Source organism: Martinezella sp. CNPSo 3890 (assembly GCF_057784455.1).
In genome coordinates, this window is the sequence record NZ_JBXSOR010000003.1 from 115344 (window position 1) to 173014 (window position 57671).

A 57671-nucleotide genomic window follows, 5' to 3' on the forward strand; every position below is an offset into this window, starting at 1 on the left:
CTCGGCAGCAGCCTTGAATCTGTGAACGAATAGATGACGGTCCAGAGCGTGCAACCGACGAAGACGACGATCACCGTCAGCACCATTGGAATGGCGGCGATCTTCGCATTGAGGTTACGGAACAGACCCAGTGGCCGGACAGCGTTAGCCATCGATACCTCCGTTGGTGACCTGCCTCAGGACAGGCGAGATCCCTCGCCTGCCCCGATGCCGGCCATCGCGATTGATAGATGGTCGTCTTGCTTATTGCGCCTGCTTGAAGATGGCGGCCTGCTTTTCGATCGCCTCATCCACGGTCATCTTCGACGAGAAGAATTGCAGTCCGAGATCGGTCATCTGACCGCGCGTATCCGGGTCGATCAGCTGAGTGACACCCGGCACCACGTTGTCCGGATTCTTCAGGATTTCCAGACCCTTCTTCATGCAGCTGCTGGCCGCGCTCAGATCGATATCGCCGCGCACCGGCAGGGAGCCCTTGGCGAGGTTGAACTTGACCTGGGTTTCCTTGGAAACCAGCATGCTGGCAAGCTCGAGCTGCGCCTTGGTGATGTCGGGATTGCTGTTCTTCGGGAAGTAGAAGCTATCGCCGCCGGTATCGAGCAAACCGTTGAAACCGAGGCCCGGAAGGCAATCATAGTCCTTGCCGGCAACCTGCTTGGCAACGCCAAACTCGCCCTGCGCCCAGTCGCCCATGATCTGCGCGGCAGCCTTGCCTGTGATGACCATATTGGTGGCGACATTCCAGTCGCGGCCGGAATAGCTCTCATCAACAAGATCGCGCGCCTGCGCGAAAGCGTCCCAGACCTTGCGGTTTTCGGGGCTCTTCACAGCGTCTGCGTCTTTCTTCTGGTAGATCGCCAGATAGGTCTCCTTGCCGCCGATGCCGATCTGCATGACGTTGCGGATACCGTCGACCTGCCAGGGAGCGCCGGTCGCAAGTGGGGTGATGCCCTTCTCGCGCAGCTTCGGCGCATCGGCGACGAATTCATCCCAGTTGGCCGGGACCTTCATGCCGTTGTCTTCGAAGACGTGACGATTGACCCACATCCACTGCCAGGAGTGGATGTTGAGCGGCACGCAATAGACACGACCCTCATAGGTGCAGGAGTTGAGCAGGCTGGCCGGACGAATGATGTCCTTCCAATGTTCCTTCTCGGCAAGGTCGGTCAGATCGGTCATCAGGCCGGCCTTGACCAACTCTTCGGCATCGCGGCCCGTGTTGAGCTGCGTTGCACCCATGGGATTGCCGCCCAGGATACGGCTGACGATAAGGGGCGTTGCGGTCGAACCGGATCCGGCGATCGCGCCGTCGACCCAGTGATTGTCGCCCAAGGCGTTGTATTGCTCAGCCAGAACCTTCACGGCAGCTGCTTCGCCGCCCGATGTCCACCAATGCGTTACCTCAAGATCGGTCGCATTTGCTGAGAAAGCGGGAATCGCGACAGATGCAAGCAAAGCGGCAGCCATCAAACGAATATTCATGAGTTCTCCTCCCTCACTGAAACGTTGCCGGAAAAACGTATTCGAATCATTTTCAACGCGCAACCGCCTGACCACAAATTTTTCATGACTGCGCGAATATACAATCATTGATTACATTTTACCTGTGGAAGATAACTTCATTCCATCGTGATAGCGGTCGTCAAAAAATCTGCAAACTCTCTACAAATAGCTGATATTGAATGTTTTATTTCAGGGGCGCACTCATGCGGCCCTCTTGCATAATCTTGGCCCGCTCAATTTTCGAGACAGGAGTCACGAATACAACCATGAGAATAGGCATGAAAATCGGCATAAAAATAAGGCTCGACTTTTCAACTGTATCGTTACAGTTTTTCTCATTGCATTGGCGAAGCCGCATGGCGTCTATGCTTGCGGTGGCCATGTAGGCAATATAAGCGGATTGGCTGCGGGAGGCGGCCGGGAGGCAAGCGTGAGCGAAATGGACAATAAAAAAATGTCAGGGAGCGGCGCGCCAGCCACTCCCGAACGGCCGACATTGAAAACAATCGCCTTCATGACGGGGTTAGGGATCACCACCGTTTCTCGCGCATTGAAGGATGCCCCTGATATCGGAGCCGAGACCAAGGAGCGGGTGCGCATGGTCGCCCGACAATTGGGTTATCAACCGAACCGCGCGGGCGTGCGCCTGAGAACCGGCAAGACCAATGTGATTGCCCTGGTGCTGAGCATCGATGAAGAAATCATGGGCTTCACCAGCCACATCGTCTTCGGCATTTCCGAAGTTCTCGCCGGCACGCAATATCACCTGGTCATCACGCCGCATTCGCACAGCAAGGATCCACTGGTGCCGGTGCGCTACATTCTAGACACCGGCTCGGCCGATGGCGTCATCATATCGCGTACGGAGCCGGATGATCCGCGCGTCGAGCTCATGCATGAGCGCGGCATGCCTTTCTCAACGCATGGACGGACGGATATGGGCATCATCCACCCCTTCCATGACTTCGACAACGAGGCCTTCGCGCGTGAGGCCGTGCGGGCACTGGTCGCAAGAGGGCGCCGCCGCCTGGCGCTGCTGCAGCCCTCCAGCAAGCTGACCTATTATTCGCACACCCGCATCGGTTTCCAAACCGGCTTGCACCAATATGGCGCCGAAGAAATCCCCTTGAGGATTACGACCGATAACGCGCTGGCCGATATCAAGGACGCTGTCGAGGCGCTGATGCGCTCACCGCATGCGCCTGACGGGATCGTCTGCTCCAGCAGCGGCGGCGCGATTGCCGTCAATGCCGGCATCGAGGCGGCCGGCTTCCGCCTGGGCCGCGATATCGACATGGTCGCCAAGCAATCGACAGACGTGCTGAGCTGGATCAGGCCCGAGATCATTACGGTATCGGAGGATTTCCGCCATGCCGGCCGCGAACTCGCCAAGGCGGTCATCGCCCGTATCGACGGTGTAGAACCGGAACTGCTGCAAAGCATCAGCTCGCCCGTCTGGCCGGAAGAACTGGCAACGGAAAAAGCTCGCCGAACGGGTCCGGCGAGCCTTCCTTATTGAAGCGCAAACGAGCTTCTCAGCCCTGAGCCCCGCTGCCCCATGGGCCGTGGTGAATGTCCTTGCCGTCGACGCGGTCGAAACCGTGTGCGCCGAAAAAGTCACGCTGGGCCTGGATCAGGTTGGCGGTGCCGCGCGCCTGGCGATAGGCATCGAAATAGGTCAGCGCCGAAGCAAGGGCTGGAACCGGCAGGCCGGATGCGGTCGCAGCCGAAACGATGCGACGCAGCGACGGGATCGATTCCTTGACCATCTCGGCAAAGGCGGGGGTGACGATCAAGTTCGCCGCATCCGGGGTCTTGGTGAAAGCGCTGGTGATCTCGTCGAGGAACTGCGAACGGATGATGCAGCCGGCACGCCAGATCTTGGCGATGACAGGCATCGGCAGCGACCAGTTGAACTCCTTCGAGGCCTCGGCCATGACGGCAAAGCCCTGGGCATAGGCGCCGATCTTGGCGGCGAAGAGCGCCAGCTCCAGATCCTTCAGCAAATCGGGACCGAAGGCGATCGGGAACTTGTAGTCGGGCGTGCCAAAAATCTTCTCGGCTGCTTCGCGCTGGCTCTTGATCGCCGAGAGGCTGCGGGCGGCAACGGCAGCCTCGATCGCCGTCGCGGGAATGCCCATGTTCTGGGCTTCGATGGCAGACCACTTGCCGGTACCTTTTTGGCCGGCCTTGTCGAGGATGATATCGGGCATGGCGCTGCCGGTTGCCGGGTCCTTCGCAGCCAGAACCTTCTCGGTGATCTCGATAAGGTAGGAGTTGAGGCGACCCTTGTTCCAGTCGCCGAAGATCGAGCTGATCTCGGCCGCGGTCTTGCCGAGACCGTCACGCAGGATGCCGTAGATTTCGGCGATCATCTGCATATCGGCATATTCGATGCCGTTGTGGATGGTCTTGACGAAGTGACCGGCGCCATCATTGCCGAGCCAGGCAACGCATGGATCGTTGTTGTATTTCGCAGCGATCGAGGTCAGCACCTTCTCGACGCGCTTGTAGGACTCTTCCGTGCCGCCGACCATGATCGACGGACCATGACGCGCCCCTTCCTCGCCACCGGATACGCCCATGCCGATGAAGGTCAGGCCGGTATCCTTCAGACGATCGAAGCGAGCGATCGTATCGCGGAAATTGGCATTGCCGGCATCGATCATGATGTCGCCCTTGTCGAGATAGGGCTGCAGCGCCGCCATCTGCTGGTCGACCGGCTCACCGGCCTTGATCATGATGATGATCGGCCGCGGCGGACGGATCGCCTCGACGAATTCCTCGATCGTCTTGCAGGGAATGATCTTGTCCTTGAGTGCGCCCGCATTCGCATAGAATTCATCCGTTACCTGAGGTGTACGGTTGAACACTGCGATCTTGTTGCCTTTCTCGGCGATGTTGAGCGCCAGATTCGATCCCATCACAGCAAGACCGATCAGCCCGATTTCTGCCTTTTCCACGACAATCCTCCAATGAGCCGTTGACTGCGCCCGGCCCCACCCTGAAGACCCGGAAGACACAGCAACATCCGATATGACGCAATGCCACCGACGCTCGACGCGACCGGCGACAGCCCTGCGTTGGGGGCTGTTGTTGCACTCCGGACGGAAAACGGCAAGTCTTCGAAAGCCGTGAATCGTTCTCTTTGCAGGACTGTGCAACAATGTTGCGGAATTCGCGATTCATCCCTTTCCGAACTAACGTTTTTTCTGCCGATCGCAGTCCTATGAGGGTGATATAGAGGAGGAAACCATCATGTCGACCATGAGCGCGAAGATCGTACATATCTCCATCGCTCGCGACTGGAGGGAGGTCTACGACTACGCCAGCCGCCCGGAAAACATGCCTTTCTGGGCCTCTGGCCTGGCATCGGGGCTGACGCAGGATGGGGACGACTGGATCGCTGAAGGCACGCTCGGGACTGCACGCGTGCGCTTCGCGCCTCGCAATGACTTCGGCGTCATCGATCATTGGGTAACACTGGAATCGGATTTGCAGGTCTACAATGCCTTGCGCGTCGTACCGAACGGCGACGGTTGCGAGGTCATGTTCAATGTGCTCCAGCTACCAGGCATGGAGGAAGCAAAATTCGCAGCCGATGCCGCGCATGTCATGCGCGATCTGAAGACACTCAAAGAGTTGATGGAGCGCTGATCGCCCTTACAGCGAGCGCAATGTCCAGTCGACGAGTTCGCCGGTCACGCCGGCAAATGCAGCGTCGAGTGCACGGACGAAATCGGGATTGCTGCCACCACTGACCGGCACGACCTTCCGGAACACGTTCTGGGCCTTCACCGTGCCGGTGCGATCGTTCAGGATCTTTTCGGAGATCTCGACGATTGCCGTCTTCTGGCCGCCGGACGCATTGATTTCGAAGGAGCGGATATCGGTGACGATCTGATAGTCGATCGCAAGCCCCTGCCCTGGCACGCCGACGCCGCCGAGCTTGCCGGTGTTTTCGAAGGCCTCGACCAGTTTCGATTGCACCATCTTGCTCAGCTTGTCGCTCCATTGCGATTTGCCGAGGTATTGAATTTCCGAGGGCGAGACACGAATGACGATCTGATTGCTGTCCAGCGCCTGGAGCGCGGTTGGCGGCGGGATGAGGATCTGGCGGCTTTTGACCGAAGGTCCATTCGCCTTCGCCGACGCGGAAAGATCGTAGGTATCGTTGTTGGAGGAGGTTCCACAGCCCCCCAGCAAAGCTGCAAGCAACGGCAACGCGATCACAGCTTTCCACACCTGATGACGCTCACTCGACACGCAACCGACCATATTTCGCTTATCCCCTGGAGACCAGATATCGCTCTTCATCAATGCCGCGCGCGGCCGTCATAAGTCTTGACCGTATCCCCACCGAAAATCAGTCGCTGCGGATTGCGGTCGAAATTAGTGATTGTACTATTCAGGTTGTCAACCGTGCCCCGCATGTCGTTGATGAGGGTCTGGGCATCGCGCAAGCCGCCGCTCGAAAATTTCTGCAGATTGTCGGCGATCGGGCCGATGCGGGAATTGAGATTGTCCGCCATCTTCTTGAAGGATTCGAGCGTGTCCTTGGCTTCTGCGAACAGCGATTTCGTACTGTCGTCGCCGAGCAGGGAATTGACCTTGGTCAGGATGCCGTCGACCTTGCCGGAAGCCGCGTTGAGTTTGGTGGAGATGTCGCGGGCATTGGCGATCGTCTGGTCGATATCCTGCTGATGCGCGGCAACGGAATTGGCGACGTCGCGGATCGATGCGACCGCCGTGCGCGCCTGTTTCGTCACGTCGGCAATATCGTCAACCGATCCCTTGATCTTGGCCGGATCGATCTGTGCGACGATCGCATCGACCCGGTCCAGCGTCTTTTGTGCATTCTGACCGAACGTCGTATAGGTGTCGGCCGTCTGCTTGAAGCTCGCAATCGTCGCCTTCAAGTCGGTCGTCGCGTCGGCAACATTGGCCGTGATCTTGTCGGCATTGGCGATGACGTCGTTGACCTTCTGGGCATCGACTGCACGCACTAGCTTCTCGATCGCATCCAATGTCGAATCCACGCGGACCGAAACCGTCTTGAAGGTATCGGAAAGCTGCCCGACGCTCGCCAGGAACTTGTCAATATTGTCGGAATTGTCGGCGATGGCCTTCGAGAATTTCTGCGCATTGCGCACGGTATCCGTCAACGGCCCACGCGAATCCGAGACGAAGCCCTGAATGTCGCCAATCGTATCATTGGCGCGGTTCAGGATCTTATCGGCCGTCGTCAAGAGATTGGTGACGCTCGATTGATCCGCAAGCAACACCGCCCGCTTACCCGTATCGATCGAACGCTTCAAAATATTCTCGTCGCCATTGCGTCCGCCGGAAAGCTCGATGTAGGCCGCTCCCGTCAGACCCTGGATCTCAAGAATAGCCTTGGTCGAGGTATAGACGGGCGCATCGGCACGCACCTGCGTGAAGGCAAGCGAATAGTTCGGATCGTCGGCATCGATCGACAGTCCCTGCACCGAGCCCACCTGAATACCGTTGAAGCGAACCGGCGAGCCGACGCTCAAGCCGTTTGCCGAGCCGGGAATGCGCACGACGAGCTCGACCATCGGGCCGCCGCGGCCATACTCGGCCATCCAGTAGACGAAACCGAAGGCAGCCGCGATGACGAGCAGCGTGAAGAACCCAACGATCGTATAATTGGCTTTGGTTTCCATAGTCTCCAGTCACTTCTCGCGGCTGTGGGCGCTTGCGCCTTTGTCGTCGTTGTGCCCCTTGATGTCCTCGCGCGGCACGATCGAACGTGCGCGTTTGCCCCTGAAGTAGGATTGCACCCAGGGATCATCACAGGCGAGCATGTCCTCAACCGTACCTTCCACCAATACCCGCTTCTGTCCGAGGACAGCAATACGGTCACAGACGGAAAATAGGCTGTCGAGGTCGTGAGTCACCATATAAACAGTCAGGCCGAGCGTGTCGCGCAGCTTGGCGATCAGTTCATCGAATTCCGACGCACCAATCGGATCGAGACCCGATGTCGGCTCATCGAGGAAAACGAGATCGGGGTCGAGCGCCAGGGCTCTGGCAAGCGCCGCGCGCTTGATCATGCCGCCGGAAAGTTCGGAAGGATATTTGTCGGCGGCATCAGCGGCGAGACCCACCATGCGGATCTTCATCAGCGCCAACTCGTCCATCATCTCCTTGGGCAGGTCCAGATATTCCCGCATCGGCACCTGGATGTTTTCCTTGACCGTCAGTGAGGAAAACAGCGCGCCTTGCTGGAAGAGAACGCCGAGCCGCATGTCGAGGCGGTTGCGGTCCTGCTCGTCGAGCTTGTCGTAATCTTCGCCGAGAATCTCAATCTTGCCCGAGCGGCGCGGCAATAGCCGCAGCACCGTGCGCAACAGCACGGACTTACCCGCCCCGGAAGCGCCGACGAAACCGAGAATCTCGCCGCGATAGATGTTGAGGTTCAGTTTGTCGAGGACGATTTTCGATCCGAAGCCAACGGTGACATCCCGTGCCGACAGCACGATGTCCCTGCCCTGCTCATCCTTTTCCAACGGGATTTCCGAGTGAAGCGCGCTCATCGTTATCGTCCCTCAGAAATCGATTGCTGCGTAGAACATGGCGAAGAGCCCGTCCATGAGGATAACGACGAAGATCGACTTCACCACCGATGACGTCACGTGCTGACCAAGAGACTCGGCACTGCCTCCCACCTTCAATCCCTCGACCGCCGCGACGATGCCGATAACCAGCGCCATGAACGGTGCCTTGATCATGCCTGAAATGACCGTCGAAAGGCTGACGGCCTCATGCAGTCGCGAGATGAAGGTTGCAAAGGTGATGCCGGAATAGGCCCAAGACACCAGGGCGGCACCAAAAAGCGCAGCAAAATTGGCGATGACCGTTAGCAGCGGCAAGGCAACCGTCAGCGCCACCAGCCGGGGAAAGATGAGTACGCCGACGGGATTGAGGCCCATGACCTTCAGCGCGTCCACTTCCTCGCGCATCTTCATGGAACCAATTTCAGCGGTAATCGCGCTGCCGGACCGACCCGCAATCATGATCGCGGTCAAAAGCACGCCGATTTCACGCAATTGCAGGATGCCCACCAGATCGACCACGAAGATTTCCGCACCGAAATAACGCAGCTGGAAAGCGCCCTGTTGGGCGATGATCGCGCCGATCAGCGACGACATCAGCAGGATGATGGGAACCGCGCGTACCGCCATGTGATCGATCTGGTTGATGATCGAGGCAGGCGAAACCCCGCTACCGCGGCCGAACTTGAGCTGACCGCCGCGTACGGCTGAGCCCAGGATATACATGGCGGCGATGAGGTTGCCCCAGATATCGTAGACACTTTCGCCAATAGGCGCGAAGACACGCTCCGCCCATGATTTCCTCGGCTTTGCCGCTGCCGCCTCATCCTCGGGATGCGTATCGAATGTCGTTAGCAACTCGTCAATATGAGGATTCGAGCCTTCGATCGTAACGTGGGCCTTGTGTGCTTCCTGGCTTTCCTTCAGCCGGCGGATCAGCAGCGCACCCGCCGTATCCACATCCGAAAGACCGGAAAGATCGATCACAACCTCACCGCCGGAGCTGCGCTTCGACAGCTGCTCGATCTGGCGCAGCACGCCGTGCACATTGGCGCTGCGCCAATTGCCTTGCAGCCGATAGCGATGGCCTGCGCCCTCGGGCGCATCATCGATCTTCGGTGCATCGGACCTTTGCTCGGCTGCTTTCAAACTCATGCGTCTTTCAAATCTGGCACAACATACGCCGACTCGGTGAGTCCGCATGGTCAGTGCTTAATACACCGACTATGCATGGAATTTCCATCTCGCGCCGGCGCCAACATATGTCACGGCTTTTTGATATCCAAATGAATTTGTTGCACCGCGTCAGGATACGCCGTGAGCGCCTCCGCCGATTGCCGGCTTTCTCGCCTGCAGCCCATAGGCAAAAACGACCATGGCGAGCCCAAAGGCGGCGATGCCGGCCATGACATAGTAACTCGTCAGGTCGAGCCAGGCGTAGAGATAGCCGGATGCAAGCGTCATCAATCCCAGGAACATGCCATTGTAGAAATAATAGGCGCCTTGAGCCGATGATTCCTGCGTCTCATGGACGGACGCCACGATACGACGCTGAACGCCGGTATGGACGCAGGCATAGGTGCATGAATGAAAACATTGCAGCACAAAATAGCCGATGAAGCCGAAATTGCTCGGAAACAGGACCCAGCGCAGAATGCACATGGTCGAACCGAAGAAGATGAGCGTCCAGGCGCTGAACCTCCTGCTCAGTTTTCTCGACAGGAAAAACACCATCACCTCGGCCGTGACGCCAATGCTCCACAGCACGGCTATCTCGGCGCCGGAAAAGCCGAGCTTATGCCAGTAGATCGACGCAAATGTATAGAGCATCGCATGGCTCGATTGCTGTATCGATACGCCGATCATGGTTATAAGCAATTGCGGCGAGCGCAGATTTCCGGTCGGCGATTGCAGATTGATCGGTTGGTTGCGCCGGCGCGTCGGCCCGATACGTGGCGCGAAAAAGCCCATCATCGTCGTCAGAATGAACCCCGCCACCATCACGGGCAATACTGTCGTGCCGCCCCACATGCCGATCAGCTGGCCGCCGAGAAGGGTCGACAGGATAAAGGTGATCGATCCCCAGACCCGCATGGAACCGTAGTCGAAACCCCAGCGGCGCACACCCGACATGGCAATCGATTCGACCACCGGTACGTAAGGCGCGTAAGTAGCGCCCTGAATGCCGTAGACCAGAAGCACAGGCCAGAAGTCGCTGGTCCAGTAAAGCGCAATTGCCGTCAGCAGCGACAAGGCACCCGACCATAACAATACATCGGCCCGCTCTCTCATGTGATCGGCGAGTACCGCGATGATGGGTGTCACGAGGACGCGCACGACCATGGGAATGGCGATCACCAGGCCAATCTCGTGATCATTGAAATTCAGCCCCGCCAACCAGACGGGAAAGAAGGGTACGGCAATGCCGTTGACGAACAACGGAGCGCAATAGGACAAGGCGGCGCGCAAGCGGAAATATGGAGGCGCACCCTCGCCCTGGAAGGACTTGATCGCGGGAATCATGACAGACCTGAAGGGGAACGTACTTGTCCCTATCATGCTATCGAGAATACGACTATGGCGAGAAATGGCCAAAACCGTAACGTTTCGGAAAAATCCGAAGCCAGGGCTGTCTTGCAGCGATCAATAATTATGACAAGCCATTATCAAGCCTGTGAAGATCCAGAAATCAGGCCGCCTGTGCGCCGAGGGCCTGCGGTATTTCTCCGACCTGCGAGCCGACTGGCTGCGTTTCAAGAATATTCTGCCACGTGATCAGCTCGAACGTGCCGTCTTCGTGTTCGGCAATCGCCGTGCAGCTTTCCACCCAGTCGCCCGTGTTGATGTAACGGATCCCATCGAGATCCTCGATCACGGCATGGTGGATATGACCGCAGATGACGCCATCGGCATCATTGCGCTTGGCCTCTTCGGCCACGACACGCTGAAACTCGCCGATGAAATTGACGGCGTGCTTCACCTGCAGCTTTGCCCAAGCCGAAAAGGACCAATAGGGCATGTTCAGGCGTCGGCGCACCGCCGCAAGCCCGATATTGATCAAGATGGCCATGTCATAGGCCCAATCGCCGAGATAGGCGAGCAGGCGGGCATTGCGGACGACAACATCGAATTCGTCGCCGTGCAGGATGAGATATTTCTTCCCGTCGGCCGTTTCATGCATGGCGCGCTGCGCCACCTCGATACCGCCGAAGTGCATTCCGGGGAAGTCACGCAGGAATTCGTCGTGATTGCCGGGGATATAAACGATGCGCGTGCCCTTGCGCGCCTTGCGCAGGAGCTTCTGTACGACGTCGTTGCAATCCTGGGGCCAGTACCAGTTTCGCTTCAGTCTCCAGCCATCAACGATGTCGCCAACCAGGAAGATGGTATCGGCCTCGTGATAACGGAGAAAATCGAGCAGGTAATCCGCCTTGGCGGCCTTCGAGCCGAGATGCACGTCAGAAATGAATAGCGTTCGGAAATGCCGGGGGTCCATGTTTTCATTCACGAACTTTATGTCCGTGCCCTATCCTACGTTGGCTATTCCAAAACCAGACTCGTGTTTCAGGAAGATGACAAACCCTGTGCTTGGCGGCCCAGCGGCGACGTTCAACCAAGTTTCGCGGCAACTGCGAGGTCAGGACGATCGCTTGTAAAGCTGGCGATACCAAGGCGAAACATGGCCCGCGCCGCCTCGCTTGGATGAGCCGCCCATCTGTGCACTTTCACGCCATTCTTTCCAAGATGACGCGTTCGCAGCCTTCGACTTGCGGAAAGGACATCGCGCGATCTGCGATCATTGCGGAAAAGGCAATTCAGTTTTGCCACGACAAAAACGCCTTGTGACCTCAATTCCATACTGTGAAGGCGAAGCGATTGATGTATGCAGAAGACTCAAAGCGCAGGCAGGAATGGAGACGCAAGTTGGATACGAACGACACTTCGAAAGCAGCCAAGAACATGGCGAGCGGAAATTTCGACGAGCAGGCGCTTTATTTCCATCGTTATCCCCGTCCCGGCAAGCTCGAAATTCAAGCGACCAAGCCGCTGGGCAATCAGCGCGATCTGGCACTTGCCTATTCCCCCGGCGTCGCTGCGCCCTGCATCGCCATCCGCGACAACCCCGAAACGGCAGCCGACTATACGTCCCGCGCCAATCTCGTTGCCGTAATTTCGAACGGTTCGGCAGTGCTCGGCCTTGGCAATATCGGCCCGCTGGCCTCGAAACCAGTCATGGAAGGCAAGGCCGTTCTCTTCAAGAAATTCGCCGGCATCGACGTCTTCGATATCGAAATCGCAGCACCGACGGTCGATGAGATGGTCAATACCGTCTCGGCGCTCGAGCCGACCTTCGGCGGTATCAATCTCGAAGACATCAAGGCGCCGGAATGCTTTGAGGTCGAGCGCCGCCTGCGCGAGAAAATGGAAATTCCGGTCTTTCACGACGATCAGCACGGCACCGCCATCATCGTCGCCGCCGCCATCCTCAACGGGCTGGAATTGGCCGGCAAAAAGATTGAAGACGTCAAGATCGTTGCCTCCGGCGCCGGTGCGGCTGCGCTGGCCTGCCTCAACCTGCTCGTCATCCTTGGCGCCAGGCGCGAAAACATCTGGGTCCACGATATTGAGGGCCTAGTCTACAAGGATCGCAACGTCCTGATGGACGAGTGGAAATCCGTCTACGCTCAAGATAGCGACAAGCGCGTGCTGGCCGAATCCATCCCAGGTGCCGACGTCTTCCTCGGCCTCTCCGCCGCCGGCGTGCTGAAACCCGAGTTGCTGGCGCAGATGGCCGAAAAGCCGCTGATCATGGCGCTCGCCAACCCGACGCCGGAAATCATGCCGGATCTCGCCCGTGCCGCCCGCCCGGACGCGATGATCTGCACCGGCCGCTCGGACTTCCCGAACCAGGTCAACAACGTCCTCTGCTTCCCCTATATCTTCCGCGGCGCGCTCGATTGCGGTGCCAAGACGATCAACGAAGAGATGAAGATGGCCGCCGTGCGCGCCATCGCCGCGCTTGCCCGCGAAGAGCCTTCCGACGTCGCCGCCCGCGCCTATACCGGCGAAACGCCGGTCTTCGGGCCTAATTACCTGATCCCCTCGCCCTTCGACCCGCGCCTGATCCTGCGTATTGCGCCGGCTGTGGCGAAGGCAGCTGCGGAAAGCGGCGTCGCTCTGCGCCCGATCAAGGATTTCGATGCCTATATGGACGAGCTTAACCGCTTCGTCTTCCGCTCGGGCTTCGTGATGAAGCCGATCTTTGCGGCTGCGAAGATTGCCGAGCGCAAACGCGTCGTCTTCTCCGAAGGCGAAGATGAGCGCGTGCTGCGCGCCGCCCAGGTCCTGCTCGAGGAAGGCACCGCCGTCCCGATCCTAATCGGTCGTCCTTCCGTCATCGAGACGCGCCTCAAGCGCTACGGCCTGAAGATTCGCCCGCACACGGATTTCGCTGTCATCAATCCCGAAGACGATCCGCGCTTCCGCGAGTATGTCGAACTTTATTTCTCGCTGGTCGGCCGCGCGGGCGTTATCCCGGAAGCAGCCCGCACGATCGTCCGTACCAACACAACCGTTATCGGCGCGCTTGCCCTGAAGCGCGGCGAAGCTGATGCGCTCATCTGCGGTCTCGAAGGCCGTTATGAGCGTCATTTGCGCATCGTCCGCCAGGTCATCGGCAAGCGGCCTGATGTTCGGGATTTCTCGGCATTGAGCCTGCTCATTTCGCAGCGCGGCGCCACCTTCTATACCGATACCTATGTGACGTTTAATCCGTCCGCCGAGGAAATCGCGGAATCCACCTGGCTGGCTGCCGAGGAAATCAAGCGCTTCGGCATCGAGCCCCGCGCCGCCCTCGTCTCGCACTCCAACTTCGGCTCCCGGGAGTCGGAAAGCGCTACCAAGATGCGCGAAGCGCTGGCTCTCATTCGCGAGGCAGCGCCGGATCTGGAGGTCGACGGCGAAATGCATGGCGACAGTGCCATTTCCGAGAGCCTGCGCCGGCACGTAATGCCGGACAGCGCGCTCTCCGGCGAAGCCAATCTACTGGTCTTCCCCAATCTCGATGCCGCCAATATCACGCTCGGCGTGGTCAAGACCATGACCGATGGACTGCATGTCGGCCCGATCCTGCTCGGGACGGCGCTCCCGGCCCACATTCTCTCGCCGTCGGTCACTTCCCGTGGCGTGGTCAACATGGCGGCGCTCGCCGTCGTCGAAGCCTCGCAGATCGCCTGATATCACGTCTAGCAGCCACAGCCAGAATGACACCGCGTTTCATGCATTCGCGGTGTCGCCTATCCCCTGGCTATCGGCGGCTGCGACCTGCAATTTCACGAAAATCCTCTCGAAATCCGTGCTTTTTCATGGATACGTTGTTAAGCTACAGCGTGTAATCTTCAGCGACTTAAAACCGCTTTCGAGAGCAGAACCGTGAACCGCGGCATAAAACAAGCTTCCATTGCCCTTTTTTCCCTGCTGACGGCCACACCCGCGGCCCTCGCACAGGTCGATCTCTGCGACGAACTGCGCGGCCGCTATGTCGACATCAGCGAAGTGATCGGCGCCAGCCAGGAAACACGCCAGCTCTCGCGCGCCATCGTGCAACAGAACCTGATGATCCGCCGGACGATGAGCGATCTGCGCAACCAGGGCTGCGTCGAAGGCGACGATGGCGTATTTGGCGGCCGGGACAGTCAGGGCGTCTGCGATGACATCAGGCAGTCGATCGATCAGATGCGGCAGGATCTCTCCCTGCTGATGGATCAACGCGAGCAGAGCGTCGGTCGCGTCGATGCCGTTGCCATGCAGCGCCGGCAGTTGCTGGATACGATGCAGCGCAACGGCTGCAGCCTGCCGGCTTCGGCAACCCCGGATATCGTGATCGATACCCATACGAAGATGGATGCCTATGCGCCGCAGGAGCAGTCCCTGGCCAAGCCCGAAAGCTCCATTACCGTCATCGAGACGCCAAGGCTCCAGAAGAATTCCAGCCTCGAACAAAAGCAGGCACCACCGACGGCGGCGCCCAAGGTAACACAGACGCAGCCGCAGCAGTTTCCGCCGGATCGTCCCTACGATCCCTCGGCCCATAAGGTGCGCCAGGTCGGCCCGCAATTCCTCGCGACCGACCAGGGCAGCATCGACCTCAAACATCCGAAAGAGGCCGGGCCGCAGCCGACGCAATAATGCGTGAGCGGATGTTGCCCATCTCCGCCCGACTGCGTTGATTTCATGTCGTTCAAGGCTGGCGCAACAAGGAGATGATGGCCTCATCGCCTGTCTCTCTCGCGAGATCGCGATAGGACTGTCCGGAAACATCCCTGACCGAGCGATCCGCACCCTTCGCCAGCAGGAGGCGCACCGCCTCGCCGCGGCGATTGACAATGGCAAAGCCAAGCGGCGTCATCCAATCGCGATCGGTGGCCTGCCCATGAGGGCGGAAGTCTCCGAAGCGGATATTCACCTGTTCCGGATGCTTATCGAGAATAGCAGCCAGCTGATCGACCTGACCGAAAGTGGCCGCCGCGAAAATATCGAGCGGATAGGCCTTCAGAAACTCGACCATCTCATCCTTGCCGTTATATTCGGCCCAACCGATCGGCGGCGCATGAAAATTGGGATCACGAACGGTGGTGTCCGCTCCATGCTCGATCAGCAGCTTCGCCATCTCCATATGGCCATGCAGCGCGGCTTCATGCAGCGGTGTTCGGCTTGTCATGGCATTGACGTCAAAATCCAGCGCCAACATGAGACCCACGGCGCGCAGATCATTTTCGCCAGCAGCCTCGTGCAGCATGTCGGGATGAGCCTGGCGCATCGCCTCAGGAATATCGAATTCCCTCGCAATTCTCTTTATGTGTTCGACGACTATTGCCGGACCCGCTGCCTCATTCCTGGCCCCTTGCTGAATCTGGATATAGACCGAATCCTCGGGCTTAAGGCGAACCGCCACTGCTCCATGCTGAACGAGATACAACGCCAGATCCTTGTCGTTCCCTAACCGCGCCCACTCATACGGCGTTCTGCCATTGACGACCTTGTGAACATCCGCCCCATGCTCCACCAGCAGGCGCACTCGCTCGCCCATGCGATGTTCCAGCGCCCAGGCAAGCTGATAGTCGAACACAGTCTGCGTGTTCTCGACAAACTTCCCGTCTTCGCGCACGAGCCAATTGTTCTTATCCTTAGCGGACAAGCCATATTCAATCAGCAATTTCAGGCATGTATCGTCCCGTTCGAACATGCGGTTGTAGAGCGCCTGACTATCATTGGCTTCAGCGCCCGCATCGAGCAGCAGCCGCGCGAATGCCTCGCATTCCGGATGCGGAGGCTGGCGATTCTTTCCCGCCTCGCCTTCGCCGAAGACGCCGGTCAAAACGGTGAAGCGATACTGACCGGCATCGAGAAAGAAGGCGTTGACATCGGCCCCGCGCCGAACCAGCTCACGGGCTGCCGGCAGGCTGGATCGACCCGGCACGCGAGCATAGGCCGCGTACATCAGCGGAGTGAGATCATGCGGCCCGCCCCTGCGATCGATAAGCTGTGGCTGGCGATCGAGCCAGCGAGCTATACGGTCGGCATCGCCGAGCGCAGCAGCGACGTGAATGCTTTCGTCAGCAATCTCCGGATGGGAGTCCAGCAGTCGCAGCGCCTCATCGAAGCGCGCGGGATCGGCGGGAATATTGGCAAAATACGAAACCGTCGCCAGCGAGAGGAAACGGTTGGCGAGCTGATCCCGTGGGATATGCTTGCGATCGCCGCTTTCCAGATGCGCCTTGAGCTTCGTCCAGCTGGAGAAACCGAATTCGCGGGCAAGAACGAGCTGAATGTCCTGCAATCCCACATCGGCGACATCGGCAAAATAGGGCGCAACGCGGCTGCACGCCGAAGCATCACCGGCTTGGACGGCCTTGAGGAAAGACTTGGCCTGCTTTTTCAGGGAATCAAGAGTGGCGTCGACAGCCAAAGAGCGCGTGGTCACGATAGACCTCCTTCCATTTACGTCCGGTATCCGCGCCCACAGACTGAAAAGAGGTGTGGCAGTCTCACGTTATATGCATCAGGTGGGCCTGGCCCTTCCCGCGGATCGGATGCGCCCTGAGAACACATCCAGATCTATCGCGCCGGTTGCGCTCTGTCCAGAGCTCAGGCAGGCTCATAGCGGACATAGGCGAACTCGTCCCCATCCGGTGACCAGTTCGGCACGTTGATCGATCCCTGCCCGCCGAAGAGCTCGAACAGCGTCGTGATATTGCCACCATCCATATCCATCAGCCGCATGCGGACATTCAGATCGCGCGGATGATCGAAGACATCGGGATCGTAGGAGATCAGCACCACCTTGTCGTTCTTCGGAGATGGATGCGCGAACCAATTGCCGTAATTGTCGTCGGTCAGTTGCTCGAGGCCAGTGCCGTCAGGATGGATGCGCCAGATCTGCATCAGGCCGGTGCGGCTCGAATTGAAATAGATCCATTGCCCGTCGGCCGAATAATCAGGTCCGTCATTGCGGCCCTCGCCATGCGTCAGGCGGGTCTCTTCGCCGCCATCGATCGAGATCGTATAGATATCGAAAACGTCGTTGCGGATGCCGCAGTAGGAGAAGCGCTTTCCGTCCGGCGACCAGCCATGCCAGTAGGAGGGCAGATTGGTCGTCACCTGCCTTGGCGTGCCGCCCTCGGCCGGCAGAACATAGATGCAGGATTTACCGTGCTGCGTCTTGTCGGAAATGGCAATCAGCGAACCGTCCGGCGAGATGCCGTGATCGTTGTTGCACAGGGTCGCAAAGCCGGTATCGACCTGGACGATCCCACTGCCATCCAGCGGCAGCCGATAGAGCAGCCCGTCGCCATTCAGCAGCAGATAGCGCCCGTCAGGCGAATAGTTCGGCGCCTCGATCAGCTGGTCCGTTTGCCAGACGATCCGGTTCGCACCCGTGCGGATATTATAAATCTCGACCGAGCTGCGCATTCTTCCTCTCCCTTGCCGCTGGATACCGCGATCAGCGATCGCGGAACCGGTTGGTGATCGGATAGCGACGGTCGCGACCGAAATTCTTCTTAGTGATCTTCACACCCGGCGCCGACTGGCGGCGCTTGTACTCGGCGAGATAGAGCAGATGTTCAACGCGATGCACGGTCGCAACATCATGGCCTCGGGCCACGATCTCCTCGACCGACATTTCCTTTTCCACCAGGCATTCAAGGATATCGTCGAGCACCGGATAGGGCGGCAGCGAATCCTGGTCCGTCTGGTTCGGCCTTAGTTCCGCCGAAGGCGCCTTGTCGATGATATTATGGGGAATGACCTCGCCCGAAGGGCCGAGCGCGCCCGGCGGCACGTGCAGGTTGCGCCAGCGCGACAGCGCATAGACCTGCATCTTGTAGAGATCCTTGATCGGGTTGAAGCCGCCGTTCATGTCGCCATAAAGCGTGGCGTATCCGACAGACATTTCCGACTTGTTGCCCGTCGTCACCACCATCGAACCGAACTTGTTGGAGATCGCCATCAGGATGGTGCCACGGGCGCGGCTCTGCAGGTTTTCCTCGGTGATGCCGCTCTCGGTCCCTTCGAAGAGATCCGACAGGGCCGAGCTGAAGCCCGTCACCGGATCCTCGATCGGCACGATGTCATAACGGCAGCCGAGCGCCTTGGCGCAATCGGCCGCATCCTTCAACGAATCCTGCGACGTATAGCGATATGGCAACATGACGGTGCGCACGCGCTCTTCGCCGAGCGCGTCGACCGCAATCGCTGCGCAGATCGCCGAGTCGATGCCGCCGGAGAGGCCAAGCACGACCGACTTGAAGCCGTTCTTGTTGACATAGTCGCGGAAGCCCAGCAGGCAGGCGCGATAATCTGCCTCCTCGCCTTCCGGAATGTGAGCCATCGGACCTTCAGCGCAGTGCCAGCCGTCGCCGTTCTTCTTCCAGGTCGTCACTGCAAGCGCGGTCTCGAACTGGCTCATCTGGAAGGCCAGGGTCTTGTCTGCATTGAAACCGAAGCTGGCGCCATCGAAAACCAGTTCGTCCTGGCCGCCGAGCTGGGCGGCATAGATCATCGGCAGCCCTGTCTCGATGACCTGCTTCAGCACGACCTGATGGCGCACGTCGACCTTGCCGCGATAATAGGGCGAACCGTTCGGCGACAGAAGGATTTCCGCACCGCTCTCAGCCAGCGTCTCGCAGACGCCGAGCTCACCCCAGATGTCCTCGCAGATCGGGATACCCAGTCGCACGCCGCGGAAATTGACCGGACCGGGCATGGCGCCCTGATCGAACACGCGCTTCTCGTCGAACTCGCCGTAGTTCGGTAGGTCTACCTTGTCACGGACCGCAATCACCTTGCCGCCATCGAGCACGGCAATCGAATTGTAGCGGCCCGTCTCGTCCTGCCGGGGAAAGCCGATGATCACACCAGGGCCGCCATCGGCCGTATCGGCAGCCAGAGCCTCGACCGCTTTCCAGCAGGCGCGGATGAATGCCGGCTTCAGCACGAGATCTTCCGGCGGATAGCCGGAAATGAACAACTCCGTCAGCAGGACGATCTGCGCGCCTTCGCGCGCCGCTTCGGCCCGGGCCTCACGCGCCTTGGCGAGATTGCCGGAGACGTCGCCGACCGTTGGATTGAGCTGCGCAACGGCGATGCGGATGGTGTGGGTAATCTGGCTTTGCTCTGTCATGGCATACATTTAGCGATGCCATCTTTCTTCCGCAACCGCCTTCCTTCCCGCACACGCATCAAAGATCGCACTACGCGCAGAGGAGGTATTTTTGCCCCAAAAAATACCAGGCCAGCCTTGCGGTTCATGAAGAATTCATGACAGAAGCGTGACACTTATATGAATATTTTGTAGCTTTTGGAGAAAGCATTGGTCGCATCGGTCATCGAGTCCGCCTTGGCGGGCAAGCTTGCCCTTTTCCAGAAGATCGGCGCGGCAAAACAGAAGTCTGCCGCTCTGCGCCTGCTTCTGAGCCTCACGCTGACCCTCCTTTTCTCCCTGTCCATCGTTGTGACGGTCGAATGGGTTGCACGCGGCGAATTCGCCTCCGGTTGGACCTATCTCCTTTCCCCGTCCCGTCCGGGCCTTGCCACCATCGGCGTTGTCATGCTGACCATGCTGACGCTGGATGCCTTGATCGGTCGCGCGCATCTATCCGCTTTGATCGTTGCTCCGGTGCTGCTCATACCGGCTTTCATTTCCGGCCAGAAGCAGAATTTTCTCTCCGATCCGCTCTACCCTTCGGACTTCCTGTTTGGGCGGCAGATCATGGAGCTGATGCCGGTCATGGTACGTGATCGCCCTTGGACGGCGATTGCCCTGGCAATCGGCATTATCGCCGGCACCGGCGCCATGATCCTGTTCTGGCGCTATATCCGGAGCCACACGGTCGCGCTTTCGCGAAACGAGCGCCTTGCCCGGCTTTCGATCTGCCTGCCGCTGGCAGCACTTTTCGCCTCACAGATGGACCCCACACAATATTCCTATGTTCGCGAGAAGCTGGGGATCATACCGATCGTCTGGGACCAGACGGAAAATTACAACCACAACGGCTTCATCGTCGCCTTCGCGCTGAACCTGCCCATGGCCGACATCAAGTCACCGGCCGGATACGGCCCTGGCGCCATCGACGCCATGCCCGCAAGAAATTATGGCGATCTCTCCGGTCCGCGCCAAAAGCCCGACATTATCATGCTGATGAGCGAATCCCTCTGGGATCCGACGCGGCTTTCCAGCATCGCCTTCACACCGGATCCGATGCCGACGATCCGCGCCAGACAATCGGGCAATGTCTTCTCGCCGGAATTCGGCGGCATGACCGCCAATGTCGAGTTCGAGGCACTGACGGGCTTTTCCAACGCCTTTCTCCCTTATGGCAGCATTCCCTATCAGCAATATGTGCGCCGCCCGCTGCCGTCGCTTGCCACTTTCTTCCGCGGCGAAGGCTATACGGCGCGCGCACTGCATCCCTTCAGCGGCTGGTTCTGGAACCGTAACGAGGTCTACAGGGCTTTCGGCTTCGAAGAATTTCATACCCAGGAGACTTTGCCGCCCATGGATAAACGCGGCATGTTCGCAGCCGACGACTCCCTTATGAAGGAAATCATGAGCGAAGGAGACGCCGCCGAGCGTCCCTTCTTCTTCTTCGCGGTCACTCTTCAGGGACATGGGCCTTACGAAGCCGACCGCTATTCTGAGAATACCGTCGATATCGCGGGCAATTTGAACGACGATGACCGTGCGGCGCTCGCTACCTATGCACAGGGCGTTCGCGAAGCCGATGACAGCCTGAAGATGCTGATGGATTGGGCCGAAAAGCGCGACCGGGAAACCATTATCGTCCTCTGGGGCGATCATCTGCCGCCGCTCGGCAGCGTCTATCCGAACACCGGCTACATGCCGCAGCAGGTGGCAACCCGCAAGGCGCCGCTCGACGTCATGAAGAAGGAGCACGAAACGCCGCTCGTCGTCTGGTCGAGCAAGAAGGGCGTTCGCAAGGACATCGGTACCATCAGCCCCTCGCAGCTGCCTTATCACCTGCTGAAAACGGCAGGCTATGAGCATCCTTTCTATACGGGCTTTCTCGGCCGCGTGCAGAAGAAATACAACATCGTCGACCGCTATCAGCTGGCAACCCGCGACAGCCAGACCTTCCCCGATTGGGGCCGCAAGGAGCCGGAGCTTGACCCGACCGTGCGCGACTATCGCTATCTGCAGCACGACATGATGTTCGGCCACCAATATGGTTTGGAGCGCTTCTTCCCGTCTCATGCGGAGCTAATGGGCCAGGAAGACAGCTAGCCCATTATAAACATGAGTTAGTGCGGGTGTTTTTTTGCGATAACAGTACGCGCAGCAGCTCCATGCGCAATCGAGTTTGAAACCCTTCCCTCGTTGCATTTTTCCCTATTGGTCGAATAGTTGCATTCAATGCCACAAGGACCTTGGAGCCCTCCCAATGCATAATCTTCCCAACTTCGTTCATCTGCATTTTGACAAGACAGCCGATCAGCTCGGCGATATCGAAAAGCGCGTTCTTAAAAAGGCGCACGAGCGGAAAATCATCTCCACCGATATCAACGCCGCCATCTCGGCGGAATCCTCCCCGGGGGCAGCGTCTCGCAGACAGCATCGCCCGTGTCGGCGGCTCATGGTCCTTCATTATCGCCTTCCTGCTGTTTCTGGCCTTCTGGTGCGTCATCAACACGATCCTCCTCACCACGAACGCCTTCGACCCCTACCCCTTCATCTTCCTGAATCTCGTTCTCTCCATGCTCGCCGCGATTCAGGCGCCGATCATCATGATGTCACAGAACCGGCAGGCCGAGCGGGATCGTTTCGAGGCGGCCAAGGATTATGAAGTCAATCTCAAGTCCGAGCTGGAAGTGCTGTCCCTGCATCAGAAGATCGATATGCAGGTGTTGACCGAGCTTGCGGTGGTGCGTGAAGAACTCGCCAAACTGAGCAAGCTCGTTGCCGAAAAAGGCACCATCTAAAGGTCAATCGGAGGGGCCCGCCGTCAACAGCCCCGGTCGCCCCTGCCGATATTGCGGCAGTCCGTCGCTGATCTCGTAATAATCGCCCTTGTCGGCGCAATAGATATGATAGCCCATCTCAAGGCCGCTCGGCTGATCGAACAGACCGGCCATGATCGATATTTCATCGGCGCCATCGGCCACCCAAAACAGAGCCGAGCCGCAGATCCTGCAAAAGCCGCGGTGAGCGAATGTGCTGGCACGATACCAGGTGATCGCCTCTTCTCCCTCGATGACAAGATTTTCGCGTGCGACATTGGTCGCGGCATAATAGAGCCCGGTCTGTTTGCGGCACTGCGAACAATGGCAGGCGACCACTTCGCGCAGTTTTCCGTGCGTCCTGAAACTTACACTACCGCAGAGGCAGGCTCCCGTGTGTTCGTGGCTCATCATCGCTCCCCTTATTTTGAGGCAGCCTTGCCGAGAACGGAAGTTGGGTCAATTTCAAAGAACTGAAGCGTCTTTCAGCCAAGCTGATCGCTCCTAGCCCAAAAGCGAACGGGCCGGTTTTCGCCGGCCCGTTCGAGAGATCATGAATGCGGCTTCGCTCAGCCGTGTGCGCGCATACGCTTCTCGTCCCGACCGCCCTTCATCCGCTCAGCGAGCAGGAAGGCAAGTTCCAGCGCCTGGTCGGCATTGAGACGCGGGTCGCAATGTGTGTGATAGCGATCCTGGAGATCCTCGGCGCCGACCGCGCGGGCGCCGCCCGTGCATTCGGTCACATCCTTGCCGGTCATCTCGATATGGATGCCGCCCGGATGCGTGCCCTCGGCGCGATGGATCTGGAAGAAGCTTTCCACTTCCGACAGGATGCGTTCGAACGGACGCGTCTTGTAGTTGTTGAGCGTGATCGTATTGCCGTGCATCGGGTCGCAAGACCAGACGACCTTGCGGCCTTCCTTCTCAACGGCGCGAATGAGGCGCGGCAGGTTGTCGGCAACCTTGTCGTGACCGAAACGGCAGATCAGCGTCAGGCGGCCAGCTTCGTTCTGCGGGTTCAGGATGTCGATCAGATTCAGCAGATCGTCCGCCTGCAGCGAAGGACCGCACTTCAGACCAATCGGGTTCTTGATGCCGCGGAAATATTCGACATGGGCGTGGTCGGCCTGGCGCGTACGGTCGCCGATCCAGAGCATGTGGCCGGAGGTGGCGTACCAGTCGCCGGTCGTGGAATCGACGCGGGTAAAGGCTTCTTCATAGCCAAGCAGCAGCGCTTCGTGGCTGGTGAAGAAATCGGTTTCGCGCAGGCTTGCGTTGCTCTCGGCGGTGATGCCGATCGCACGCATGAAATCCATGGTCTCGCCGATACGATCGGCAAGCTTGCGGTAGCGCTCGCCCTGCGGGCTGTCCTTGACGAAGCCGAGCATCCACTTCTGGACGTTTTCCAGGTTGGCATAGCCGCCCATGGCGAAGGCGCGCAGCAGGTTCAGCGTCGCGGCAGACTGACGGTAGGCCATCATCTGACGGTCGGGATTGGGAATGCGTGCTTCCTCGGTAAACTCGATGCCGTTGATGATGTCGCCGCGATAGCTCGGCAGCGAGATGCCATTCTGCGTTTCGATGTTCGACGAGCGCGGCTTGGCGAACTGACCGGCAATGCGGCCAACCTTGACGACCGGCAGCTGCGCACCGAAGGTCAGCACGACGGCCATCTGCAGGAAGGCGCGGAAGAAGTCACGGATCGTGTCGGCACCGTGTTCTGCAAAGCTTTCGGCGCAATCGCCGCCCTGAAGCAGGAAACCGTTGCCCTCTGCGACATTGGCGAGATGCGCCTTCAGGCGACGGGCTTCACCGGCAAAAACGAGTGGCGGATAGCTTGCAAGCTGCGCTTCGGTCTCTGCCAGCGCTGCCTTGTCCGGAAAATCCGGCACCTGTTGGATCGGTTTCTGCCGCCAACTGCTCGGGGTCCAATTCTGTGCCATCTCACTCACCTGCTTGTACGCCCGATCTTGGTCGGGCGGCCCGTCGTCGTAAATAACGCGCGCTTATAAACCTTTGCCGCCCGCTTGCAAAGGCGGGCAAACTACTGTGCGAATCTTTTATGGTGCAGTCGATCTCAGAGCCAAAACGAGCGCGTTACACGCGCTCGCCGTTGCGAATGCGATAGCTCGGCGAATACATCGTCACCAATTCTTCCGCCGCCGTCGGATGCACCGCCATGGTGCGGTCGAAATCGTCCTTGGTGCAACCGGCCTTCAGTGTGATGCCGAGAAGCTGCGCCATCTCGCCGGCATCGTGGCCGAGAATATGCGCGCCGATGACCTTGCGGTCCGCGGCGTTGACGATCAGCTTCATGATCATCTTCTCGGCTCGGCCCGAAAGCGTCGCCTTCATCGGCCGGAACTGCGCCCGGTAAACTTCGAGCTCCGGATAACGCTTGGCAGCGTCTTCCTCGGTCAGGCCGACCGTACCGATCTCCGGCTGCGAGAAAACGGCCGTCGGGATGAGTTCGTGATCCGGCCGGGTCGGATTGTCCTTGTAGACCGTCTCGATGAAACACATGGCCTCGTGGATCGCCACGGGCGTCAGTTGTACCCGGTCGGTGACGTCGCCGAGTGCGTAGATGTTCGCAACGGAAGTGCGCGAATATTCGTCGACGATAATGGCGCCCTGCTCGTTGATTGCGACCCCGGCAGCCTCAAGCCCGAGATTTTCGGTATTCGGCGTACGGCCGAGCGCCAGCATGACGGTATCGACCGTCAGGAGCTTATCGTTCTTCGTCCGAGCACTGAGCCTGCCCTCTACCTTCTCGACATTCTCAATGATGTCATGGCAGAGAATACGGATGCCCTTCTCCTCCATGGCCTCGTGAAGGCCTTTGCGCAGGTCCTGATCGAAGCGCGAGAGTATCTCGGCGCCGCGATAGATCAGCGTCGTCTCGACGCCCAGACCATGAAAGATGTTGGCGAACTCGACGGCGATGTAGCCGCCGCCGGCAATGAGGATCGATTTCGGCAGTTCCTTCAGATGGAACGCTTCGTTCGAGGAGATGCAAAGCTCGTGACCCGGCAGTGCCGTGTGCAGATTCGGCCGACCGCCAGTCGCAATGACGATGGTCTCGGCGGTCACGGTCTGGCCGGTCTTCAGCAGCTTGATCGTGTGGGCATCGACCAGCTCGGCGCGGGTATCGAAGATCTCCGCCTTGGCATTGTCGAGCCCCTTGCGATAGAGGCCCTCCAACCGGGCGATTTCCTTGTCTTTCGCCTCGATCAGTTTCTTCCAGTCGAAGCTGCTTTCGCCAACCGTCCAGCCGAAACCGGCCGCATCCTCGAAATGCTCGCTATATTGCGAAGCGTAGACGAACAATTTTTTCGGCACGCAGCCGCGAATGACGCAGGTGCCGCCATAGCGATATTCCTCGGCGATCCCGACCTTCTTGCCAAGCGATGCGGCCACGCGCGCGCTGCGCACACCGCCCGAGCCGCCGCCAATCACGAAAAGGTCGAAATCAAACGAAGGCATGGATCGCTCCTGTAGACATCAAGTTGCGCGCGAAGCGCCATTGGGGGTCGGCACTCATATAGGGAGCCGAGACCCAAAAAGAAAAGCCCGGAATCGATCCGGGCTTCGAATTTGTAACTGCTTGCCGCAGATACCGAAAACTACAAACCTAGCTTTCGAAACCGCTGCGGCGGCGAGCCGTTGATTACTGCTTCGGCGCCGGCTGAGCGGCCGCACCGGCATCCGGCGTAACGACCGGCTGCTTGACGACCTTCTGCAGGGCATCGTTGCTCTGCTTTGCGAGATCGCGCGAAATGCCCTGGCTCCAGATATCGGCCGCCTTGTAGAGTTCGCGGGTGGCGAGCGGACCGTCCTTGAGAAGCTTCTTGCCTGCCGCCGAATTGTAGAAATCTGCAATCGCCTTCAGTTCGTCGGCAGAGAAGGCCTTGGCATAGGTGATGGCCGCTTCACGCTCCAGATCGGCACGGCGCGGTGCGAGCGCGAGCGCGGTGGCGTCGACGGTCGAGTTGATCGCATCGCCGAAATTCGGGTTTGCCTGGATCATCGTGCTCTTCAGCTGCTCGGCGAGGTTCGGCAAGATGTTGTCGAACTGGTTGGTGATGCCGAGAGCATTGATCGCGGCGCGGGCAGCCTTGATCTGATCCTCGGAAACCTCTTGAGCGCTTACGGAACCGAAAGCAATGCCGGAAAGAAGGATGGTTGCAGCGGCAAGACGGCCAAGACCCGCAAATTTGATCATGAGATGAGTGCTCCTATGTATTGTTCGCCTGCAACGTGCGCGCACCGGCGGGGCCGGCAATGATCGCTTGTGTCGCCATATGGATAAAGAGCCCGTGTTCGACAACGCCGGGAATCGAATAGAGCTCGCTCGACAGCGCCTCTGCATCAGGAATACGGCCGAAAGATGCATCGACGATGTAATGCCCCCCATCGGTGACAAAGAGGCTGTCGCTCGCGCGGCGCATGTTGAGCGCGCCGGAAAGCCCAAGACGCGAGGCCGCCTTCTCGATGAGGATGCGAGTGGAAACGAGACCGAAGGGATTGACCTCGATCGGTAGCGGAAAGGCTCCGAGGGTCTCAACGACCTTGCTCTGATCCGCGATCACGATCATGCGGGCTGAGGAAGCAGCAACGATCTTCTCGCGCAGCAGCGCGCCGCCGCCGCCCTTGATCAACGTCAGCGCACCATCCAGCTCGTCGGCTCCGTCGATGGTCAGGTCAAGTTCCGGAAGATCGTCGAGCGACTTCAACGGCACGCCGAGTTCGTTGCAGAGCTTGGCCGTTCTTTCAGATGTGGGAACGCCCTCAATCGAGAGGCCGGCGGCGACCTTTTCGGCGAGCAGGCGAACGAATTCCTCCGCCGTGCTGCCGGTGCCGATCCCGAGCCGCATGCCGCTTTCGACGTGAGCGAGCGCGGCTCTCGCAGCCTCGATTTTCATCTGGCGGGCGTCCATGCGCCACCTGCTCCCATTGTTACGTTGGTCTGCTGTTTACACGGCTCTCCAGCCAAACGAAAGCCAAAATAACGGCATGATATAGAAATCCCCGAGGCCTTCCCGCCTAGGCTTTCCGGCGCTTCGGTTGCAATTGCCCGCGCGATCTTTTAACTCCGGAAGACGCACTCTTTTCTATGCAAAGGCCGATTCCTCGTGAAATCTCCCCTTGTCGTATTCGATCTCGACGGCACGCTGCTGGACACGCATGCGGACCTGATCGTCAGCCTGAACCATACGATCGCCGCACTCAAGCTTCCGCCGGTCACTTACGACGACGTGACGCATCTCGTTGGCAACGGCGCGCAGGTGATGATCGAGCGGGCCTGCAAGCTGCATGGCTATATGCTGACATCGGAAGAATTACCGGCTCTGCTACAGCGCTTCATAACCCATTATTCCGAGGCGATGCCCGGCGTCACGCAGCCCTACCCCGGGCTCCTGGCCGCGCTTACAACACTGCGGAACAAAGGCTACAAGCTGGCCGTCTGCACCAACAAGATGGAATCGCTTGCGCGCACACTTCTCGACCGGCTCGAACTGACCCAATATTTCGAGGCCATTACCGGCGGCGACACCTTCACTGTCCGCAAGCCGAATGCCGAACACCTGATCGGCACCGTCGAGCGCGCAGGCGGCGACATCGCCCGGACGATCATGATCGGTGACAGCATCAACGACATCCTTGTCGCCCGCAATGCCGGCGTCCCCTCCATCGCGGTCCCCTTCGGCTACTCCGATGTCGGCATCGAAACGCTTGGACCGAACCGCATCATCTATCACTATGACGAGCTGACGCCTGAACTGGTCGAGGGACTGCTGGCGGCCTGAGACACATCAGTTCTTCAATAAAAAACGGCGGCACATGGCCGCCATTTTTGTTTTCGCCACTGAACAGACTTTAGATCTGAGCAGTCCGCGCCTTTGAGGTCGCATCGAGCGCCTTCTGTGTGGCAGCATCGCGATCGTAGACATCGTTGAAATACTGGATTACGCCGTCCTTGTTCGGCCAGGCGGTGAAATAGGCGATGTAGATCGGGAACTTCTGCGGTACGGCCACAGCCTTGTTCTGGCCGGTAGCGATCTGCTTGGCGACGTCATCGACCGTGGTGTTCAGTACGGCGGCGGCCATCGCGCGCGGATCGGCAAGACGGACGCAGCCGTGGCTGAGTGCGCGCATATCCTTCTTGAAGAAGCTCTTCTGCGGCGTGTCGTGCATGTAGATGGCGTGCGAGTTCGGGAAGAGGATCTTCAGTTCACCGAGTGCGTTGTCGCTGCTCGGCGGCTGGCGAACCGAAATGCTCTTCGTCGAGCCATACCAGTCGACGCTGGACGAAGCGACGGCGCGGCCGCCCACTTCGACCTGATAGCCCATGCGATCGAGATAGTTCGGATCGGAACGCAGCTTCGGCAGCATCTCGTTGATGATGATCGACTGCGGAACGCCCCAGAATGGGTTGAATTCGACCGTCTGCACCTGATTTTCGAAGAAAAAGGTCTGGTGCTGCTTGCTGCCGACGACGACGCGCATCGACAGCTGCTCCTGATTGTCATTGTAGTAATAGACCATGAAGGCCGGCTGATTGATGAAGACGTAACGCGGGCCTAGTTCGTCCGGCAGCCAGCGCAGCTGCTCCATGGCGATGACCAGCTTCTGGATCTTCACATCGTTATTCTCGCCGACCATCGCGCGAACGGAGGACGGGCCGATCACGCCGTCGGCCGTCAGACCCTTTTCGCGCTGAAAGTCCTCGACCAGCGACACGAGCTCGGGCGTGTAGCTCGGCGTGCCCAGATAAGCGGAGAAAAGATCGGCGTGAGCCGTTTTCAGTGCATTCGAGCCGCGATGCTCTATCGCCTTGACGATATTGGCCATTTCCGGCGAGCTATCACCCGGCTTCAGCGTACCCGCGAGCGAAATGGAAATGTGACTGCCGTCCGTTCCGGCCTCGGAACGCAGCTTCGCAAGCTCCGCCTTCAATTCCATGAATTGCGGGTTGGACGGGCTGCGGCTGTTGAGATAGGCGGCAGCATCGGGGCTGGCGCGCAATACATCGAGCATAGCCGTCAGATTGACGTCCTTGCGCTTGAAGTCGTGATAGCCGGAGATCTTGTTCGGGTCGAGACGACCGCGAACCGTATCCTGGACGAACATCAGCACCTTGCTGGAGAGCGTGAGCTCAAATTGCATGAGAGCCCGATCACGCAGCACCGGGTCGGCATTTGCGGCATTGTCGCCGGGCAGTGTTACCGCATAGTCGGCAGGATCGAGGCCGACGGAACCAGCATCGGCAAGGACCGCCATCGCGGCCTTCGCCTTGTCGCTAACGGCATGATCCGCAACCCAGAGAAGCGGCTTGCTCTGATCGGCATAATAGGTTTCGATCGCCTTGGCGATATCGTTGGTCGCCATGACGCGGGCATCCGCCAGATAGCGGCGCTGCGAGACTTCGGCATCGATAGCGACCGGCGTGGGAGAGGCGTCTGCAACGGCGCCGGTCACAACCGGATCGGCGAAATGCACCGTCGACACCAACCGCATCTGGTCGGCCTTGTAAGTATAGTATTTCGGCGCATCGACGGTCGGCAGCGGCTGCTTTGCCCGCGGAGGCTCAACGGAGTTCAGCGTCTGCGCCGGGTTGACGGGAACCGGAGCCGAAACCTGCGTGCTCTGCTGACGGCCCTGACCGCCACGGATAAAATCCATGAGGGTCATAGCACTTGCGGAGGTTGCGCCAATCGAGGAAAGGCAGCAGGAAAGAGCCAGGACGGATGCTGTGGCTTTGATGGCAAGTTTCATTCTCTAATCAGTCCCTGTATCGTACGGTAACTTCGAGCTCGACGGTGCTGTTTTCAACTCGGCCGCGATGTCTCCGACATCATACACCCACTACACTGAAAACGACGAGACCCCGCCTTTCGTTCAATGCCTCAACTTCACGTGACGAAGCAGTGGCGTCTTCCGCGCTTAGTCCACACCGAATTATGAAATTATTGGTTAATCTTTTATTGAAATTTGCCGGGCTTTTTGAGGGGCGGAAAATGCGCCTCCGCGAATATATGCCAGGCGTGTTAAAAAGGGCACGCCCGACGACCGCATTGAAAACATGATTTTTATAATCATGAATGGCGCTTTGATGTTTTCATGAGCACGGTTCGCACCTATATGACTGCTATCTGTCTCAATGGAAAGCAGGACCACGAAGATGACGTCCACCCGCACCGAAACCGATACCTTCGGCCCGATCGAAGTCGCCAGCGACCGCTATTGGGGCGCGCAGGCCCAGCGCTCGTTCGGCAATTTCAAGATCGGCTGGGAAAAGCAGCCGCTCTCGGTCGTCCGCGCCCTCGGCATCGTCAAACAGGCGGCTGCGCGCGCCAATGTGGAACTCGGCCAGTTGGATCCGGCGCTCGGCAAGGCAATCGTCGATGCGTCACAGGAAGTCATAGATGGCAAGCTTAACGATCATTTCCCGCTTGTCGTCTGGCAGACCGGCTCGGGCACGCAGTCGAACATGAATGCCAACGAAGTGATCTCCAATCGCGCAATCGAGATGCTCGGCGGCGTCATGGGTTCGAAAAAGCCCGTGCATCCGAACGACCACGTCAACATGAGCCAGTCGTCGAACGACACCTATCCGACTGCCATGCATATCGCCTGCGCCGAGCAGATCGTCCATCACTTGCTGCCGGCGCTCAGGCACCTGCATGCGGCCCTGGAAAAGAAGGTCGCCGACTTCGCCCATATCATCAAGATCGGCCGCACTCACACGCAGGATGCAACGCCACTGACGCTCGGCCAGGAATTCTCAGGCTATGCCGCCCAGGTCGCCTCTTCCATCAAACGCATCGAGCTGACCTTGCCGGGCCTTTGTGAACTCGCCCAGGGCGGTACCGCGGTCGGAACCGGGCTCAACGCGCCGATCGGTTTTGCCGAAAAGGTCGCCGACGAAATCGCCAAGATCACCGGCCTGCCCTTTGTTACCGCGCCGAACAAGTTTGAGGCGCTGGCCGCCCATGATTCGATGGTCTTCAGCCATGGCGCCATCAATGCCGCGGCAGCCGCACTCTTCAAGATCGCCAACGACATCCGCCTGCTCGGCTCCGGCCCGCGATCCGGTCTCGGCGAACTGGCACTGCCGGAAAACGAGCCGGGCTCGTCGATCATGCCGGGCAAGGTCAATCCGACGCAATGCGAAGCGCTGACGCAGGTCTGCATTCACATCTTCGGCAACAATGCAGCCCTCACCTTTGCCGGCAGCCAGGGCCATTTCGAGCTCAACGTCTACAATCCGATGATGGCCTACAACTTCCTGCAGTCGGTGCAGTTGCTCGGCGACGCCGCCGTCTCCTTCACCGATAATTGCGTCGTCGGCATCGCGGCGCGCGAGGACAATATCAAGGCCGGTCTGGAACGGTCACTGATGCTGGTGACGGCACTCGCGCCGAAGATCGGCTACGACAATGCCGCCAAGATCGCTAAGACCGCTCACAAGAACGGCACGACCCTGAAGGAAGAAGCTCTGGCGAGTGGATTGGTATCATCGGAAGAATACGATGCCATCGTCCGGCCGGAAACGATGATCGGTCCGAAGTAAGTTCCTCCTTCAGCGATTGCCAGGCATAGTCCTCCAATGCCAAAGCCGTGTGCATGGCTCCTCTCCCCGCTCCTGCGGGGAGAGCGAGTTTATCGTGCAAGATCAGCAGCTTCAGTCGGTGCTGCAAATGCGGAACAAGTCCCTCTCCCCGCAAGCGGGAGAGGGTTAGGGTGAGGGGCCGGGCACAGGGCCTCAGCATCAAAAAAGACTCACCCCGTCCTGCGCATACCCGTCGACAATCTCCCATTTTGAAATGTCGACCGACAGCCAAACAATTGCTTTTGCCTCAAGCCGGATTTAGATCGTTTCCAAACATCTTCCCCGCCATCCGGCTTGAAAGGTTTCCCAAATGGCTGACGATCTCTTTCCTCTCGGCGATGACGCCACTCCCTATCGCAAGATTTCCAGCGATTACGTCTCCGTTGACACCTTCAAGGGCCAGGAAATCCTGACCGTCGAACCCGAGGGCATCCGCCTGCTCGCCGAGACGGCTTTCGCCGATATCAACCACCTGCTGCGCCCCGGCCACCTGAAACAGCTCACCTCAATCCTCGAAGATCCTGAAGCCACCGATAACGACCGCTTCGTCGCCTACGATCTGTTGAAGAATGCTAATATAGCCGCTGGCGGCGTGCTTCCGATGTGCCAGGACACCGGCACAGCCATCATCATGGCCAAGAAAGGCCGCCGCGTCTGGACCGAGGGCGGCGACAGCAGCGCGCTGGCAAAGGGCGTACTCGATGCCTATGAAAAGAAGAACCTGCGCTACTCGCAGCTCGCACCGATCAAGATGTTCGAGGAAAAGAACACCAAAAACAATCTGCCAGCGCAGATCGATATCTATGAGGAAGGCACCGACGCCTACGAATTCCTCTTCGTCGCCAAAGGCGGCGGCTCGGCAAACAAGACCTTCCTCTATCAGGGCACACCCTCCCTGCTGACCCACGATCGCATGCTGGACTTCCTGAAAGAGAAGATCCTGACGCTTGGTACGGCGGCCTGCCCACCCTATCATCTCGCCATCGTTATCGGCGGCACGTCTGCGGAGATGAACCTGAAGACGGTCAAGCTCGCCTCGACACGGTATCTCGACTGTCTTCCCACGGAAGGCTCCGAAAGCGGACACGCCTTCCGGGATATCGAAATGGAGAAGGAAATCCACAAGCTCACGCAGAGCCTCGGCGTCGGTGCCCAGTTCGGCGGCAAGTATTTCTGCCATGACGTCCGCGTCATCCGCCTGCCCCGCCACGGCGCATCGCTGCCGATCGGCCTCGGCGTCTCCTGCTCCGCCGACCGCCAGGCCAAAGGCAAGATTACGCGCGACGGCATCTTCATCGAGCAGCTCGAAACCGATCCGTCCAAGTACATGCCCGAGATCGATGAAGCCAAGCTCTCGGAGTCCATGGTCCGCATCGATCTCAACCGGCCTATGGCGGATATCCTGGCAGAACTATCCGCACATCCCGTCAAGACACGGCTGTCGCTCACCGGCACGATCATCGTGGCACGCGACCTGGCGCATGCCAAAATCCGCGAGCGCCTGGAAAAAGGCGAAGGCATGCCGGAATACCTGAAAAACCATCCGGTTTATTACGCCGGCCCGGCAAAGACACCGGCTGGCTATGCTTCCGGTTCCTTCGGCCCGACAACCGCGGGCCGCATGGACAGCTACGTCGACCAGTTCCAGTCCTTCGGCGGCTCCATGGTCATGCTCGCCAAGGGCAATCGTTCGCGCGCCGTGCGCGAAGCCTGCAAGACATACGGCGGCTTCTACTTGGGCTCCATCGGCGGTCCGGCAGCGCGCCTTGCTCAGGATTGCATCAAGAAGGTAGAGGTTCTCGAATATCCGGAACTCGGCATGGAAGCCGTCTGGAAGATCGAAGTAGAGGATTTTCCCGCCTTCATCGTCATTGACGACAAGGGCAACGATTTCTTCCAGGAACTCAATCTTGGATAGAAAAACCACTTGCGATCGAACATATCGAAAGGGGCGCATCAGCGCCCCTTCTGTAAAACCATCCTTCAATTGTAATTATTTCCGAATAAAACCGTAATCACAGAGGATTTTTCACAATCACGTCCTTAATATTTTCTCAAAGAATCTTTGCATAGATAAAGAAGGGATTTAACCAATACATGTTACGGAGCTCACGATGAGTACGGCGATTGCGCCCAAGGCGCAAATTCCCGACGTGGCAGGGCAGATTACATACGCCATGCGATCCATGGGGATCGCACCTATTCCGCGCAATTACGAACTTTTCTACGAAGCTTATATAGGCTCCAATCTCGCTCTCACCCGTGAACTGGCAGCCCTCGGCAAGAGCGCCACCCAGGAAGAGCTGGACGACATCGGAGCCAAATATTTTCCGCATCACGCGGGTCGTGTCTTCGACGATGCGCATACCCGTCTGACCACCGAACTCGATGCCGTCCTGCGCGCCCTGCGCCAGGAACAGACGACGCTCCAAAGCTACAATCGCCTGCTTGGCGAGACCTGTGAGAGCATAAGTTCGAGGAGCCACAACAGCGCCGAACTGCTGCGCGGCGCCATCGACATGCTCGCCGCAGCGACAGGCGACACCATGGCTCATGGTGAAAAGACGGTCGAGAACGTCGTCCAGCGGAGCCAGGAAATGGAGCTGGTTCGCAAGGAACTGGACGAATATAAGCGCATCGCCAATACCGACGCACTGACCCGGCTTTCCAATCGTCGCGCCTTCGAGGACCGGCTGGTCTCGATCTTCGACAATCAGCTGACCAGGCCGACGACCGCTCTGGTGCTTGCCGATATCGATCATTTCAAGCGGATCAACGACACTTTTGGCCATCCGGTCGGCGACAAGATTCTCGCCACCGTCGCCTCCATCATCCGCACCAATGTCCGGCGCGATGTTTTTGTCGCCCGCGTCGGCGGCGAGGAATTCGCTCTCATTCTGGAAGCCACCAGCATCGAAGACGTTACGACGGTCTGCGAACGGGTACGTCGCACCTTGGAAGCGACGCCGTTCAAGAATTCGCGCACCAGGGTCGATTATGGTCCGATCACCCTCTCCCTCGGCATCTGCATGGCTTCGGAAGCAGCCGATTCGGGAGAGCTGTATAACAAGGCCGATCTGGCGCTCTACTGCGCCAAGAATGCCGGCCGCAATTGCAGCAGCGTCTATCAGGACGGCATGCAGAAGGATTTCACCAAAAGTTGGCTCATCTACAAGAATTAGAAGCGAAGCCAACCAACCGCCGGCGCTGCTTTCCCAGGCATGCCGGCGGCTTGTTTACCAGAGTGTCTTGGCGGCCCGCGCCGGTGCCTCGCGGTCATAGGTTTCCTGGTCGAAATCGGCCTTTGCAGCCTTAAGCATCATGCCTGGGCTCGGCAGACTTGCCGGATCGGCGAACCGCTCCGCATTCCACAGCTCGGCCCGCATCACCGCTCGCGCGCACTGGAAATAGACTTCCTCAATCGTGATGACGACAACGCAGCGCGGATGCTTCCCATCCATCTCGAAACTGTCGAGCAATGCTGGCTCGATCGAGACGACAGCCCGACCATTGAGCCGCATCGTCGTATTCGATCCCGGGATCAGAAACATCAGCGCTATGCGCGGATCGCGCACGATATTCGCAAGAGAGTCGACGCGATTGTTGCCGCGCCAATCCGGCAGATGCAGGGTCTTCTCATCCTCCACACGAACGACTCCACCCAAGTCGCCGCGCGGTGAACAATCAAGCCCTTCAGGCCCGACCGTTGCCAGAGCCATGAAGGGCGACGCTTCGATCATCCGGCGATAAAGTGGTGTCAGGACGCTCGTTACCTTCGTGATCGACGCTTCACCGGCGTCGCCATAGAGCTGCTTCAGTTCCTCGACGGATGTGACGATGTGCATGCGGCCTCACGCTTCTCTGTGGCAATCCACTCAGATCCGAGGCGGCGCAGACATCGTTATGACGAGCGACGCAGCGGAGTTCGGTAGAACGATAGCACCGTCCCGTCATGATTTTCGAGCGGATTTTCCTCCTCGATATCTTCGGCAAGGAAGCTCTGGATGGCGTCAAGCACGGGTGCAGCACTCACAATGCGCCGGTGCCCGAAACCGTTGGCCCAGAAGATACGGACATGCGCGCCCTCAGCAGCATAGCCGTGCGCGTGATCGGCGCTCACTTCCTTGTCATCCTCGGCATGGATGACAAGAACTGGCCGGCTCGGATCGAGGCGGTCGCGCTTCTGGTCATAGGAAGCGAGCGTCCTGCCCGTTACCAGGCGAACCTCGTCTTCCAGGGCCGCCTGCGTCGCTGGTCCAAGTCGCATCAGGCGGCCGAAATCCTTAAACAGCCAGCCCATGGCGCTCGGCGCGCCGATCAACACCAGTTTGCCTGGCCGAATCGGTTCGATGCCAGGCAGAAAGCCTGCAGATGCCAGCGTCAGCGATGCGCCGCCGAAAGAATGTCCGATCGCGGCATCGAAGGCTCCGAAACGGGCCGACGCCGCGGCAATGGCGGAGACGGCCAAACGCACATTCAAGAACCGCCCGCCTGAGCGACCATGCCCGGGAAGATCGAGCGAGATCACCTCCGCTCCATCGTCGGCAAGGAATGCGGCCAGTTCAGACATGTATTCACTGCTGGAACCCCAGCCATGGACCACGAGATAGCGCTTGCGCGTTCCCTTGGCTCCGCCGTTGAAGCGGTAGGCCATGGCACGGCCGCCCGGAAGCGGCAGCATCACCTGCTCTGCTGCGAGAAGACGCTGCCTGCCTTCCATATGCGCCGCCTTGGCCTTCGAGCCGCGTGGGCGACGCGAAGGCGTCAGACAGAAAAGCCAGAAAGCCGCCTTGCCGGCGAGCCGCGGAGACAGCCTTTCGAGACCGGCGAGACTCGACCGGGTGACCTTGAGCGCAAAGGATGGCATAGTGGGAATCCGATAATGTTCAACTATGAACAATAAAGTACAACGATGAACAAAAATCAACCCCTTCCCTGGGACCATCCGCGTTTTCGAAGCTGGATCGCGGTGGCGCGCGCCTGCCAGCTGATGCAACAATCACTCGGACGGGCATTGGCGCATCTCGACATTAAGCCGCCGCACCTCGACATTCTCGTCAACCTGTTTCGCTTTGAAGGCATTTCCCAGCAGGAACTCGCCCGCAAGCTATTGGTCGGCCGCTCCAACATGAGCATGTTGCTGCCGCAGATGGAAAAGCGGGGGCTGATCGAACGGCGCGGCGACAAGCAGGACAAACGCGTGCTTCGCCTCTACCTGACGGAGGAAGGGCGCCGTGTAACCGAGGAAGCCATGATCGTCCAGACCGCGCTCATCGACCGGATGCTCTCGGATGCGCCGATCGAAGAGTGTGAAGCGATCACCGTGCACATGGAACGCGTCGTCAGTCTCCTGCTACAGGAAGAACGTGAACCGCTGGAGCTTGCTGGCGATCAATGATCGCCGGCTGAGCGCGCCGAAGGAACGACCCGGTTCAGCGAGGCGAATTCCCAGATCGCAACGACGACGAGTACGGCCGTGGCGAGGATGCCGAGCTGATAGACCACAACCATCGGCAAGGTAAGCAGCAACAGCGCCAGCCCGACAAGCCCCGCCATATGCGATAGCGGCGGCCGGCCGGTGGTTACCCCTTTGAACCAGAGATTTCCAAGGAGAAAGACCGCCGGTCCGCCGAGTAGCGCAGCTGCAGCGTGCATGTCGGCGGCATCATGTGGATGAGCAAAGAGAAATTCATCTCCAACGACGCTTAGGATAATGCCGGCGAGGATCGGAATATGCGCATAGGTAAACGCCTGCCGCGCGAGGCTGCCGGGCGTGTCGTCATGCTCGATGCGATGGGCCGCCCTTTCATGACCGAATTGAAAATAAATCCACCACAGAGCAACCGTGCCGACGAAAGCGGTAATGAATACTGCTACGATCAACGGCGTCACCGGCTGCTCTGCAAAGGTCTTGCCCGCCTGCAGAACGGCCTCGCCGAGACAAATGATGATGAACAGCGCACAACGCTCGGCCAGATGGGCGCCCGATACATCCCAGTCCGCCGTCGTCGATTTGCCGAGGCCGGGAACCCGGAAGCCGAGTGCCGGAGCCGAATATTCGATAACGAGTGCGATCAGCCAAAGCACGATACGAGCCTCGCCTTCCACCAGCGCCCCTGAAATCCAGAAAATGCCGGACAAGACAAGCCAGCAAGTGATCCGCAGGAAGTTGCGATGGTTAGCGGCGCTGACATTCTTCAGGGCATAGACTGTGAACAGCGAGCGCCCGACCTGCATAAAGACGTAGGCGCCGGCAAAGAAAATCGCCTTCTCGCCAAAAGCCTCGGGGATTGCAGCGGAGAGGATAAGTCCCGCAAACATCAGCGTAAACAGCATGATACGCACCGGCATGCGGTCGGGATCGAGCCAGTTCGTCACCCACGCCGTGAAAACCCAGACCCACCACACCGCAAAGATCAGCATGATGGCTTCGAGCGCCCCCAATGGGGTGAAATGCTCAGCCAGCGCATGCGCAAGCTGCGAGATCGAGAAAACGAAGACCAGATCGAAAAACAGCTCGACGAAGGAAACCTTGCTCTCGTTCTTGCTGCCCTTGGCGCGAAGCCAGTTTTCCCTACCCCCAAGGATCATGCTTACGCCCCCTGTCCGTTACTGGAGATTTTCTAGTGCGGCTTTCTGACCGGGTCGCGGCTGAGACCCTTTTCCTTCAGCTCAGCCTCGTAGGCCGCGAAAAGCTCCTGACCCTTTTCTCCGAGCTCGCGCAGATAGGCCCATGTGAAAATTCCCGTGTCGTGCATGTCGTCGAACCCGATGCGAACAGCATAGTTGCCGGTCCGCGTCATCGACATGATGCCGACATTACGTTTGCCCGGCACGGTAACCTTCTGTCCCGGTCCATGTCCCTGGACCTCCGCGGAGGGAGACAGCACCCGCAGCATCTCGGCCGGCAAGTCGAAGCTCGTGCCGTTATCGAACGTCACCATGAGGTGACGGCGATCCTTCGAAACCCGCAATTCGGTCGGCCAAACGTCACTCATCGATTTTCCCATGTCTTTCAGCGTCTTTCCGAGAATTATGCCGCCACAGCTCCACACGCAAGTATAATTGAAAGTCATTTTCCTTGACGCAACAATCGCCTATGCACACATTAGCAGTGTGATGGAGATTTGAGTGAATAGCATTGTCGGTACGATAGGCGGCGCCTCGCCGCTGGCAGCGGATAGAAGCCCGATGATTGACCCTTTCGGGCGCGCGGTCACCTATTTGCGCGTTTCCGTCACCGATCGCTGCGATTTCCGCTGCACCTACTGCATGGCCGAACACATGACCTTCCTGCCCAAGAAGGATCTGCTGACGCTGGAAGAACTCGACCGGCTCTGTTTCGCCTTCATCACCAAGGGCGTGCGCAAGATCAGGCTTACCGGCGGCGAACCTCTGGTGCGCAAGAATATCATGTTTCTGGTCCGCAAACTCGGCGAGAGCGTGAAAAATGGCGCACTCGACGAATTGACCCTGACGAGCAACGGTTCTCAGCTCGCCCGCCATGCCGAAGAACTTTACGATAGCGGCGTCCGGCGCATCAATGTGTCGCTCGATACTTTGGATCCTGATAAATTCCGTACGATCACCCGCTGGGGAGATTTCTCCAAGGTGATGGAAGGCATCGACGCGGCGCAGAAGGCCGGCCTGAAGATCAAGCTGAATGCCGTCGCGCTCAAAGGCTTCAACGATACCGAAATTCCCGACCTGCTGCGGTTCGCGCATGGTCGCGGCATGGACCTGACCGTCATCGAGACCATGCCCATGGGCGAGATCGACGAGGATCGCACCGATCAATATCTCCCTCTCTCCCAGTTGCGCGCCGATCTCGAGCATCAGTTCACGCTGACGGATATTCCCTACCAGACAGGCGGCCCTGCCCGCTATGTCGAAGTCACAGAGACCGGCGGCCGCCTCGGCTTCATCACGCCGATGACCCATAATTTCTGCGAGAGCTGCAATCGCGTGCGGCTCACCTGCACGGGCACGCTTTACATGTGCCTGGGGCAGAACGATGCGGCCGACCTGCGCACAGCGCTGCGCGCAAGCGAGGATGACGCCCTGCTCCACGCCGCAATCGATGAAGCCATTACCCGCAAGCCCAAAGGTCATGACTTCATCATCGACCGCACGCACAACCGCCCGGCGGTCGCGCGCCACATGAGCGTTACCGGCGGTTAAATTAAATCGAGACAATCTACATGCAGCTTGAGCTTATTCGCAACGCGACGCTGAAGATCAGCTATGGCGGCCATGTGCTGCTGATCGACCCTTACTTTGCACCGCGCCATAGTCTTCCGTCCTTCACTGGCCGCTCTCCCAATCCGATGACGGAACTGCCACGTTCGATCGACGATATTCTCCAGGGCGTCGAGCTGGTGATTGTATCGCATCTGCATACCGATCATTTCGATGCTGTGGCCAAGGAGCGCGTGCCGAAAACATTGCCGATCCTTTGCCAACCCGGTGACGAAGGACGTATCCGCGACGCCGGCTTCACAAATGTCACCCCGCTTGCGCAATCGATGACTTGGCAAGAGCTGACAATCACGCCGCGGCAGGGCAGCCACGGTGTCGGACCGGTAGTGGAAAAGATGGGCCCGGTCATCGGATTCACGCTGGAGGCCGATGGCGAACCCACCGTCTATTGGGCTGGCGATACCGTGCTTTACCCTCCAGTCGCCGAAACGATCCGTGAATTCTCGCCCGATATTATCGTCACCCATTCCTGCGGCGCCCGTTGGGACGGCGACCTGATCGTCATGGACGACAAACAGACGCTCGAAGTCAGCCGCCTCGCCCCGCAAGCGACTATCGTCGCAACCCATATGGAAGCACTCGATCACGCGACCGTCACACGCCAGGATCTTCGCCAAACCGCAGAGGCCAGCGGCCTCGATCCGTCGCGCCTGTTAATCCCCGCCGACGGTGAAACGCTGAATCTCGGCCGGTAATTCGTCCACGGCGCCGTGATCGCGACAGTAAACTTCAACCAAAATGCGCCGGACCATTAGCCGGCGTATCAATCGGTTATTAGTCTTATCTAAAGCACTGCTTTATGCGGCGCGATACCGCGCATCCGGAGTGCTGTAGCTCGCATATTCCACCTCGCCATCGCCGGTGCGGAAGCGGTCAATCTTTTCCGACAGCATGTCGACCCGTTGGCGAAGGCCGTGGATCTCCGCATTGTTCTCCTCGACCATGGCCGCGTTGCGCTGCGTGATCAGCTCGACTTCAGAGACGGCGCGGGTCACTTCCTCGATACCGGTCGACTGCTCGGTGGTGGCAGAGGAAATATCGGCAACCAGCCGCTGGACGCCGGTGACATGGTTGATGATCTCAGCCAGTGCCGCGCCGGTCTGCTCGACCAGATGTACGCCATTCTGCACTTGGGCAGAACTTGCCGAAATCAGGCCCTTGATCTCCTTCGCCGCATTGGCACAGCGCTGCGCCAGTTCGCGCACCTCCTGCGCGACGACGGCAAAGCCGCGGCCCGCTTCGCCGGCGCGGGCAGCCTCGACGCCGGCATTTAGCGCCAAGAGGTTGGTCTGGAAGGCGATCTCGTCGATGACGCCGATGATCGTGGCAATCTTCTCGGAGGAACGGTTGATCTCGCTCATGGCGCCCACAGCCTTGGCAACCACTTCGCCCGATTGCGTCGCATAAGCCTGCGTCTCGTTGACGGAGGTCGCCGTCTGCCGTGCACGATCAGCGGTCGAGCGCACGACGTCGCTGAGGCGATGCAGCGCCCGCGAGCTTTCCTCAAGAGCGGCCGCCTGCTGTTCGGTGCGCCGCGCCAGATCGTCAGCCGACATGGCAAGGTTGCCGGTGCCGCCCTTGATTTCCTCGGCCGTATAGCGAACGTCCGTCAGGGTTTCGCGCAGAGCTTCGACCGCATGATTGTAGGTGAAGGCCATTTCCACGAAATCGGCGGAAAGATCCTCACGCATGCCCTCCTCCAGATTGCCGTCGGCAAGCTTGGCGAGAACATCGGCCAGCGCATTGAGCGCCTGCTTCTGCTCGGCTTCGATGCGAGCGCGCTCGGCGGCGCGGCGGGCAGCCTCTTCGGCGGAGAGCGCACGGGCGCTTTCAGCCTCCCGCTCCAGCCGGACATTTTCGAGCGCGGCATCGCGGAAGACGCTGACGGAGCGCACCATGTCGCCGATCTCGTCTCCGCGATTGCGGCCGTCGATCGCGACTTCCAAGTCGCCGCTGGCAAGGCGCGTCATGACATCGGTGACACGCTTCAGCGGACCGCGCAGGGTTTCCACCAGCATGAGGCCGCCGATGATGGCAAGCAGCGTGCCGACGATCATGGCGATGACCGAGACATTGGCCGAGCGCTCGCTGTCTTCCTTGCCGAGTTCCTGCGCCTGGGCGACAAAGCCACGCAGCGAGGTCATCGCATCGGCCAGTAGGGTATTGGACTGAACGCGCGTCGTCTTCCAGTCGGCGGCCGTCTGAAGCAGATCGGCCGATCCACTGGTCAGGCCGTCGATCAGCGGCTTCATGTGAGCGGAAAAATCACGCATGGTGGCGTTGGTCTGGCCAAGTTCCGAGATCCTGGCAGCAACGCTCTGCAGATCCTTGAGGTCCGTAAGCACTGGCTCGCGCGATGCAGCATCGCGGACATTTTCCATACGCGAGGCATGCAGGGTCAGGCGATCGACGAGACCGAGTGCCTGATCCACGTGATCCAGAAGCTCTTTCTGGCCATCGATGATCTTGTCGAGGCTGACGAAACGATCGGCGGCGGTATCGCTGTTCTTGGCCGATTGCAGCGTCATCTCGCCTTCGATCTTCACGAAGCTCTGCAGGATCGGCCCCATGGCCTCGACCTTCTGATCGGGCGTGCCGGAACCCTTCAGTACCGCGTCGAGCTTGTCGGCAGCATCGGAGGCATTCGCGACCAGGCCCGCACCGCGCTTTGAAACCAGCGCCTTTGAAACCGTCACCTGCTTCAAGATGGCATCGGCGTAGGTGCGTGCATCGGAAATTTCTTCCGTGGAGTCGGCTGCCATTTGGACTTGAATGCGCAGATTGCTCATCTTCTCCGAAAGGCCCTTATAGGCCGCAGCATCGTAAAGCAGTTCCTTGGCAAAGGTCTCCTTGTCGCTGAAATCCTTGCGGATGATGTCGATTTGCTTGCCGGCCGCCTTGGCGGTCGCCTCGACATTTTGCACCGCCTTCCGGATGGCTTCGACGTCGCTGTCCTGCTTCTGTTTGATAGACCAGAGCGTGGCTTCCTGCGTGCGCATCTTGGCGGCGAGCTCGGTGACCGGAACGATTTTGGCGCGCTGATCGTCGCTGAGCAGCCCGCTCAATCGACGGACACCCTGTTCCTGCGCATCGATCTTGTCGGCCAGTGCCTGGCGCGTCTCTTCCGAAGGCGATCCGGTGAATTCCTGCAGGGCGGCCTGCAGGTTCTCGAAATCGCTGATATTTTCGATCGTGGCGCGCGTCACGGTCATGTGACCATTCAGAATATTGGCGGTGTGATAACCGACGAGGCCGACACCGGCGATGAGAACCACCAGCGGCACCACGAAAATTAGAACCTTGGTGACAATCCTGCGACCTTGCAAAAGACGATCAATGAAAAACATGCGGCGCCTCAACTGGATTATTAAAAATCTCCAGCGGAGGCGGGATCGTCATTCCTGCTGCGCTGCGGTAGGTGCTTCTGCCTCATGCAAAACCGCTGTGAGCCTCGGGAAATAAGATTGAATAAGGATTAATCGCCTGCCCGAAACTCTTCGCATTGGCAAAAAAATTACAACCGCCGTATCATTTCGCGACCATTACGCGAAAAACCAACCTTTCTTTCGCAGCAATTTCGCCGCACTGCACAATCGAATTCAACTGCACCCAAAGCACAGCCGATTCCAATTTGCCGAAAACGGCGCTAATCCAGATGGGTATATCGGGGACTCATCTCTTATGCGACTGACCAAGAATACGCAGGGTGCGCTCTTCATGGCGGCTGCCATGGCCGGCTTCTCCTGCAGCGATGCTTTGTCCAAGACGGTCATAGCAACGATGAATGCAGGCGAAATCATCTTCATCCGCGGCCTGTTCACGAGTTTTTTCGTCTATCTGCTCGCCCGCAGAATGGGCGCCCTGCGCAATTGGCGCGTCATCCTGCAGCCGATGATTGCGCTGCGCATCGCCTGCGAAGCTCTAGCGGCAGCAACCTACATCACCGCTCTTGGAATGATGCCGATCGCCAATGCCTCCGCTATCCAGCAGGCCGTCCCGCTTGCCGTGACGCTCGGCGCGATGATTTTCCTGAAGGAGCCTGTGGGATGGAGGCGATGGACGGCCATTGCCGTCGGCTTCGTCGGCGTGCTGATCATCATCAGGCCCGGCCGAGACGGGTTCACAACAGCAGCCCTCCTTGCCATCGCCTGCATGTTTGCGACCGCCGCCCGCGATCTGGCAACACGCTGCATCGACAAGTCCGTGCCGTCGCTAATGGTCACGCTCTGCACTGCAATTTCCATATCGATCTTCGGAGCATTGTGCATCGTCCCCTTCGGCGGCTGGCAGCCAGTGAGCACGACATCGCTCCTGCAGATCCTGCTGGCCTCCGTGCTGGTGCTGATCGGCTACCAGAGCGTCATCTTGGCCATGCGCACGGGCGAAATCTCTTTCGTCGCGCCCTTCCGCTATCTCAGTCTCATCTGGTCGGCCCTGCTCGGCTTGATCGCCTTTGGCGAGGTGCCGGACGGATGGTCTGTTTTCGGCGCTGCCGTTGTCATCGCCTCCGGCATCTATACTTTCTATCGCGAAAGCAAACGGCGGGCGGCCGAGGCCGTCGCGCAAGAATCAGAACCCCGCGTTCCCGCCTGAGGTCGCAACCATGTCCGATTTCATCGCCAATCCCGAAGATATTCCCGTCGTTCTGCTTGCGGGCGGCCGTTCCAGTCGCATGGGCGCAAACAAGGCCTTCGCACCGCTCGCCGGCGAAAGCCTGCTCGCCCGCATCGTCTCCAAGATTGAGCAACGGCAAAGCAAGCCAATCGCACTGAATGCGGATGCCGATTGGCCAGACGCTATGGGGATGCTGCTCATACCGGACACAATTCCCGGTAAATTGGGGCCGCTCACAGGTGTGCTCGCTGCGTTGCAGGACGCGCGGTCGCGTTACTCTGAAGTCTCGCATATCGCCACTCTCCCCATAGACAGCCCCTTTTTTCCAGCCGATCTTATCGCCCGCCTCGCCGAGGTCATTCACGGCCCTGACGAGATTGCCATTGCCGCATCTCTTGGTCAGGATCATCCTGTTTTCGGTCTCTGGCCCGTCTCCGCAGCCGACGATCTGGAGCGATGGATCGCCACGGACGCAAAGCGGCGCGTGAGAGATTTCCTCGCCCGGCATAAAGTGCGGCGGGTGGAGTTTCCCGCTATCCAAACGGCAATCGGGCCTCTCGACCCCTTCTTCAACATCAATACACCAGCCGATCTCGCCGAAGCGGAGGCATGGCTGGCAGCTTTGGAACGCACGTCATGACGAAATCTCGGCCCAAAATCTTCGGCATCGCCGGCTGGAAGAATTCCGGCAAGACGGGGCTTGCCGTACGGCTGGTCACCGAGTTCACCCGGCGTGGCTATCACATCTCGACCATCAAGCATGCGCATCATGATTTCGATATCGACAAGGTCGGCGCCGACAGCTTTCGTCATCGCGAGGCGGGCGCGCATGAAGTCACCATCGTTTCAGGCACGCGCTATGCCATCATGCACGAATTGCGCGGCGCGCCCGAACCGACCTTCGAAGAAATACTGGCGCGTCTCGCCCCTTGCGACCTCGTTTTGATCGAAGGTTACAAGCGCGAACCGATTCCGAAGATCGAGGCGCGCCGGCTGGAAGCGGCAAAGCGCGAACCGCTCGCCCCGCAAGACCCTCACATCGTGGCCATCGCCGCGGACCACCCGGTTGAAGACGCCGGTTCGCTCGTCGTTTTCGACCTCGACGACACGATCGCAATCGCCGATTTCATCGCTGCAAAAGTGGGCCTCGGCAACCAGCCGAAATGAGAAAGGCCGCCGGTTTCCCGGCGGCCCTGCCATCTATCAGGCTGTAAGCTGATCCTTACCGGTTCGATGCGACCGGACGCACCAGCGGCGTAATGCGGCGGATGGTGACGCGGCGGTTTTCCTGCGACGGACCGAGCGTATTCACCTTGAGATACTGCTCGCCATAGCCCTGAGTAACCAGGTTTTCGGCAGGAATGCCGTAGACATCCGTCAGTACGTTGGCAACCGATTCCGCACGTTGGTCCGACAGGATCAGATTGCTCTGGGCCGAACCCACCGCATCCGTATGGCCCTCGATCAGGAAGGTTTCTGTCGGATCGCGCTTGATGATCTTCAACATGCCATCGGCGACACCGCGAAGGGTGCTCGCCTGCGACATCGGAATCTCGGCGCTGCCCGTTGCGAAGGTGATCGTGTCGAGGTCGATGCGGCGGATCTTGTCTCGGATACGAGCCGAATAGCGGACTTCATTGACCGAATAGATGCGCTCGACCGGCTCGACCGGAGGCTCACGCAGGAAGTCGTAATAGTCGGCGTTGCGGTTCGATGCCGTGTCGATGATGTACTGGCTCAGCGGAATGAGCAGTCGCATCGGCGGCAGGCTGTCGCCCGGATCGCGGAAGTAGTCGTCATTGTCTGGACGATCTTCCAGTTCCGGCGAATAGAACAGCACATATTCACGGCCGCTGGCGTCGATGCGCGAGCGCTGGATGATGTCGCCATACCGGTTGCGGATCGTCACGACGCGATCACCATCGGGCTGATCGATCGTTTCGCGATAGCGGTCGCGCGGCAATTGTTCGTAGACCGGCCGCTCGCCGCCTCGGATGAAGCGCTCGCTGTCGTCGTGACGAACGACATAGGTGTTGTCGACATTCACGATGGTCCGGTTGTCCTGATTGATGATGGTCTGGACCGTCGTTCCCTGCGGTGGGGCAAAGTCCGGCCGGCGATCGATGCGGCGGCCCTGCTCGCTGGTCACGGCTTCCATCTTGACCGGCGGTTGCGGCTGGGCGCCGGCTGCCGCGCGCTGCGCCTCGGCATCGGAGGTCGGCGGCTTGGTGTAGGCCGGTGGTGGCTGCTGGGTCGGAGCATTCTGAGCCTGTCCGCTCTGCTGAGCCTGACCCGCCTGTCCACCACCACCCTGGGCGCCCGGAGCAGCGGGGTTCTGTCCGTTGTTCCGATGCTCGCCTCGACGAACCGCATCCTTCTGGCTGTCCAGAACCGCGCTTCCGTTTTCGACCGGCAGGATGACGGGACCATTGGCAGAGGCTGGGTTTTCCGCGATCTTCTTGCGGCGCTCCAGTTCCTGCGGCGAGACCTGCTCGGCCGGAGGCACCTGGATTTCGCCAGCTTGCTGGCCATTGCCGTTTGCGGCGGGAGCCGTTGCACTACCTTGGGCCGGCGTCGCGGCGCCATTGGCGGGCTGCTGCCTGCCGGGCTGCGGCGTCGCCGGGTTGCCAGCCTGAGCGGGTTGTCCTTGCGGCGTGCCCTGCTGGGCCGGCTGCTGCGGATTGGCTGCGGGCTGCTCGCCCTGCTGGTTCTGCGGCTGCTTGCCGTGAGTTTTATCGCTACCCTGCTTCTGGCCCTGCTGGGCGCCAGGTGTCGCTTGTGTCCCGGGCTGGGCCTCAGGTTGCGCCTGCGTCTGGGGCTGAGCCTGCGTTCCCGGCTGTGCCTTATGTCCCTGGGTAGGCTCGCCGGCCGGTGCCGGCTGCTGCTCGGCAGGCTGCTTTGCCGGAGCCTCGGTCTGACCTTGCGGCTTGGGATGGGCGTTCTGTTCGGGCTGCGCCCGCTTTCCAGGCTGAGCCTCCTGATTCGGCTGTTCGCTGGCGGCGGGAGCCTGCTTCTCGGTCGGAGCCGGCTGCTGTGCCTTCGCACCAGGCTTGGCCTTCGGCGGCTGGGCTTCCGGCTGCGCTTCCGTAGCAGGCTGCTGCTCTACCTTCGGCTGCGGCGCTTCGGCCGGCTGCTGCTTTTGCGGCTTCGGTTGCTCTTGCTCCGCAGGCTGTTTTGCTTCCGGCTGCTTGGCCTTCTGCTTCGGCTGCGGGGCTTGTGGCTCTGCCTCGGGAGCGACAGCCTTGGGCTGCGGTTTGGCTTCGGGCTGTGCCTGAGGCTGCTCTTCAGCCGGTTGCTGGCGCTGCTTTTTCGGTTCGGGCGGGGCTTCCGCGGCCGGTTGCTGCTTCTGCGGCTTCGGCTGCTCCTGTTCAGCAGGCTGCTGATGTTCGGCCTTCGGTGGCTGGGCTTCCGGCTGCTGCTGCTTCGGCGCCTTCTGTTGCGGCTCACCCTCGGGCTCAGCCTGCTTCATCTGGTGCTGCTGTTCGCCGCCACCCTGATGTTTCTGCCCCTCTCCGCCTTCGGCAGGCTTCTTGTGCTTGAGCTGCTCCTCATCGGGCTGAGCTGCCGGCGCTTCCTGCTGCGCCACCTCGAAACTGGTGTCGAGGGCCATCGCGGCCACATCACCGATGCCATTGTTCAGCGGTGCTATGGGCTGTTCACGAAGTGCCGCCGCTGCTGCCGGCTCGAAGGCGAGCGATAGCGAAAGCAGCGGAAACGCGGCGCTGGCAAATAGTCTGGATCGCTTTCCCATAGGGGTCTCCTCTTATGATCTTTGTCCGCCGAATTGCGAATCTCAGCGGCAAGGCGATTGCCTCAAGATCCCGGCCAATTTTCGGTTCTCGTGAGGCTGAATCGCGGCAAGCCGCTATATGTTCCCCGCACTATTAGGTTGCCGCAATTAACCCTGGCTGAACGCAGCGGATGGGTTTCGTTCAGATTTCCCTGTGACGGGCTTGCATTGCGGCGGCATTGCGCAAAGGCAGGTTGCCTTCGTAATTCCAGTTGCATTTTCCAGAAAAAAAGTACGAATATCGCCGCAAGGCGGGCCACCGGTCCGCTCCACTCGAGCCGTCTGCCAAAAACAATAATGGGCTGCCGGCCACCAACAGAGAGGGTCAATATGCGCATCTCCACTCGTCTTCTTGCCGCCGCGTCCTTCGCCGCAATGTCGCTCGTCGCCGGTGCGGCGCTTGCCGACGGCGACACGATCGTCTTCGGCACGGACGCGACCTACCCGCCTTTCGAATCGCTTGACGCCGGCGGCAAGTTCGTCGGCTTCGACATCGATATAACCAATGCGCTTTGCGATCACATGAAGGTTAAGTGCACCTTCGTGAACCAGGATTTCGACGGTATCATTCCAGCCCTGCAGGCCAAGAAGTTCGACGCGATCATCTCGTCCATGTCGATCACGCCCGAGCGCGAGAAGATCGTCGACTTCACCAACAAGATCTACAACACGCCGCCGGCAATCGCCGTTCCGAAGGACTCCGCTCTCAAGGAAGCGACCGATGAGGCCCTGAAGGGCAAGACGATTGGTGCGCAGTCGTCCACGACGCATGCAAACTATGCCTCTGCGCACCTGAAGGATGCCGAGCTCAAGCTCTATCCGTCGGCTGACGAATATAAGCTCGACCTCAGCAATGGCCGCATCGATGCAGCCATCGATGACGTCGTCGTGCTGTCCGAATGGGTGAAGTCCGATGCGGGCAATTGCTGCAAGATGCTCGGCACGCTGAAAAGCGATCCGGTCATCAACGGCGTCGGTGCTGGCATTGCCGTGCGCAAGGGCGATACGGCCCTCAAGGACAAGCTGAACGCCGCGATCGTCGCGATCCGCGCTGACGGCACCTACAAGAAGATCCAGGACAAGTATTTCGATTTCGACGTCTACGGCGACTGATCGCCCGTCGATTCCCTGGGAAAAGACGACGGCGGAAGCTTGCCCTTCCGCCGTTTTTGTTTGACAACGAGAAGAATATAAGCAGAAACGCGGCAAAAGCCGCTAGGGGAAATACAGCATGAGCGGATTGTTTTCCGCCCTTGGTTCCTTGTGGACCTGGTTGACTACGATTTTTGACCCATTGTGCGGTCCTGCGGGACTGTTCACCGTGTTCAGCATGTTCCGCCCGGACACCATGCTTGCTTGCGGCGACACGGGCTGGGGCGACGAACTGGCCGGCGGTTTGAAGATAACCATCGCCGTCTCGGTGCTGACGCTGCCGCTCGGCATCGTCATCGGCTTCTTCGTGGCGCTCGCGCAACAATCCGAGGAAAGGCCGCTGCGGCTTGCGGCAGGTGTCTTCACGACGATTTTCCGCGGCCTGCCGGAACTGTTGACGCTTTTCATCATCTACTACGGCATGCAGATCCTTCTGCAATCGCTGCTTGCCAAGTTCGGCTACAATGGCCCCGTCGAGATCAATGCATTCGCGGCCGGCATGGTAGCCCTGGCGATCGTCTTTTCCGCCTATTGCTCGGAAGTCCTCCTCTCTGCCTTCAAAGCCATTCCCAAAGGTCAGTATGAGGCGGGTGATGCCCTTGGATTTCATCGGGCGCGAACCATGCGGCTTATCATCGTGCCGCAACTCGTACGTATTTCCTTGCCAAATCTCGGGAACCTCTGGATGAACCTGCTGAAGGATACGTCCTACGTGTCCATCATCGGTCTTGCCGACATCATCAGGCAGACGGGGATTGCCGTTCGTGCCACCAAGGCACCTTTCACCTTCTATTCCATCGCTTGCCTGTTTTATCTGACACTGGCCGTCATCTCTTCCGTCGGCCTCTTCTATCTCGATCGATGGGCTAAACGCGCGGAGGTCCATCGATGAGCCATGCCGAAGTTCTGATCGCCGCGCGACCGGCACCGCCGGAGACGGTCAGGAAACTGTCCAAGGCGCGCATTGCCGGTTACTTCTTTCTGACCCTCTGGGCCATTCTCGGTATTTCGCTGCTGGCGATGATCGTCTTCGGCTGGGACGTCGACAAGCTCGAAACCTACGGCCCGAGGCTTCTGCATGGCCTGGGCATTACGATCAAACTGGTCGCCACATCCTTCATCCTCGGCGCCATCCTCTCGATACCGCTCGCTTTCGCCCGTATGTCGAGCAATAAATTTCTAAGCACGCTGACCTATTGCTATGTCTATCTGTTTCGCGGCACGCCGCTGCTGGCCCAGATTTTCATGGTCTATTACGGTTTCCCGAGCTTCCGCTGGTTGCTCGAAGACATAGGTCTCTGGTGGTTCTTCAAGGATCCCTTCTATTGCGGCGTCTTCGCCATGACACTGAACACGGCCGCCTATCAGACGGAAATCGTCCGAGGCGCCATTCAGAGCGTGCCGAGGGGCCAGCGGGAAGCCGCCAGCGCGCTTGGTATCCATACCTGGATCGCCTTCCGCAAGATTATCATTCCCCAGGCGCTCATCGTGGCGCTCCGCCCTTACGGCAATGAGATCATCCTGCTGATCAAGAGCTCGGCCACCGTCTCCATCATCACCGTCTACGACCTGATGGGCGAGACCCGCTATGCCTTCTCACGCACCTATGATTACCAGATCTATCTCTGGGCAGCGATTTTCTACCTCGTGATCGTGGAACTCATGCGGAATGGCTGGGCACGGATGGAAGGCCGGCTGACGCGGCATCTCAAGCGCTGATCTCGCCAAGGCTGCGCCCAGGCGCAACCTTGGCAGCACTCCCACATAGATGCTGCTAACACATTGATTTCTGTGAATAAATTTGGTTCATGACATTTTTGTAAAGCTTGAGTTTATCATCTGCTGTTTCCATATTTGAGTGACCATGAGTCACGAAAAAATGGGAACGGAAAGAGAAAGCTCATGCACGACGACATGCAAAAGCAGTTGCAGGGTTATGGGTTGACCACGGCGCAGATCTTCTACCGCCTACCCGATCATCCGCAATTCCTGCAGACCTATATCTGGCAGGACTATGATCTCGCCCCGAACTTCCCGGAAATGCACGGCTTCCTGAAATTCTGGCAGGAAACGCTGGATGGCCCGCTGCATTCCGTGCGCTATGTCCATCGCAAGCTGATTTCAGCAACCGAATGGCGGGCGCTAAAAGGAGAATTCATCCTGCACTAAGCAGCCGGATCGCCTGGACGACGTCGCGATCGGCTGTGCCGCCGTCAGACATGCGCCTCGCCATGGATGAAATCCCCGTCGTCCGGCCCGCGACGGAGCGCGCCGTAGAGGACAAAGGCATAAAATACCACGACGAGGATGATGACCGCTTCGCCGGGCATCGGTCCGAGTGCCGCATTCTCGATAATATAGCTCCACGAGTGCGGCATCTCTTGCACGCCACCATTCGTCTGGAGTCTCGGTGTTGAAATCTTCAATATCCAAGCAAGGAGCAGGATTCCATACATCCAGCAGTAATTGCGCCTTAACCGCCGCTGCGCCGCCTCTGCATAGCTGAGTAAAAGCCGCGGAGACCGAAGGCTGGCCGCGATCGGCAGCGCCCAATCGGAACTGAGTTCGGCCTGCGGCGCCAGAATCTGGGCGAAATAGTGCCGCTCCAATTGCCGCACCCGCGAGCGGTAGACATCGAAGAAGCGATATCGCCGCGCCTCGATCATCAGCAGCAGGGTGATCAGCATCATGCCGAACAGCAAAACACCGTGATGCGATGTCGGTGTCGACAGCGACACGGACAGTAGAGCCGCAACCACCGTGATCGCCCAGTTCGATGTCCGGTCGATGCGATCGCGCCAACTCGTCATCCTCCCCAATTCACCCCGATAATAATGGGTCAGCGTATTGGTGACTTCAGCCGACGTCGACGGCAAGGAGGGGCGGCCGCGCTCCGCCGGGCCGCTTGTCGGGTTGGGTGCGGTGAGTTCATTGTCCATGGTGGTTCCTCCCTTATTTTTTGTCCGGATAGCGCCCTCCCCAAGCCGCCTATGCCGAAGGTCATATTCTGCGCCTGCACGGCAAGCATTGCAAAAGCCGATCAGGCATCTTAATGCCTGCGTGACAAAAGGAAGGGCCTGTAACCATGGCAAAGAAGAAGATCGACGAAGACGCTCTGGCGGAAGCCTATAACCGGGCATTGGCGCTGGAGAAGGCCGGCGATATCGACGCTGCGGTGCAGGCCTACGAGCATGTTCTGGCTCTCGACCCGGAGGATCATGGCGGCGCAGCCGTGCGCATCGCCTCGATGGGACGCGGCGAAACGCCGGTCAAGGCGCCTGATGCCTATGTGGAGACGCTCTTCGATCAGCATGCTGAGGTTTTCGAGGATGTGCTGGTGGAGCAGCTCGGCTACCACGTCCCGGTTCTCGTGCGCCAGCGCCTGCAGGCGCTTGGTCTCGGCCCCTTCAAGCGCATGCTCGATCTCGGCTGCGGCACGGGCCTGACGGGTGGCACGTTGCGCGATATCGTCGAGGATATCACCGGCATCGACATTTCCGAGAACATGGTCGAAGTCGCCCATGAGAAGGACATCTACGAGACGCTCTTCGTCGCTGAGGTCGAGGATTTCCTTGACGACAACGATGAGGATGCCTTCGATCTCATCACCGCGACGGATGTCCTACCCTATCTCGGCGCCCTGGAACCGCTCTTTTTTGGCGCAGCCGAAAACATGACGCCAGGCGGCCTCTTCATCTTCTCTTCGGAGACCCTGCCTGAGGCGACCATGGCTGGACGTCCCTATATGGTCGGCCCGCATCAGCGCTTCGCCCATTCGGAAGCCTATGTACGCGAGCGGCTGACTGCGACGGGTTTCGAACTCGTCGAAATCACCGACATCAACGTCCGCATGGAAGATGGCCAGCCAACGCCCGGCCATCTGGTCATTGCCCGTCGTCTCGCCGATTGAAGCGAAATACATCACGCCGAAAATAGTTATCCATTTGGATAACTATTTCCTTGCGCAGCGACCAGCAACCTGATACTTAGCCATTCAGATAAGTATCAGCTCGGAAGGTTGTCGCATGTCCCTTATTCTCTATCAGCATCCGCTCGCCTCGTTCTGCCACAAGGTCTTGATGGCGCTTTATGAGAACGGAACACCCTTCGAAAGCCGCATCATCGATCTCGGCAATGCGGAATCGCGTGCCTCGCTGGTGCGCCTCTGGCCTCTCGCCAAGTTTCCAGTCCTGCGCGATGAAGCACTCGACAGCACCGTTCCGGAGACCAGTATCATCATCGAATATCTCGACCGGCATTATCCCGGCGCAACGCAGCTGTTGCCGACCGAACTTTCGGATGCCCTGTGCGTCAGGCTCTGGGATCGCTTCTTCGATCTCTATGTGCAGGAGCCGATGCAAGCGATCGTCGCGGACGTCCGCCGCACAGACGAGAATCGCAGCCCGCAAAGCGTCGCCGACGCCGAGACCTTACTGCGCACCGCCTACGGCATGATCGAAAAGCAGCTGGACGGAAAGATTTGGATCACCGGCGACAGCCTGACCATGGCGGATTGCGCCGCCGCGCCAGCTCTGTTCTACGCTGAAACCCTTGTCCCCTTCGCCAAAGAGCATGGTCGGCTGAGAGCTTATTATCAACGCCTTATCGAGCGCCCGTCCTTCGCGCGCGTATTGCAGGAAGCAATGCCTTATTTCCATATGTACCCTTATAGTGACAAGCTGCCGGCGCAGTTCCGGCCGGAAAAGCCGAATGCTTGAGGAAACACAGGTACTCGACCGGATGTTCCAAGCCCTGTCCGACCAGAGCCGGCGCGGCATGATCGACAGGCTCGGACGTGGACCGGCCTCGGTCACGGAACTGGCACAGCCGCTCGACATGGCGCTGCCGACCGTGATGAAACATCTGCAGGTGCTGGAGACGAGCGGACTGGTACTATCTGAAAAGACCGGTCGGGTGCGCACCTATCACCTGCGCAAGGAAGCGCTGGCAGCCGTCGAGCGCTGGATTGCCGAACGCAAGGCATCCTGGAACAGGACCTTCGACCGGCTCGACCTCTTTCTCGCTGATACATCGACGGAGACGACAGACGAATGAGCATCAGATCGACAGACCATACGACCATCACCATAGAGCGTTATTTCAAGGCGCCCCTGCCGAAGGTTTTCAATGCCTGGGCAATCCCCGAACAGAAGCAGCGATGGTTTGCCTGCCACGGCGAATGGAAGCAGCTGGATTTCCAGCTCGATTTCCGCACTGGCGGCAGCGAAAGCAACCGTACTGCCTCCACGGATGGCGTCGTGCATGCCTATCAGGCGCGCTATATCGACGTCGTCCAGAACGAGCGCTTCATCTATGCCTTTGACATGATGCTCGACGACGTCAGGATTTCGGTGTCGCTCGCAACGGTCAATTTTGCCTCAGAACCCGGCGGCACGAAAATGACCTTCGTCGAGCAGGTCGTTTTCCTCGACGGCTATAGCGACAATGGCTCGCGCCTCATGGGCACGGAAATCGGCTTTGACAATCTCAGGCTCTACGTCGAGGGGAACGATAGCAGGCCGAATTAACCCCGTGCGTCACCGAGGATTGCCGCCAGCAGCTGCCCTTCGAGCTCTGCCAGCGCCGGATTGCCATGGCGGCGCGGATGCGGATAGGGAATGGCAAGATCGAGCACGATCCTGCCCTCGTCCAGCACCACGACGCGATCGGCCAGATGCACGGCTTCGCTGACGTCGTGGGTAACAAGCACGGCGGTAAAGCCCAATTCACGCCAGACGCGGTTCAGCAATTCCTGCATGCTGATGCGGGTCAAAGCATCCAGCGCACCGAGCGGTTCATCGAGCGCGAGGATACCGGGCTTGCTGACAAGCGCACGGGCCAGCGCCACGCGCTGCTTCTGTCCGCCGGAAAGGCTGGACGGCCATTCGCCGGCCTTCTCGGCCAGCTGCACCTCGGAAAGAACGGCGGCCGTTTCCTTGCGTGAAATATCCTGCGGGACGCCCTCGCCCAGACCTACCGCAACATTGTCGGCGACAGAAAGCCAAGGCAGCAAACGCGGCTCCTGAAACACGATGCGCGTATTCGGTTGCGCGTCACTGCGGTCGGCTGCCTCAAAGCGCAAATGGCCCGCACTCGGCTCTTCCAGCCCCATAAGGATGCGCAGCAGCGTGCTCTTGCCGCAGCCGCTCTTGCCGATGACGGCGACGAACTGGCCGGCGGGAATATCGAGATCGATGCCACGCAGGACGCGGTTGTTGCCGAAACTCTTCTCCAGACCCTTGATATGGATGGCTGCGGCGCCCGTAACTTGGGAGGCGACATTTTTGGCTTCCGCCCGCGGGCGATCGAGTGTGTTGACGCTCATGGGAAGCTCCTCAATTCTGGTAGGCCGGGTTCCAGCGCAAGGCCCTGCGCTCGATCGTCCGGGCGACGACATCGGCGAGCTTGCCGAGGATGGCGTAGATGACCAGCGTCAGCACCACGACATCTGTCATGCCGAACTCGCGGGCATTGTTGGCCATGTAGCCGATGCCCGACGATGCCGCGATCGATTCAGCCACAATCAGCGTCAGCCACATGATGCCGAGGGCGAAACGCAAGCCGACGAGAATGGACGGAAGCGCGCCGGGAAAGATGACCTTCCGGAACAACGTCCAGCTGCTCATGCCATAGACCCGTCCCATCTCGATCAGCCCGCGATCGACATTGCGCACGCCGTGATAGGTGTTGAGGTAGATCGGGAACAGCACGCCGAGCGCCGTCAGGAAGAGCTTGGATTCTTCGCCGATCCCGAACCAGAGGATGACGAGCGGCACCATGGCAAGGTGCGGAATGGTGCGCAGCATCTGCAGCGTCGTATCCGTCAGCTGTTCAGACAGCCGCGAGACACCATTGGCGATACCGAGCAGAAAGCCTATCGAGCCGCCGACCAGCAGGCCGGCGAAAGCGCGGCCGGCGCTGACGAGGATATTGTTCGGCAGCTGCCCGGAGATCGTGGTTTGCCAGAAGGCGATCACAACCGCCGCCGGCGACGGCATGATACGGGTGGAGATCCATCCAAGCGACGAGCCCAGCTGCCATCCCGCGATGACGACGATCGGCAGCAGGAACGGCAGAAATCTCTGGAACGAGATGCCTTGCCGCGCGACCCTGGCCTGGCGCGCGCGCCGTTCCGAGGCCACGCGGACGAAGGACGTGTCGAATGCCGACATGGGAATCTCCCTTTTAAACTGGCGTTACGAGCCGGAAACGACCTTGAGATTGCCGCCATGGCTGCCGCCGGCGAAAATCTGCTTGGCGCCGAATTCGTTGCGGAACCCGGCACGCTGCTCGTCACGCTTCAATCCCAGTTCAGGGAAGAGAAGCTCTGCAACGCGATAGGCTTCCTCCAAATGCGGATAGCCCGAGCCGATCACGGTTTCGATACCGAGCTCCTGATATTCCCGCAGCCTCGCGGCAACCGTTTTCGGCGAGCCGACAAGCGCCGTACCCGCACCGGCGCGAACCAGCCCGACGCCAGCCCAGAGGTTCGGCGAAACTTCGAGCTTGTCGCGGCGGCCGCCATGCAGCGCGGCCATGCGCTTCTGGCCAACGGAATCGGACTGGTTGACGAATTGCTCCTGCGCTTCGCGGATCGTCTCGTCGTCAAGCTTGGAAATCAGCTTGTCGGCCGCAGCCCATGCTT

The 57671-nt window shown here is 59.3% G+C and carries 51 protein-coding genes and 1 pseudogene (2 of these 52 cut by a window edge); 24 read left to right on the forward strand and 28 right to left on the reverse strand.

The features are described 5' to 3' along the window. Window positions 1–152: the start of a carbohydrate ABC transporter permease gene (locus AC13RC_RS10480; protein ID WP_113333117.1), read on the reverse strand. The gene continues 739 nt to the left of window position 1, outside the view; only the first 152 of its 891 coding nucleotides appear in the window; the start codon lies at window positions 150–152; its stop codon lies beyond the left edge, outside the window. A 91-nt stretch (window positions 153–243) separates the two neighbouring features. Further along, on the reverse strand, window positions 244–1482 hold the full coding sequence (locus tag AC13RC_RS10485) for an ABC transporter substrate-binding protein (RefSeq protein ID WP_488557100.1): 1239 nt from the start codon (window positions 1480–1482) through the stop codon (window positions 244–246). Between the two features lie 460 nt (window positions 1483–1942). Between AC13RC_RS10485 and AC13RC_RS10490 the strand changes: the two genes are divergently transcribed. Then, window positions 1943–3022 carry a LacI family transcriptional regulator gene (locus AC13RC_RS10490; RefSeq protein WP_488557325.1) on the forward strand — a complete coding sequence of 360 codons (1080 nt, stop codon included), beginning with the start codon at window positions 1943–1945 and terminating at the stop codon, window positions 3020–3022. 16 nt (window positions 3023–3038) lie between these two features. Here the strand turns inward: AC13RC_RS10490 and gndA are convergent, their stop codons facing one another. Next, window positions 3039–4466, reverse strand: coding sequence for an NADP-dependent phosphogluconate dehydrogenase (gene gndA / locus AC13RC_RS10495; RefSeq protein WP_488557101.1), 1428 nt, complete (start codon window positions 4464–4466; stop codon window positions 3039–3041). 295 nt (window positions 4467–4761) lie between these two features. Here gndA and AC13RC_RS10500 point away from each other — a divergent pair, with 295 nt between their 5' ends. Then, window positions 4762–5160 (forward strand): SRPBCC family protein, encoded by a 399-nt coding sequence (locus AC13RC_RS10500; RefSeq protein WP_488557102.1) that lies wholly within the window; start codon window positions 4762–4764, stop codon window positions 5158–5160. 6 nt (window positions 5161–5166) lie between these two features. On the opposite strand, the gene AC13RC_RS10505 is transcribed toward AC13RC_RS10500, so the two are convergent. From AC13RC_RS10505 to AC13RC_RS10530, 6 genes are all read right to left on the reverse strand, one after another. Beyond that, on the reverse strand, window positions 5167–5781 hold the full coding sequence (locus tag AC13RC_RS10505; RefSeq protein WP_112721200.1) for an ABC-type transport auxiliary lipoprotein family protein: 615 nt from the start codon (window positions 5779–5781) through the stop codon (window positions 5167–5169). A gap of 38 nt (window positions 5782–5819) precedes the next feature. Continuing rightward, a complete protein-coding gene (locus tag AC13RC_RS10510; RefSeq protein ID WP_075850685.1) occupies window positions 5820–7190 on the reverse strand; it encodes an MlaD family protein in 1371 nt (456 codons plus the stop codon). 9 nt (window positions 7191–7199) lie between these two features. Continuing rightward, window positions 7200–8063, reverse strand: a complete 864-nt coding sequence (locus tag AC13RC_RS10515) for an ABC transporter ATP-binding protein (RefSeq protein ID WP_113333113.1) — start codon at window positions 8061–8063, stop codon at window positions 7200–7202. Window positions 8064–8075: 12 nt separating this feature from the next. Then, window positions 8076–9236 carry an MlaE family lipid ABC transporter permease subunit gene (locus tag AC13RC_RS10520; RefSeq protein ID WP_488557103.1) on the reverse strand — a complete coding sequence of 387 codons (1161 nt, stop codon included), beginning with the start codon at window positions 9234–9236 and terminating at the stop codon, window positions 8076–8078. A gap of 150 nt (window positions 9237–9386) precedes the next feature. Further along, window positions 9387–10604, reverse strand: coding sequence for an MFS transporter (locus tag AC13RC_RS10525; RefSeq protein WP_113355277.1), 1218 nt, complete (start codon window positions 10602–10604; stop codon window positions 9387–9389). Window positions 10605–10770: 166 nt separating this feature from the next. Continuing rightward, a complete protein-coding gene (locus AC13RC_RS10530; protein ID WP_069613061.1) occupies window positions 10771–11577 on the reverse strand; it encodes a UDP-2,3-diacylglucosamine diphosphatase in 807 nt (268 codons plus the stop codon). Window positions 11578–12041: 464 nt separating this feature from the next. Here AC13RC_RS10530 and AC13RC_RS10535 point away from each other — a divergent pair, with 464 nt between their 5' ends. After that, window positions 12042–14318, forward strand: coding sequence for an NADP-dependent malic enzyme (locus tag AC13RC_RS10535; protein WP_488557326.1), 2277 nt, complete (start codon window positions 12042–12044; stop codon window positions 14316–14318). Between the two features lie 195 nt (window positions 14319–14513). Further along, entirely contained in the window at window positions 14514–15269 is a 756-nt protein-coding gene (locus AC13RC_RS10540; RefSeq protein WP_488557338.1) for a hypothetical protein, read from the forward strand. Between the two features lie 52 nt (window positions 15270–15321). Here the strand turns inward: AC13RC_RS10540 and AC13RC_RS10545 are convergent, their stop codons facing one another. The 3 genes from AC13RC_RS10545 to AC13RC_RS10555 all read right to left on the reverse strand — a co-directional run bounded on the left by AC13RC_RS10545 (window position 15322) and on the right by AC13RC_RS10555 (window position 19764). Then, window positions 15322–17064, reverse strand: a complete 1743-nt coding sequence (locus tag AC13RC_RS10545) for an ankyrin repeat domain-containing protein (RefSeq protein ID WP_488557104.1) — start codon at window positions 17062–17064, stop codon at window positions 15322–15324. Window positions 17065–17228: 164 nt separating this feature from the next. Beyond that, window positions 17229–18053 carry a TolB family protein gene (locus AC13RC_RS10550; protein ID WP_488557105.1) on the reverse strand — a complete coding sequence of 275 codons (825 nt, stop codon included), beginning with the start codon at window positions 18051–18053 and terminating at the stop codon, window positions 17229–17231. Window positions 18054–18084: 31 nt separating this feature from the next. Next, entirely contained in the window at window positions 18085–19764 is a 1680-nt protein-coding gene (locus AC13RC_RS10555; RefSeq protein WP_488557106.1) for an NAD+ synthase, read from the reverse strand. A gap of 246 nt (window positions 19765–20010) precedes the next feature. On the opposite strand from AC13RC_RS10555, the gene AC13RC_RS10560 reads away from it, so the two are divergent. Continuing rightward, entirely contained in the window at window positions 20011–21885 is a 1875-nt protein-coding gene (locus AC13RC_RS10560) for an LTA synthase family protein (RefSeq protein WP_488557327.1), read from the forward strand. A 157-nt stretch (window positions 21886–22042) separates the two neighbouring features. Beyond that, a pseudogene (locus tag AC13RC_RS10565) lies at window positions 22043–22580 on the forward strand (DUF1003 domain-containing protein). A 3-nt stretch (window positions 22581–22583) separates the two neighbouring features. On the opposite strand, the gene AC13RC_RS10570 reads toward AC13RC_RS10565, so the two are convergent. The 5 genes from AC13RC_RS10570 to rpiA form a co-directional block, all read right to left on the reverse strand. After that, the gene (locus AC13RC_RS10570) at window positions 22584–23009 is read right to left on the reverse strand and encodes a GFA family protein (RefSeq protein ID WP_113333144.1); all 426 of its coding nucleotides are present in this window, start codon (window positions 23007–23009) and stop codon (window positions 22584–22586) included. Between the two features lie 158 nt (window positions 23010–23167). Then, complete coding sequence (locus tag AC13RC_RS10575) at window positions 23168–24541, reverse strand: class II 3-deoxy-7-phosphoheptulonate synthase (protein WP_113390945.1); 1374 nt, start codon at window positions 24539–24541, stop codon at window positions 23168–23170. Window positions 24542–24695: 154 nt separating this feature from the next. Further along, complete coding sequence (gor, locus tag AC13RC_RS10580; protein WP_488557107.1) at window positions 24696–26081, reverse strand: glutathione-disulfide reductase; 1386 nt, start codon at window positions 26079–26081, stop codon at window positions 24696–24698. 184 nt (window positions 26082–26265) lie between these two features. Then, entirely contained in the window at window positions 26266–26820 is a 555-nt protein-coding gene (locus AC13RC_RS10585; protein ID WP_069613069.1) for a DUF2059 domain-containing protein, read from the reverse strand. A gap of 13 nt (window positions 26821–26833) precedes the next feature. Next, on the reverse strand, window positions 26834–27535 hold the full coding sequence (gene rpiA, locus AC13RC_RS10590) for a ribose-5-phosphate isomerase RpiA (RefSeq protein WP_152092748.1): 702 nt from the start codon (window positions 27533–27535) through the stop codon (window positions 26834–26836). A gap of 195 nt (window positions 27536–27730) precedes the next feature. On the opposite strand from rpiA, the gene AC13RC_RS10595 reads away from it, so the two are divergent. After that, a complete protein-coding gene (locus AC13RC_RS10595) occupies window positions 27731–28405 on the forward strand; it encodes an HAD family hydrolase (protein WP_488557108.1) in 675 nt (224 codons plus the stop codon). 70 nt (window positions 28406–28475) lie between these two features. Here the strand turns inward: AC13RC_RS10595 and AC13RC_RS10600 are convergent, their stop codons facing one another. Continuing rightward, entirely contained in the window at window positions 28476–30374 is a 1899-nt protein-coding gene (locus AC13RC_RS10600) for a L,D-transpeptidase family protein (protein ID WP_488557109.1), read from the reverse strand. Window positions 30375–30780: 406 nt separating this feature from the next. On the opposite strand from AC13RC_RS10600, the gene fumC reads away from it, so the two are divergent. The 3 genes from fumC to AC13RC_RS10615 all read left to right on the forward strand — a co-directional run bounded on the left by fumC (window position 30781) and on the right by AC13RC_RS10615 (window position 35393). Further along, a complete protein-coding gene (fumC, locus tag AC13RC_RS10605) occupies window positions 30781–32172 on the forward strand; it encodes a class II fumarate hydratase (protein ID WP_488557110.1) in 1392 nt (463 codons plus the stop codon). Between the two features lie 349 nt (window positions 32173–32521). Then, the gene (locus AC13RC_RS10610; protein WP_488557111.1) at window positions 32522–34129 is read left to right on the forward strand and encodes a fumarate hydratase; all 1608 of its coding nucleotides are present in this window, start codon (window positions 32522–32524) and stop codon (window positions 34127–34129) included. A 196-nt stretch (window positions 34130–34325) separates the two neighbouring features. Next, window positions 34326–35393 (forward strand): GGDEF domain-containing protein, encoded by a 1068-nt coding sequence (locus tag AC13RC_RS10615; protein WP_113333099.1) that lies wholly within the window; start codon window positions 34326–34328, stop codon window positions 35391–35393. Between the two features lie 54 nt (window positions 35394–35447). On the opposite strand, the gene AC13RC_RS10620 is transcribed toward AC13RC_RS10615, so the two are convergent. Both AC13RC_RS10620 and AC13RC_RS10625 read right to left on the reverse strand, forming a co-directional pair. Next, on the reverse strand, window positions 35448–36056 hold the full coding sequence (locus AC13RC_RS10620; protein ID WP_488557112.1) for a pyridoxamine 5'-phosphate oxidase family protein: 609 nt from the start codon (window positions 36054–36056) through the stop codon (window positions 35448–35450). A gap of 56 nt (window positions 36057–36112) precedes the next feature. Continuing rightward, window positions 36113–37078: an alpha/beta hydrolase gene (locus AC13RC_RS10625; RefSeq protein ID WP_488557113.1), complete on the reverse strand. Its 966-nt coding sequence runs from the start codon at window positions 37076–37078 to the stop codon at window positions 36113–36115. Between the two features lie 45 nt (window positions 37079–37123). Here AC13RC_RS10625 and AC13RC_RS10630 point away from each other — a divergent pair, with 45 nt between their 5' ends. Next, window positions 37124–37609 (forward strand): MarR family winged helix-turn-helix transcriptional regulator, encoded by a 486-nt coding sequence (locus AC13RC_RS10630; RefSeq protein WP_488557114.1) that lies wholly within the window; start codon window positions 37124–37126, stop codon window positions 37607–37609. On the opposite strand, the gene AC13RC_RS10635 is transcribed toward AC13RC_RS10630, so the two are convergent. Both AC13RC_RS10635 and AC13RC_RS10640 read right to left on the reverse strand, forming a co-directional pair. Continuing rightward, entirely contained in the window at window positions 37603–38802 is a 1200-nt protein-coding gene (locus AC13RC_RS10635; protein ID WP_183811045.1) for a low temperature requirement protein A, read from the reverse strand. The two genes, AC13RC_RS10630 and AC13RC_RS10635, sit on opposite strands and share 7 nt — an antisense overlap. 32 nt (window positions 38803–38834) lie before the next feature. Continuing rightward, on the reverse strand, window positions 38835–39209 hold the full coding sequence (locus tag AC13RC_RS10640) for a gamma-butyrobetaine hydroxylase family protein (RefSeq protein WP_145317140.1): 375 nt from the start codon (window positions 39207–39209) through the stop codon (window positions 38835–38837). Window positions 39210–39342: 133 nt separating this feature from the next. Between AC13RC_RS10640 and moaA the strand changes: the two genes are divergently transcribed. Beyond that, entirely contained in the window at window positions 39343–40392 is a 1050-nt protein-coding gene (gene moaA, locus AC13RC_RS10645; protein WP_488557115.1) for a GTP 3',8-cyclase MoaA, read from the forward strand. A gap of 20 nt (window positions 40393–40412) precedes the next feature. After that, window positions 40413–41165 (forward strand): MBL fold metallo-hydrolase, encoded by a 753-nt coding sequence (locus AC13RC_RS10650; RefSeq protein ID WP_488557116.1) that lies wholly within the window; start codon window positions 40413–40415, stop codon window positions 41163–41165. Window positions 41166–41267: 102 nt separating this feature from the next. Here AC13RC_RS10650 and AC13RC_RS10655 read toward each other — a convergent pair whose 3' ends face one another. Further along, the gene (locus AC13RC_RS10655) at window positions 41268–43817 is read right to left on the reverse strand and encodes a methyl-accepting chemotaxis protein (protein WP_488557117.1); all 2550 of its coding nucleotides are present in this window, start codon (window positions 43815–43817) and stop codon (window positions 41268–41270) included. A 334-nt stretch (window positions 43818–44151) separates the two neighbouring features. Between AC13RC_RS10655 and AC13RC_RS10660 the strand changes: the two genes are divergently transcribed. Genes AC13RC_RS10660 through mobB form a run of 3 tightly spaced genes read left to right on the forward strand, consistent with a single transcriptional unit; the run spans window position 44152 to window position 46251 of the window. Continuing rightward, window positions 44152–45063, forward strand: a complete 912-nt coding sequence (locus AC13RC_RS10660) for a DMT family transporter (RefSeq protein ID WP_488557118.1) — start codon at window positions 44152–44154, stop codon at window positions 45061–45063. Between the two features lie 10 nt (window positions 45064–45073). After that, a complete protein-coding gene (gene mobA / locus AC13RC_RS10665) occupies window positions 45074–45724 on the forward strand; it encodes a molybdenum cofactor guanylyltransferase MobA (RefSeq protein WP_113333090.1) in 651 nt (216 codons plus the stop codon). Further along, window positions 45721–46251, forward strand: coding sequence for a molybdopterin-guanine dinucleotide biosynthesis protein B (gene mobB / locus AC13RC_RS10670; protein ID WP_488557119.1), 531 nt, complete (start codon window positions 45721–45723; stop codon window positions 46249–46251). The genes mobA and mobB overlap by 4 nt, the downstream gene beginning before the upstream one ends. Window positions 46252–46306: 55 nt before the next feature. On the opposite strand, the gene AC13RC_RS10675 is transcribed toward mobB, so the two are convergent. Continuing rightward, window positions 46307–48835 (reverse strand): OmpA family protein, encoded by a 2529-nt coding sequence (locus AC13RC_RS10675; protein ID WP_488557120.1) that lies wholly within the window; start codon window positions 48833–48835, stop codon window positions 46307–46309. 369 nt (window positions 48836–49204) lie between these two features. On the opposite strand from AC13RC_RS10675, the gene AC13RC_RS10680 reads away from it, so the two are divergent. The 4 genes from AC13RC_RS10680 to AC13RC_RS10695 all read left to right on the forward strand — a co-directional run bounded on the left by AC13RC_RS10680 (window position 49205) and on the right by AC13RC_RS10695 (window position 52195). Further along, on the forward strand, window positions 49205–49987 hold the full coding sequence (locus tag AC13RC_RS10680) for a lysine/arginine/ornithine ABC transporter substrate-binding protein (protein ID WP_488557121.1): 783 nt from the start codon (window positions 49205–49207) through the stop codon (window positions 49985–49987). A 118-nt stretch (window positions 49988–50105) separates the two neighbouring features. After that, window positions 50106–50918: an ABC transporter permease gene (locus tag AC13RC_RS10685; RefSeq protein WP_113333086.1), complete on the forward strand. Its 813-nt coding sequence runs from the start codon at window positions 50106–50108 to the stop codon at window positions 50916–50918. After that, window positions 50915–51745, forward strand: coding sequence for an ABC transporter permease (locus AC13RC_RS10690; protein WP_113354598.1), 831 nt, complete (start codon window positions 50915–50917; stop codon window positions 51743–51745). The genes AC13RC_RS10685 and AC13RC_RS10690 overlap by 4 nt, the downstream gene beginning before the upstream one ends. Before the next feature lie 183 nt (window positions 51746–51928). Beyond that, the gene (locus tag AC13RC_RS10695; RefSeq protein WP_488557122.1) at window positions 51929–52195 is read left to right on the forward strand and encodes an usg protein; all 267 of its coding nucleotides are present in this window, start codon (window positions 51929–51931) and stop codon (window positions 52193–52195) included. Window positions 52196–52239: 44 nt separating this feature from the next. Here the strand turns inward: AC13RC_RS10695 and AC13RC_RS10700 are convergent, their stop codons facing one another. Further along, a complete protein-coding gene (locus AC13RC_RS10700; protein WP_488557123.1) occupies window positions 52240–52965 on the reverse strand; it encodes a DUF2270 domain-containing protein in 726 nt (241 codons plus the stop codon). A 146-nt stretch (window positions 52966–53111) separates the two neighbouring features. On the opposite strand from AC13RC_RS10700, the gene AC13RC_RS10705 reads away from it, so the two are divergent. The 4 genes from AC13RC_RS10705 (at window position 53112) to AC13RC_RS10720 (ending at window position 55554) form a co-directional block, all read left to right on the forward strand. Next, complete coding sequence (locus tag AC13RC_RS10705; RefSeq protein ID WP_145317122.1) at window positions 53112–53936, forward strand: methyltransferase domain-containing protein; 825 nt, start codon at window positions 53112–53114, stop codon at window positions 53934–53936. 115 nt (window positions 53937–54051) lie between these two features. After that, complete coding sequence (locus tag AC13RC_RS10710; RefSeq protein WP_113333082.1) at window positions 54052–54744, forward strand: glutathione S-transferase family protein; 693 nt, start codon at window positions 54052–54054, stop codon at window positions 54742–54744. Next, on the forward strand, window positions 54737–55081 hold the full coding sequence (locus AC13RC_RS10715) for an ArsR/SmtB family transcription factor (RefSeq protein ID WP_152096068.1): 345 nt from the start codon (window positions 54737–54739) through the stop codon (window positions 55079–55081). The genes AC13RC_RS10710 and AC13RC_RS10715 overlap by 8 nt, the downstream gene beginning before the upstream one ends. Next, entirely contained in the window at window positions 55078–55554 is a 477-nt protein-coding gene (locus AC13RC_RS10720) for an SRPBCC family protein (protein ID WP_113333081.1), read from the forward strand. The genes AC13RC_RS10715 and AC13RC_RS10720 overlap by 4 nt, the downstream gene beginning before the upstream one ends. Here AC13RC_RS10720 and AC13RC_RS10725 read toward each other — a convergent pair. The 3 genes in view from AC13RC_RS10725 to ssuD are tightly spaced (at most 24 nt apart) and all read right to left on the reverse strand, a layout consistent with a single transcriptional unit that may run on beyond the window. Beyond that, window positions 55551–56351, reverse strand: a complete 801-nt coding sequence (locus AC13RC_RS10725) for an ABC transporter ATP-binding protein (RefSeq protein WP_145317116.1) — start codon at window positions 56349–56351, stop codon at window positions 55551–55553. The two genes, AC13RC_RS10720 and AC13RC_RS10725, sit on opposite strands and share 4 nt — an antisense overlap. A gap of 10 nt (window positions 56352–56361) precedes the next feature. Then, window positions 56362–57198, reverse strand: a complete 837-nt coding sequence (ssuC, locus tag AC13RC_RS10730) for an aliphatic sulfonate ABC transporter permease SsuC (protein WP_145317114.1) — start codon at window positions 57196–57198, stop codon at window positions 56362–56364. Between the two features lie 24 nt (window positions 57199–57222). Continuing rightward, window positions 57223–57671 carry the 3' portion of an FMNH2-dependent alkanesulfonate monooxygenase gene (gene ssuD, locus AC13RC_RS10735; RefSeq protein WP_459456472.1) on the reverse strand. Its footprint extends 727 nt past the window's final position, so the window shows 449 of its 1176 coding nt (coding positions 728–1176); its start codon lies beyond the right edge, outside the window; it ends in the stop codon at window positions 57223–57225.

Excerpts from the sequence above, each read along its gene's own strand:
- AC13RC_RS10485 (WP_488557100.1), bottom strand. The coding sequence starts at position 1,482 with ATGAATATTCGTTTGATGGCTGCCGCTTTGCTTGCATCTGTCGCGATT.
- AC13RC_RS10490 (WP_488557325.1), top strand. The coding sequence starts at position 1,943 with ATGGACAATAAAAAAATGTCAGGGAGCGGCGCGCCAGCCACTCCCGAA.
- AC13RC_RS10500 (WP_488557102.1), top strand. The coding sequence starts at position 4,762 with ATGTCGACCATGAGCGCGAAGATCGTACATATCTCCATCGCTCGCGAC.
- AC13RC_RS10505 (WP_112721200.1), bottom strand. The coding sequence starts at position 5,781 with ATGGTCGGTTGCGTGTCGAGTGAGCGTCATCAGGTGTGGAAAGCTGTG.
- AC13RC_RS10510 (WP_075850685.1), bottom strand. The coding sequence starts at position 7,190 with ATGGAAACCAAAGCCAATTATACGATCGTTGGGTTCTTCACGCTGCTC.
- AC13RC_RS10515 (WP_113333113.1), bottom strand. The coding sequence starts at position 8,063 with ATGAGCGCGCTTCACTCGGAAATCCCGTTGGAAAAGGATGAGCAGGGC.
- AC13RC_RS10520 (WP_488557103.1), bottom strand. The coding sequence starts at position 9,236 with ATGAGTTTGAAAGCAGCCGAGCAAAGGTCCGATGCACCGAAGATCGAT.
- AC13RC_RS10525 (WP_113355277.1), bottom strand. The coding sequence starts at position 10,604 with ATGATTCCCGCGATCAAGTCCTTCCAGGGCGAGGGTGCGCCTCCATAT.
- AC13RC_RS10530 (WP_069613061.1), bottom strand. The coding sequence starts at position 11,577 with ATGGACCCCCGGCATTTCCGAACGCTATTCATTTCTGACGTGCATCTC.
- AC13RC_RS10535 (WP_488557326.1), top strand. The coding sequence starts at position 12,042 with ATGGCGAGCGGAAATTTCGACGAGCAGGCGCTTTATTTCCATCGTTAT.
- AC13RC_RS10550 (WP_488557105.1), bottom strand. The coding sequence starts at position 18,053 with ATGCGCAGCTCGGTCGAGATTTATAATATCCGCACGGGTGCGAACCGG.
- AC13RC_RS10555 (WP_488557106.1), bottom strand. The coding sequence starts at position 19,764 with ATGACAGAGCAAAGCCAGATTACCCACACCATCCGCATCGCCGTTGCG.
- AC13RC_RS10570 (WP_113333144.1), bottom strand. The coding sequence starts at position 23,009 with ATGAGCCACGAACACACGGGAGCCTGCCTCTGCGGTAGTGTAAGTTTC.
- AC13RC_RS10575 (WP_113390945.1), bottom strand. The coding sequence starts at position 24,541 with ATGGCACAGAATTGGACCCCGAGCAGTTGGCGGCAGAAACCGATCCAA.
- gor (WP_488557107.1), bottom strand. The coding sequence starts at position 26,081 with ATGCCTTCGTTTGATTTCGACCTTTTCGTGATTGGCGGCGGCTCGGGC.
- AC13RC_RS10585 (WP_069613069.1), bottom strand. The coding sequence starts at position 26,820 with ATGATCAAATTTGCGGGTCTTGGCCGTCTTGCCGCTGCAACCATCCTT.
- rpiA (WP_152092748.1), bottom strand. The coding sequence starts at position 27,535 with ATGGACGCCCGCCAGATGAAAATCGAGGCTGCGAGAGCCGCGCTCGCT.
- AC13RC_RS10600 (WP_488557109.1), bottom strand. The coding sequence starts at position 30,374 with ATGAAACTTGCCATCAAAGCCACAGCATCCGTCCTGGCTCTTTCCTGC.
- fumC (WP_488557110.1), top strand. The coding sequence starts at position 30,781 with ATGACGTCCACCCGCACCGAAACCGATACCTTCGGCCCGATCGAAGTC.
- AC13RC_RS10610 (WP_488557111.1), top strand. The coding sequence starts at position 32,522 with ATGGCTGACGATCTCTTTCCTCTCGGCGATGACGCCACTCCCTATCGC.
- AC13RC_RS10615 (WP_113333099.1), top strand. The coding sequence starts at position 34,326 with ATGAGTACGGCGATTGCGCCCAAGGCGCAAATTCCCGACGTGGCAGGG.
- AC13RC_RS10620 (WP_488557112.1), bottom strand. The coding sequence starts at position 36,056 with ATGCACATCGTCACATCCGTCGAGGAACTGAAGCAGCTCTATGGCGAC.
- AC13RC_RS10625 (WP_488557113.1), bottom strand. The coding sequence starts at position 37,078 with ATGCCATCCTTTGCGCTCAAGGTCACCCGGTCGAGTCTCGCCGGTCTC.
- AC13RC_RS10630 (WP_488557114.1), top strand. The coding sequence starts at position 37,124 with ATGAACAAAAATCAACCCCTTCCCTGGGACCATCCGCGTTTTCGAAGC.
- AC13RC_RS10635 (WP_183811045.1), bottom strand. The coding sequence starts at position 38,802 with ATGATCCTTGGGGGTAGGGAAAACTGGCTTCGCGCCAAGGGCAGCAAG.
- AC13RC_RS10640 (WP_145317140.1), bottom strand. The coding sequence starts at position 39,209 with ATGAGTGACGTTTGGCCGACCGAATTGCGGGTTTCGAAGGATCGCCGT.
- AC13RC_RS10650 (WP_488557116.1), top strand. The coding sequence starts at position 40,413 with ATGCAGCTTGAGCTTATTCGCAACGCGACGCTGAAGATCAGCTATGGC.
- AC13RC_RS10655 (WP_488557117.1), bottom strand. The coding sequence starts at position 43,817 with ATGTTTTTCATTGATCGTCTTTTGCAAGGTCGCAGGATTGTCACCAAG.
- AC13RC_RS10660 (WP_488557118.1), top strand. The coding sequence starts at position 44,152 with ATGCGACTGACCAAGAATACGCAGGGTGCGCTCTTCATGGCGGCTGCC.
- mobA (WP_113333090.1), top strand. The coding sequence starts at position 45,074 with ATGTCCGATTTCATCGCCAATCCCGAAGATATTCCCGTCGTTCTGCTT.
- mobB (WP_488557119.1), top strand. The coding sequence starts at position 45,721 with ATGACGAAATCTCGGCCCAAAATCTTCGGCATCGCCGGCTGGAAGAAT.
- AC13RC_RS10675 (WP_488557120.1), bottom strand. The coding sequence starts at position 48,835 with ATGGGAAAGCGATCCAGACTATTTGCCAGCGCCGCGTTTCCGCTGCTT.
- AC13RC_RS10680 (WP_488557121.1), top strand. The coding sequence starts at position 49,205 with ATGCGCATCTCCACTCGTCTTCTTGCCGCCGCGTCCTTCGCCGCAATG.
- AC13RC_RS10685 (WP_113333086.1), top strand. The coding sequence starts at position 50,106 with ATGAGCGGATTGTTTTCCGCCCTTGGTTCCTTGTGGACCTGGTTGACT.
- AC13RC_RS10690 (WP_113354598.1), top strand. The coding sequence starts at position 50,915 with ATGAGCCATGCCGAAGTTCTGATCGCCGCGCGACCGGCACCGCCGGAG.
- AC13RC_RS10695 (WP_488557122.1), top strand. The coding sequence starts at position 51,929 with ATGCACGACGACATGCAAAAGCAGTTGCAGGGTTATGGGTTGACCACG.
- AC13RC_RS10700 (WP_488557123.1), bottom strand. The coding sequence starts at position 52,965 with ATGGACAATGAACTCACCGCACCCAACCCGACAAGCGGCCCGGCGGAG.
- AC13RC_RS10705 (WP_145317122.1), top strand. The coding sequence starts at position 53,112 with ATGGCAAAGAAGAAGATCGACGAAGACGCTCTGGCGGAAGCCTATAAC.
- AC13RC_RS10710 (WP_113333082.1), top strand. The coding sequence starts at position 54,052 with ATGTCCCTTATTCTCTATCAGCATCCGCTCGCCTCGTTCTGCCACAAG.
- AC13RC_RS10715 (WP_152096068.1), top strand. The coding sequence starts at position 54,737 with ATGCTTGAGGAAACACAGGTACTCGACCGGATGTTCCAAGCCCTGTCC.
- AC13RC_RS10720 (WP_113333081.1), top strand. The coding sequence starts at position 55,078 with ATGAGCATCAGATCGACAGACCATACGACCATCACCATAGAGCGTTAT.
- AC13RC_RS10725 (WP_145317116.1), bottom strand. The coding sequence starts at position 56,351 with ATGAGCGTCAACACACTCGATCGCCCGCGGGCGGAAGCCAAAAATGTC.
- ssuC (WP_145317114.1), bottom strand. The coding sequence starts at position 57,198 with ATGTCGGCATTCGACACGTCCTTCGTCCGCGTGGCCTCGGAACGGCGC.